This is a genomic window from Neobacillus pocheonensis (assembly GCF_050477905.1).
Classification (GTDB): domain Bacteria; phylum Bacillota; class Bacilli; order Bacillales; family Cytobacillaceae; genus Neobacillus; species Neobacillus pocheonensis_A.
The window spans coordinates 1-57671 of the sequence record NZ_JBCNAD010000045.1 but is presented as its reverse complement, the minus strand read 5'-3'; the positions used below and the strand labels follow the sequence as shown (position 1 = coordinate 57671).

The following is a 57671-nucleotide window of genomic DNA, read 5'->3' as shown; positions in this document are numbered from 1 at the left end:
AGTGTACAGAAAACGGCTATCGTGTCCTGCTTGACAGATTGGTTGAGGATGAAGAAACAGCCCTTTTTTCAAGGGATCCAGTGGATGGAGTTATTTTATTAAATCCAAAAGATGATGATCAGCGAATTGTTCAATACAAGCAATTAAATCTTCCCTATGTATTAATTGGCAGACCAGAAGAAACGGATGTTGACACAAAATTTGTTGATAACAACAATATCGAAATCGTGAAAGAGGTTGGGGAGTTCCTCATCGAAAATGGTCATCAAGATATTCTCTTTCTCAATGCTTCCTATGGCATGACGGTAGCAGAAGATCGAAAGGAAGGCTTTAAACGGGCCAGCGAAAATTTCAGTTTACCTTTTAAGGAAGAGAATGTGATTTATAACGATCAGGAAAAATATCAGAACGCTTCCGACTATGGGTATTATAGTTTACTAGAAACGATTAAAGAAAAAAAATATACAGCCATCATTGCTGATACCGACCGTGTCGCATTAGGTGTCCTCCGTGCTGCCAGGGAACTGGGGATTGATATTCCGAATGATCTTTCTTTAGTAGCCTTGAGTAATAATGAAACTCTAGCTTTAGAGACAACCCCGAAACTAACCTGTATCGAATTGTATCCTGAGAAACTGGGGGAAGAAGCTGCAGAAGTATTAATCAATGTGTTAAAGGAACAATTAGCTCCAAGACAAAAAATGATACCTGCAAAACTAGTGATTAGGGAATCTTGTAAAAATCTCTTAAAAAGAGTTAGTAGAGTATAATTCCATTACATTGAGAGGGGTGATTTTTGAGAACTAATAAAAGGGTTTTAAAAACAAGAAGATAGATGAGTTTTCTTACAAAGGGAGATGGAAAAATGAACTTTAAAAAAGGTTTTAAGCTGCTAGTGCCAATTTTAATGATTTTAAGCTTATTGTTAAGTGCTTGTAGTTCAAAGGAAACTTCAACCGATGCTAAAAACAATGGAACTAAAAAAGAAGAAAAGACACTGCGTATTCTTACCAACGTTGTTGGCGGGAAAACTCCCGAAGAAAATGAATTGTTCATAAAAGAGATTGAAAAATCAACAGGGATTAAAGTAGAGATGGTGAAACCCCCTGCTGATTATGATCAAAAATTAATGACTTCGATGTCATCTGGTGAAAAATATGACTTAATCCTTCTTACGAAGCCGTTGATGGATGTCTTGGTCAAGCAAGGCGTATTAACCGAATTAAATGACAAAATTAAAAAATCAAAGGTATTATCTGATCCATCGGTTATTTCTGAAAAAGATTGGGATTTAATTAAGTACGATGGCGGAAAAATCTACGGTGTATTTAATAAGTTTGAAGGCGGAACACTGCCGATTGTCAGAGAAGACTGGATGAAAAAGTTAAATCTGCAAGAACCAAAAACACTTGATGATTTTTACAATGTCTTCAAAGCGTTTAAAGAGCAGGATCCAGATGGAAATGGCAAGGCTGATACATATGGACTTTCCCTTGCTGGACTAAATGATATTCAAGGTTTCTTAAGTGCAGCTGGGGTTAAGAATAAGTATGTCATTGATAAAAATGGAAAGCGTACGATTCCACTTTCAACGGAAAAGGCTGTCCCAGTTCTTGAGTGGTTTGCCAAACTATATAAAGATGGGTTATTAGATCCAAACTTTGCCACAAATGATACAGGAAAAATGCGTGAGCTATTCTTAACGGACCGAGTAGGAATGGTTACCTATTGGGATGCTTGGGTTGGGTTATTTAACAATATCCGCAAAGTCGATGATCCTAATACAGCATTCGAGGCAAAAGGGATTTCAGGCGTAGCAGGGAAAGATGGAAAAATTATGCTCCACCGTGGTGACCAAAGTGTTTGGGCCATTCCTGTAAATGCTGAACATCCAAATACGGCCATTCAATTTCTTGAATTTTGGCATTCAAAAGCTGGAAATACTTTAGCCACTCTTGGAATTAAAGGCAATGACTATACTGAAACAAATGGTAAATATGAGTTAACGGATATTGGTAAGGAGCACAGTATGGATCATGGGGCGCCTTTCCCGAACAATACAAAGTGGAAAAATCCATTTGGTATGCTTCCAGGGGTAGAAGATGCTCAGAAGATTGTATTAAATAACTCTTCATTAGATGTATCAACTTCTGATTGGCCAACAGCGGAAAAAATCGTCCAGAACTATGCCTTTAAAGCCATGATGGGTCAAATGGATGCCAAAGCTGCGGTTAAACAAATGCATAAAGAATTATTGGATGCAGGCTTGATTGATAAATAAGATTTTTAAAGTGTAAAAAGAGGGTGAGCGGATGCCCTCCCTCTTTTTTTAGTAGTTTCATAGGGGCCTAGATAGATAAAGGTCTCTTTTATTAGGTCCCACAAAACCGGATTACAAGGTGATGATACGAATGAATACTTATAAACGTTACGCATGGCTTTATGTCATGATGATCCCCATCTTCCTATATTTTCTTCTTTTTGCCTATTATCCCTTACTACGGGGAGTGATTATAAGTTTCCAAGAATTTAGAATCATTGGTGATCGGCCCTTTGTTGGTTTTCAAAACTATATCACAGTGCTGCATGATCCAGTCTTTTGGCGTGTTTTAGTAAATACGGTCGTTATTGGCGGAGGTATCTTGATCATTGGGTTCGCCTTCCCGATTATCGTTGCCATTTCCCTGAATGAAGTGATACGGGTCTCCTTTAAAAAATTCACTCAAATGGTTATCTATGTTCCCCATTTGTTTTCATGGGTCGTTGTTGGTGGAATCTGGATCTACCTCCTATCACCGGATGGAGGACTTGTAAATGAAATCATCAAAGCGTTTGGCGGCAAACCGATTCACTTCTTCACACAGGATGAGTATGCAAGACCGCTAATGGTGCTTTCTGCTATCTGGAAGGATATGGGGTACACGTGTATTCTCTATTTGGCAGCGATTGTAGGCATCAGTCCATCCTTATACGAAGCAGCTAAAATTGACGGGGCTTCCCGCTGGCATGAAATTAAAAATATTATGATTCCACAATTATACTCAACAATGAAAGTAGTTTTTCTTTTAAACCTATTAGGCGCATTAAGAATTTTTGATCAAATTATTGTAATGGGCAATCCATCCATTACCCGTAAAGTAGATGTACTCATGACGTACACCTATGAAAAAGGGATCTTGGAGTTTAAGATGGGAGTCGCCACTGCAGCATCAATGATTATTATCGTAGCAACGTTAATTCTTACCTTGGTTGCAAGGAAAGTGCTTCGATATGACGAGGAGGCATAGAACATGAAGAGTTGGACCCATTGGAGTTGGAAGCGCAAATTCTTTTATGGTCTTAATACCCTATTTTTATTACTGTTGGTCCTTACCATGATTGTCCCGTTACTTAATACTCTGACCGTTTCGCTTTCTTCGAATATCGAGTCGATGAAACCGGGAATAAAAATCTGGCCGACTGAAATCAACTTTGAGGGATATGAAACCATCTGGAGAAAGCTCGAGCTTTGGAGACCATTTTATAACAACGTTATTGTTACCCTAGTTGGAACGGTACTGCATGTCTTATTGTCTGCTATGGCTGGATATGTTTTAGTGCAAAAAGACTTACCTGGTAAAAAAATAATGACGACTATCATTATGATCACAATGATGATCCCAGGTGAGGCTATTATGATTCCGCTATATGTTGTAAATAAGGAGCTTGGCCTATTAAATACCCTTACATCATTGGTCGTTAATGGCTTAGTTTCAGGTTTTAGTGTCCTGCTAATCCGAAATTACTTTTTAGGTGTTTCGTATGAATTGGCAGAATCAGCAAGGATGGATGGTGCGGGAGATTTTAGAATCTTCTCTAGAATTTATCTGCCGTTGGCTAAGCCGGGGCTTGCGACGATTACCCTATTCGAATTTGTCAGCAGATGGAACCACTTTACTTCTGCCTTGCTCTATATTAATGACGATAAAAAATATACATTGCAGCTTGCGTTGCGTTCATTAATAATCTCATCCGATTCAACATCAAGCAGTGATTTTATCACAGCCAATGTCAGGATGGCCGGGATTATCATTGCCCTTATACCATTGTTAGTCATCTATCCATTTGTGCAAAAATATTTTGTAAAAGGTTTAATGCTAGGATCAGGAAAAGAATAGCGTCTACAGGAGGTCAATCAAATGGGAGTTATCCAAGCGAGTTCAAAAGCCGTAACAATTTCAAAATTTATCTCACATGATGAAGAAAGCTCCTATATCGAAGTTCCATTCAGTGTTCCTGAAGGTACGGAGCAAATTAAGGTGAAAATGGAAGTCATTCAAACAGGAGCGGCTTCGAGCATTATCGACTTAGGTGTAAAGGATCCAAACAGAGTCCGCGGGTGGAGCGGAGGTGCCCGTACTGAATTTTTTATTCATCAGGCAAAAGCCACACCAGGCTATTTACATGGCGAAATTGAAGCAGGTGAGTGGGCTGTCATTCTCGGAGCTTACAAAGTAGCTGTAAAGGGCTGCACTGTGAACCTCGCGATTGAGTACTCGCTTGAAGAATTTCGCTGGTTAAAAGGTGACCTTCACACTCACAGTGTTCATAGTGATGGTACCTATACATTAAGGGAAAAGGCCGACATTTGTGAAAGTGCGGGTCTGGACTTCTTAGGATTGACCGACCATAACACTTCCAGTCAAAATGAAGCCTATCCACGTGATGTCAATACGCTGTTTATCCCAGGAATGGAGCTGACTACAAACTGGGGCCATCTCAATCTTTTTGGTGTCAAGGATCCGATTCGTGATTTTCGAGTCAATACAATGGAAGAATTACACGGCCGGTTAAATGAGGCCCGTGAAAATGGAGCCTATATCTCCTTAAACCATCCATATTGCCGTCATACAGGCTGGAGATGGGACTGGGATTTTGACTATGACTGTGTCGAGGTTTGGAATGGACCTTGGCGGGAAGATAACCAGGCTGCCCTTGATTGGTGGCAGGATCAGCTGGTCTCAGGCAGAAGACTTGTCGCCGTTGGCGGCAGTGATGTGCACCGTCCTGATCCGTATGTCATACACGGAATGCCGACAACTTGGGTCTTCGGCAAGTCATTAACAAGTTCTGAGATTTTAAAATCAATCGATAAAGGCCATGTGGTTCTCAGTTATTCTCCAAAAGGGCCATTTATTAGTGTAACGTGCGGAACGAGTATGACTGGAGATGTGTGTGAAGATAGGAATCAACCTATCCAGTTAAACGTGAAGGATGTTCAATATAGTGATGTTGTAAAAGTGATTTCCAATCATGGAATCGAAAAAGAAATATTGATTGAGGAAGGCCAGGACATGCTGGACCTATCATGGGCTGCAGAAGACCGCTCTTTTTACAGGGTGGAAGTATGGCGGTATTTTCCTGAAGTTAAATCACGTTTATTAGCAGCGTTGAGTAATCCTATTTATTTTTCGAATTTGATCTGTTAGTTAACTTAACAGATCTTTCAAATTAAAAGAACTCATAATGGAAAGAAGGCGGACAAGATAGCGAGTATTTTTGAAGGACATCAAGTGAGTTTTATCGGTGCACATCGTGGTGCATCCGCTTATTGTCCGGATAATACGATGTCTAGTTTCAGGAAAGCGGTGGAAATAAGGGCTGAGATGCTGGAGCTGGATGTCCAATTAACAAAAGATGGCGAGGTAATCGTCTATCATGATTTTTATTTAGATAAGAAGACGAATGGCCAGGGATTTGTCCATAAACATACGTTAGCAGAAATCCAACAATTAGATGCTGGTTCATGGTTTTCCGAGAAGTTTGCAGGTGAAAAAATCCCTTCCTTTGAAGAAGTTCTTGCATGGTCAAAAGATAAAATCTGGCTAAATATTGAATTGAAACAAATAGAACATTTACATGAACCGCTTGCGAAAAAGGTTGTTCAGTTAGTAGAAAGCTACCAAATGGAAGACCAGGTTCAAATCATGTCCTTTAATCATGCCTCATTAGTTGAAGTGAGGAATCATAGTAAAGAAATCATAACCAATGTCATTAGTGCATCGCGTCTTGTTAATCCTGTGGAGTATTTACGTTCGATTGAGGCTCAGGTACTAAATGTCCCTATTTTTCAGCTTTCTCCTAGTTTAGTAGACCAATTACATCAGCATGGTTTCTATGTGCATGGAAGTATGAGTGATGACCTCCATGTTTGGCGGACCATTCTAGAGTGGGGCATCGATGTGATGGATACCAATATTCCCGATGTGATGATTGAAGAAAGAAATAGATTCTTGAAAAGAGAGGTTCACGATGAACTATATAATGCTTAAAGGGTTGGCTGACAATAAATCAATTGAAAAAAAATGTTCACGCTTAATTATGGGAACCGCCGGCTTCTATCAATTAGCTGATAAGGAACAGGCGTTTACCATTATGGATCAGTTTGTTGCAATGGGAGGAAATATGTTTGATACAGCCCATCAATATATTAACAGTGAAGAGATTTTAGGCGAATGGGCTGAATCAAGAGGAATCCGTAAAGATATCTTCATCCTTACAAAAGGAGCGCATCCGGATGATGGCGAGCCAGGGCCTCGTGTAAACCGGGAAGCGATTAATAAGGATGTTAAGGAAAGCTTAGCTAGATTAAGAACCGATTATATCGATTTTTATGCCCTCCACCGCGACGACACTCGTGTGGAAGTGGGTCCGATTATGGAAGCATTGAACGAGCATATGGCTGCAGGCAGAATTCATGCAATTGGCGCTTCGAATTGGTCTCATACACGCATCCAGGAAGCGAATGACTATGCAGCCAAACACGGTCTTATCGGTTTTACTTTTAACAGCCCGAATCTTAGTTTGGCGCAATGCAATAAACCAAGATGGGCCGGGTGTGTTTCAGTAAATGAGGAAATTTCAAACTGGCATAAGGGAACACAGATGCCATTACTATCATGGAGTTCGCAGGCGGGTGGTTTCTTTAGCGGCCGATTCTCTCCTGAAAATCGTGAAAATGAGGAAATGGTTGAAGTCTATTATAGTGATGAAAACTGGGAGCGCTTTAATCTTGCTCAAAAACTTGCCGAAGAAAAGGGTGCCACTGCCATTGAAATTGCCCTCGCTTATGTGCTGAACCAGCCTTATCCAACGGCAGCGATTATTGGCCCCGAAAAAGTAGAGGAGTTATTGTCTTCCATCAAGGGGGCTGAAATTATTTTGACTTCTGTCGAAATGGACATGCTCAACTTACGTGATTCAAAAATAGGAGGAGCGAAATAAGATGAAACAGAAATTTGCTGCTCAATTATATACGTTACGGAATGAAATAAAGAAGGATTTTCCCGGGGTGCTGCGTGAGTTAAGGAAAATGGGTTATGCAGCTGTGCAAATCGATGGGCTTTATGGTTATTCCCCAGAAGAAATAGCTGAGGTTTTAAAAGAAACAGGATTAAAAACAGCTGGCATGCATATCAGCCTTGACCGCATGAACAACGAGTTAGAACTGGTTTTAAAGGAAGCTGACTTATTTGGGACTACCGACTTTTTCTGCCATTACCTTGAGGAAGAGATGCAAAATGTTGAAGGTTATCTGAAAGCAAAACATGACCTGCTTGAAGTCGCAAAAAAAGTAACGCCAAGAGGTTACAGGGTGGGATACCATCACCATGACTTTGAATTCCGTACAACAATAGATGGGAAATTTGCCCTTGATTATATTTTAGAAGAAGAGGATGGATTGTCTCTTTATCCAGAGGTCGATACCTATTGGGTAAAAATGGCGGGATTTGATCCTCTATCCTATATGCAGAAATTCCCTAATCGAGTTCCAATTCTCCATCTAAAAGATATGACTAATGATGAAAGAAAATATTTTGCTGAAGTAGGGACTGGGTCGATTGACTTTGAACCAATTTTATTATGGGGCGAACAAAATGGAGTTGAATTCTATGCCGTAGAACAAGACTTCTGTCCTGGTAATCCTATGGATAGCTTAGAATTGAGCTTGACAAATCTCATTAAAATGGCGGAAAAAGTAAACGTATAGAGCTATACACAAGGTGGTGAGCGGCAACATGAATGATATTGAAGTAGTGCATGTTATATTCAAAACGCATCTGGACATTGGTTTTACTGATTTAGCAGAAAATGTGACCGAACAATATATTAAGTCATACATACCAAAGGCCATTGAACTGGCAGAAAAACTGGAGAAAGAAGATACTTCAGTCGGTTTTGTTTGGACGACAGGCTCCTGGCTAATTCAGGAGTATTTAAAACAGACAAATATCGAAGAGAAGCGAAGAATGGAAACGGCGATACAAAAGGGATTTATCGCCTGGCACGGACTGCCGTTTACGACGCATACGGAATTAATGGATGCTGAGTTATTTCAATACGGGCTGTCGATTGCGAAACGATTAGATTCGAAATATGGTAAAGAAACCATTTCGGCAAAAATGACCGACGTACCGGGACATACAAAAGCGATGATTCCTTATTTAATGAGTAATAGTATCCAATATTTGCATATTGGCGTAAATCCAGCTTCAAAGGTCCCTTCTGTCCCTACAATCTTTGTGTGGAAGGGGAAAGACGGTTCGGAAATCGTCGTTAATTATGCCGACAACTATGGGGACGTCCTTAGACTGGATGGTTTAAAGGAAGTGATGGTATTCGCACACACTGGTGATAATTGCGGACCACCGTCTATTGAAGATATAAAAGCTGAATTTGCTAGTTTACAAGTGCGGTTTCCAAATGCCGTTATCAAAGCATCGAGCATGGATGCATTTGCTGCCAAGATACAGGGCATTAAACATACCCTGCCGGTTGTTTATGAAGAAATTGGAGATTCCTGGATACATGGTGTAGCTACAGATCCAAAAAAGGTCGCTCAATACCGGGAATTGCTTCGACTTAGAAATCAGTGGGTATCCGAAGGCAAGTTAGACGTAAGTAGTGAAGAGTATCAAACGTTTTCTGACTGGCTGCTGCTAATCCCTGAGCATACATGGGGATTAGATGAAAAAAAACACCTCAATGATTATAAAAATTATGCCAAGCAGGATTTTCACCAGGCAAGGCAGAGAAATACAATTGATGAGGATTCGGTTCCGGATAAATACAGCTATATTGGTTCATTTGCCATGGATGAGTATGACCGCTTATCGAATGAAGTTTTTTCAGGTGCACCGAAAAATCGCGATTATCAATTATTTGAAAATTCCTGGAAGGAACAGCGAAGATATATTGAAAAAGCAGCAGCTGCCTTATCTGCTGATCGCCAAAAGGAAGTTTTTGAAGCATTCGAATTATTAAATGCCCAAAGGCAGGAACAAGGCTGTGAGCGTTTAGAGCTGAACACGACTTATTCTCTTGGAAGCTTTTCTGTGGTGTTTGCAGATGATGGTTCTATTTCTAGTTTAGTAGAAAGCAGCGGAAAAGAGTGGACGAACAAACAAAAACGGATTGGTGTTTTTGCCTACGAGTCATTTGGTGTGGAAAATTATCATCAATGGTTTGAGGAATATGTGGAGAATATTGGTCAAACGTATCGGTGGTCGGAGGCGGACCAGGGTAAACCGGGATTTGAGCTGGTACATCCAAGGCCGAAACATGAAATCTATCAACCTAGAGTCGTTTCAATTACGAAAACAGAAACGGCAGCAAGTGATGATGTCGTTGTCCATCTAAGTTTTCCTCAGTATCCGGTAGAGTCATTGGGTGCCCCAAAAGAGGTGATCATTCACTATCATTTTTATAAGCAGGATGAACATATTGATATTGAGCTTAATTGGCTCGATAAGGATGCGAACCGCTTACCAGAGGCGATGTGGTTTTCGTTTGGGCTGGAAGTTGACAATCCAAACATTTGGAAATTAGATAAGTTGGGCGAACACATCTCTCCGCTGGAAGTGGTGAGAAATGGAAACCGCAACCTCCATTCTGTTGATAAAGGTCTTTATTATTCTGGAGCGGATGCCGAAATCATCATTGAGACGAAAGATTCGCCACTTGTCTCCCCGGGAGAAAAAAGATTGCTGCAGTTCAACAATACTTTTGCTTCCTTAGAAGGTGGATTCCACTTTAATCTCTATAACAATATTTGGGGAACGAACTTCCCGATGTGGTATGAAGAAGATGGGAAAAGCCGATTCTCACTAAAATTGAAATCAAACTTGTGAAAAGTAAATACAAACCCGAAATCATGGAGCTGATTTCGGGTTTGTGTGTTTAAAAATCTAAAGATAGGGCATTTTAATGTAGTTATGAATAGTAACGTTCCAATACAAATTTCGAACGATCGCCGCGCAGAATTGTAAAGGAATACTCAATGGGTACATGGTCCGATGAATAGGTCAAGGATTCTAATGAGAAAGCTGGAGAACCTGATGGTATATTAAGCATTTCACTTACTTCCTGATTAGAAAGAATCGGTTCGATTGTTTCTACAGACTTCCAAATATTTATTTGGTATTTGACTCGGAGCAATTCAAATAAGGAGCCCGAACAATCATCCTTTATAAGTGTTGGTGCGACATTCCAAGGGACGTAGGATGTGGAGTGCTGAAAGGGCTCCGTTCCACCGAACCTTAATCTTACTAACTTAATGACTGGATCATTATGATTAATTTCTAAAGAATCGGCAAGAGAAGGAAATGCCGGGATAATTTCCATTGCCAACACTTTTGAATAGGAACTAAGGCCTGCATCGTGCATTTGTTCTGAAAAGCTAGTAATTTTGGGGGTCAGTTTTTCCTTAATTTTAGGTTGTAAAACAAATGTCCCTTTTCCTTGAAATTTTTGAATCACCCCTTCAAATTCCAGTTGTTGTAGAGCCAGTCGTACAGTTGTTCTACTCACTTCAAACTTATTGCATAATTCTGTTTCGGTTGGAAGTTTGCTGCCGACTGGATAAATACCAGAACTAATCATATTTTTGATTTTTTCTTTTAGCTCAAAATACAAAGCAGTACCTGGCTTTCTTATCATTTTTTTCACTCCAGTCTACTAAAAAAATGAATCGTATTAAAATACCTACTATTATTATAATGTTACTACAAATTAAATTAAAGTAATTTTAAATTAATTCCAAAAAAATCCGATTTCAAGGTCCTATATTCTTAAATGCTACTAAACCACATTAAATTATTTGAAAATTTAATAAAAAATCTTGACTATCTAAAACTACTAAACTAAACTTGTTATAACAACATGATGAATTAGCTGCCAGTCAGCCATAATGTCATCAAGGGAGGCGAGAACTACATAATGGAAAAATATGAAGTATTAGTTCATGGAATCGTTTCTACAGATGTAATCTTTTCTTCCATTCCAAGAATACCAGACCCAGGTGAAGAAGTGTATTGTGGAGCTTTTGAATTTACCTGCGGTGCTGCTTACAATACGGCTGTCGCATTGTCAAGGCTGGGTATAAAAGTAGCCATGGTTTCTCCAATCGGAAATGATTTTTTGAGTAAGTTTATGAAAGAGAGTCTTGAGGCAGAGGGTGTATCAACAGAGTTAATGAAGCAGTTAGATTACCCGTTAAGGACGCTTTCTGTGGCATTAAACTATGGAGGAGATCGTTCCTTTATCTCTTATCAAGACGATTTGGGTGATTTTAATTTCGAAGAGTATGTAAGCGGTGTCATAAGGGAAACGGAAGCTAAGTTTTTACATACGGGAGCCAGTCCGGATGCAGCTCCAATAATTCAGATGGCAAAAAGGAAAGGACTCAACGTTTCATTGGATGTCGGATGGGATGACCAATGGTTGAGTGATCCAAAGTTAAAAGACATTATTCAAATGGGTGATTTATTCACACCTAACTTAAAAGAAGCGTTAAAAATTTCTGGCGAAACTTCCGCCCAAGAAGCAATGGACGTTTTAAGTAAGATAAATAATAGGACCATTATTAAACTAGGTGAAGAAGGTGCTCTTTTAAAGAAAGATGGCTCCCAACGAATCGTCTCAGGATTTAAGAGAACAGCGGTTGATACAACCGGAGCCGGCGATGTTTTTGTAGCTGGAGTTCTAACAGGGATTTTGAAAGGAATGGAGATCGAAGAGGCAGTTAGGCTCGGGAATTTCTGTGGAGGCTGCTCGGTTGAAGGTCTGGGAGGAACAAAGACAAGTCCTACCTGGGAAAGAGTAGAAAAAGAGTATTTTCAATGTATTAAATAAAAAAATTGGTGGAGGGAAAAAAGATGAAGCTTACAATTCTTGGTGGTGCCGGAATGCGGACACCTCTTCTCATTAACGGTTTGTTTAAACATAAGGATATTTCGTTTGATGAAGTTACCCTTTTTGATACCGATGCAGAACGTTTATCGATTATGGGGAACCTTTCAAAATATTTAGTTCAAAAAAATAACGCAGATATTAAACTTTCTTTTACAACTGACATCCGTGAAGCCGTTAAGGGAACAGATTTTATCTTCTCTGCTATAAGGGTCGGTCAAGAGGAAGGGCGAGTTAACGACGAGCGTATTGCCCTAAAACACGGAGTTCTTGGTCAGGAAACTACAGGGCCAGGCGGTTTTGCAATGGCACTAAGAACAATCCCTGTTATGATTGAATATACAAAAATTATCAACGAGGTAGCACCAAATGCTTGGTTGTTAAATTTCACAAATCCAGCGGGTCTTCTTGCTCAAGCACTTAATACATACGGACACCATAAAAAGGTTATCGGTATATGCGACGCACATGCTGGTATTAAAAATGCACTATGTAAATATTTAAAAGTTCCGCACACACGACTTCAAGTGGATTATTTTGGTTTAAATCATTTGGGATGGGTTCCTGCTGTTCGCCTTGATGGGGAAGACCAGCTTCCTAAAATACTAGAAAACTACGAACAACTTTCTCGTATTTCCCATGTATTTAGCTTTTTTGATCCGGAATTAATCCGAAATATGGGTATGTTACCGAATGAATATCTATATTACTTCTATTATCAAAACCAATCGGTTAAAAATATTTTGAATGTAAATGAGACCCGCGGTGAACAAATTGTAAAATTAAATCGACCGCTTCTTGGCCGATTGACTGAGCTCGTAAAAGATGGAAAAATCGAAGAAGCTTGGGCCGACTATAATGGAACACTCGAAGCAAGACACAGCACGTATATGTCCCGTGAAACGACTGGAACTGTCCATGATGTCCACGAACATGAAGAAGAAGTGGATATCACCTTTGAAGAAGAGGGATATGAGGGACTAGCTCTAAATATTATTAAGAGCATCGTCAATAATAAGCAGCAAATATTAACTCTAAATGTACCAAACAAGGGAACAATTTCCGGTCTGCATGATGACGATGTGGTAGAGGTACCGTGCCTTGTCAATCAAAATGGTTATTTCCCATTAGCGATCGGAGAAGTACCCGATATTGCGATGTCTTTCATTAAACCGGTCAAAACATATGAAAGATTAACCGTAGAGGCCGCTGTCAAAGGAGATTATGAAGCAGCAGTAAATGCCTTAACAGTGCATCCGTTAGTACCGTCCTATACTGTAGCAAAATCAATGCTAGATGAGTATTTGCAGGTTCATAAAGAGTATCTCCCGCAGTTTACTGATAAAACAATTAGCGTCTAATTTGTGAAATTCATGCTATTTATCTATTAATCTAGTATTAATAACAGATTACAATAAGAAAAGACAGATACCGAAATTGATTCGAACGAACTCAATTAAAGCGAGGGACTACCCATGAAAAAATTAAAGGTATTTTCAACTCTACTAACCGCTTCCATTCTATTTGCAGGTTGTAGTGCTGCACCGACGAATAACAGCAATAGTTCAGATAGTAAGAAAGAAGACAAACAAACAATTAGCTGGGACAACAAGCAAAATTTAAAAGGCCAGGAAATTAGTCTGTTATGGGTGGATTCAGATGGCGTTCGTGCAAAACTCCTAGAGGAATTCACGAAAGAAACCGGTATTAAGGTGAATGAAGTCGCAGTGGATTACAACTCTCTTTATAATAAAATCACAACATCTGCGTTGTCTAATTCTTCAAACATTGATTTAGCCGAAATGGACACTATTTGGGCTGGACAATTCTTAAAAGGTAATATTGCTTATGATCTAACAAAGGTTGTTCCAGAGGATGTTAAAAAGACCTTTACACAATCATCGTTAAGTTCAGTGATGTATGATAAAAAGCTTGTAGCTATGCCATTTTTTTCAAGTACAAAACACTTTTATTGGAACACAAAGCTTTTGGCCGATGCTGGTTACAGCGAGCCACCGAAAACCTGGGATGAATTTAGGGAAGTATCTAAAAAGTTAACGAAAAACGGATCATATGCTTCAGCATGGTCATGGAAACAATCTGAAGGGTTAACCTGTGATTACGTAAGTCTTGTTTATGGCTTTGGCGGAGAATTTTTTGATGCAAATGGAAAACCGGCTTTTAATAAAGGCGGAGGCTTAAAAGCACTTGAGTATATGACTGATCTCGTAAATAAAGATAAAACAGTAGATCCGGCGAGTTTGCAATGGACGGAAGATGATGTGAAAAATGCCTTTGCTGCTGGTAAAATTGCGATGATGTCCAACTGGGAAGGAATGTATCCTGACTTAAATAACTCTTCTAAATCTAAAGTGGTTAACCAAACCGATGTGGGAATTATGCCTGGAGAAGGTTCAGTTGTGTCATCCGCTGTTACAGGTTCAGAAGGAATTGCCCTTATGAATGGAAGTAAACATAAGCAAGCGGCATTAGAATTTTTAAAATGGATGAGTACGAAGGAATTCCAGCTGCCGCTTTTTAAAAATGGCGGAAATTATCCAACTGTAGAAGCGATGTATCAAGACTCGGATTTAAAAGCTGCCGACACTACTAAAACTATAGATAAAATTATGGAACAATTTAATTATGGCCATAATCGTCCAAATGCACCAGGTTATGTAGAATGGGCAGATATCCTATCTGCAGAACTTCATGAAGCATTATTAGGCAATAAGAGCCCAGAAGATGCTTTGAATTCTGCGGCTGAACAAATCGAAAAATCAATTGAGTCATCAAAATAGAATGAGAAAAGAAGCGGTTAAGAGTAACCGCTTCTTACTCCATCATAGGAGGGATATTTCATGGAAGGGCCCATGACAAAAGGAAAAAGCATGACGAGGATATTTACAGACAAGCGCTCACGGAAAGATCTTCTCTTTGCAGTTATTTTGTTATTACCGACCTTTTACATACTTGGTAAAACATTTATTTATCCAATCTATCAATCCTTGGTTTGGAGCTTCTTTAAATATAATTTAATGGATGGTTCCAGTGCTGTCTTTGTTGGTCTTGATAACTTTGTAAAATTATTTAAGGATAGGGATTTTTGGGTTTCAACCTATTTTACAGGCTATTTTACTGTCATATCGACTGCTGCAGAGTTAATCCTTGGGTTATTTAGTGCTTTGTTATTAAATCAAATGTTTAAAGGAAGAACATTTTTTCGCGCGATCATTATCATTCCATGGGCCATGTTGACCCTTGTAAATGGTTTGCTTTGGAAATGGGTTTTCCAGTCAGGGAATGGAGCAATGACGGTAATCCTCCATAAAATTCATTTGCTGAGCGAGGGAAGTGATCCATTATGGTTAGCTAGTGCTCATAACATCGTTAATGTGGCAACCCTTGCAGATATATGGAAAATGACTCCTTTTATGACCCTTCTCCTGTTAGCCGGTTTACAATCGATTTCACCCGATCTATATGAAGCTGCGATGATCGATGGAGCCGGATTTTGGAAAAAGCTAATGTATGTCACGATTCCACAACTTTGGCCGATTCTGATGATTGCAGTTGTATTAAGAACGATTGCCGCATTCCGTGTGTATGACATTCTTACCGTATTTACTGGTGATCCGACTACTTCTATCTCATATTTAACGTTTAATAAAGCATTCCGATATTTTTATCTTGGTGATGCTTCAGCAATGGCATGGGTATCAACTGGCATTATTTTGATTTTCATTGTTCTTTATATCCGGATGCTGAAGAAAAACTCACAGGAGTCCTAAAAGGGGGGATAAACATGCAAGAACAGATCATCGAGCAAAAAACTCAAACTTCGATTAGTGAGTTTTCTTCCAAACCAAGTTTAAGAACACGCTTGTTTAAACCGAAAGGGACTGACCTAATCCCGCCGTTTTATTTGTGGACTGGTTTGATTTTACTTGCTGTATTTACACTTTCACCATTTATCTATTTATTTACTTCTTCTATAAGCAGTACAAGTGAATTAATAAGTGGGCACCTTATCCCTCATTCTCCTACACTCGAAAACTATCGAAAATTGTTAACCGGCAGTGGAGCATCAGATTTTCTTGCGGCTTTAAAAAATAGTACGGTTGTTGGGATCGGCACCACTTTTTTTACCCTGTTTTTGGGTGTATTTGCAGCATACGCTTTTTCAAAGGTTCAATTTCCGTTTCGGAATTCTGCGTTATTTACTGTTTTGGCTATGCAGCTATTGCCATCGATCTCCATTATTGTACCTTTATACATTATGATGAGAGATGGTATTACCGTAAATATTCCATTTACTAATATTGTAATCTTTCATACTGTTCCATTACTTGATACTACATGGGCGCTTATTATTTCCTATACTACTTTTTCACTGCCTTTTGCCATTTGGATTCTATCCGGATATTTTGAAACGATTCCAAAAGCAATCGAAGAAGCAGCCTATATTGATGGTTGTTCTAGAATGGGCAGCTTTTTCAAAATCATTCTCCCACTGGCTATGCCTGGCATTGCGACTACCGCTATATTTACGTTATTACTTGCGTGGGATGAATTTATGTTTGCCAGTGCGTTTTCCCAAACTTTTGCGTCAAAAACATTGCCCATTGTCATTAGAGAATTTATTGGAAAGCACAGTATTGATTGGGGATTGATGACTGCAGGCGGTTTTATTGCCTCTTTTCCTCCTGTTTTAATTTCTTTATTTTTCTATCGCTACATTATCGGTGGATTATCAGGAGGAGTGAAAGAGTAACAATGAAAAAGGTTGTTTGAAGATGATTACGCTGGACTAAAGCAGTTAAAAGAAAATAAGGATTAAACAACAAAAAAGCCGGTCCTATCTATTAGGTACTGGCTTTCTATGGCGATAAGAGTGTGATTTTCGTAACGTTTCATCAATATAAATACAGCTTTCTAAATGAACGATATTTTCCGGATTCTAAGCTTTACAATGGAGGAGAAAGAATGGAAATAGTTAAAGTTCTTGATTATGATGAACTTTCACAACAATTAGCTGGTGAGATTTTATCATATATGACGACACCGGACCAAAAATTAATTTGTCTTCCATCTGGAGACACACCTCTAGGGGCATACAGAAAAATTTCAAAAAATTTACTTGAAAAAGACTTGGCCACTTTGAATTTTAAATTTATTGGACTTGATGAATGGGTTGGTATGGGGAGAGAGACCAAAGGAAGCTGTCAATATTATATGAATGAATATTTATATAAACCAATTTTCATAAAAGACCACCAAACTATCGAGTTTAACGCACGGAGTTTGGATTTAATAGAAGAGTGCCATAAAATGGATCAATATTTAAACCATCATGGACCGCTTGATTTAGTAGTATTAGGTGTCGGTATGAACGGTCATCTGGGTTTAAATGAACCTAGCAGCAGTTTTAACAGCTATTCACAAATCATAGAGTTGTCTCAAACGACCAAAATAGTAGCACAAAAATATTTTTCAGAAAAAGTTAAACTAGAGAAAGGAATTACCTTAGGATTAAAACATTTTTTAGAAGCAAAACGTTTAATTTTAATTGCCTCCGGAAAACAAAAAGCAAAAATAGTAAAAAAAATAGTTCAGGAAGAAATCTCTGAATCTTTACCTGCGACGATTGCAAAACTGCATCCCAATAGTACATTACTAATTGACGAAAATGCAGCAAATGAATTGTGAAAGTATATTGAAATTTTAATAAATTGAAAATATAATATGATTATAAGGTAAGCGCTTTCCCTAAAGTGAAGCTTTCCGAAGTTCTGCAGCATGAAAAATTTAATCAGTAAGACGATAAAATAACATTAAATGAAAAAACACTTCGCGGAAGATTGATAAACATCAAGAGGGAGTATGACATGAAACCAACGATTTATGATGTAGCCAAAGAAGCAAATGTATCAATTGCCACCGTTTCCAAAGTAATAAATAATACTGGGCGAATCAGTGAGAAAACCAAAAAAATGGTCATGGGAATCATGGAGAAGCTCGAATATCAGCCGAGCACTGTTGCCGTAGCATTAACGGGAAAAAGAACCTTCACCATTGGTGTGCTTGTGCCTGATATCGCGAACCCTTTTTTTGCTGAAGTAGCAAGGGCACTTGAAAACAATGCTAGGGAAAGCGGCTATACGATTATTTTGTGCAGCACGGATTATCAACTGGAACGGGAGCATGATTATTTGGAGCTGCTTTTAAAAAAACAAGTAGACGGCATTATCATCGCAACTGAACCAAAGGATTTGAACAAATTCAAACACCTTCAGAACCGGAATATTCCTTTTATTATGTTTTCCTTTGACCATCTGACACTCGACTCGCATGTTGTGACCACTGATGATGTAAGAGGAGGATATCTGGCTGGCCGTTATTTATTGGAAAAAGGACATCGGCATATTGCCGTGATTACCGAATCAGATCGAGCCAGCGGTAAGCTGCGTCTGGAAGGATTGAAGCAGTCACTGCTAGATGATGGAATGGACTTTAATAACGTTTTGGTGATTCATTCAAAATCTAAGATAGAAGAGGCAAAGAAAGCCGCCCAGCAAATATTGAAGTTGGAGAATAAACCAACCGCCGTGTTTGCAACGACAGATTTAATTGCCGTTTCCTTTCTTAATGAGGCACGCAAAGAGAAATTTTCGGTTCCGCATGATATTTCGATAATCGGCTTTGATAACACGGTTTATGCGGAAATTGCAGACCCTGGATTGACGACAATCGCACAGCCAATTCCTGATTTGGCTCGATATGCGATTCAACTGTTGATGGAATCGATTGAAAAGCCGGGCAGGTCTTTGCATCGGATTATGCTTGCTCCGTCACTCGTTGAAAGGGAGTCTGTAAGAAATTTAAGAAACTAGCTGTTGTTGAACAGAAAAAGCTGACCGAGGACAATCGTCAGCTTTTCATTAAAACATTTAGTTAAGCGCTTAACCTAATCATCTTATTAAGATGAGCGCTAATTTATTCACTTAAAGGGAGGAAAAACTGATGATAATTAATGTGGGGATAATCGGAGCGGGTCGTATTGGGAAAATACATGCTGATAATTTGAGAGGTATTCCGCAGCTTCGAGTTAAAAGTGTATCAGATATTGAAATCAATCATCTTGAATCATGGGCAAAAGAAAGACAGATTGAAGTCCTGACCACAAATTATTATGACATTCTAAATGATCCGGAAATTCATGCTGTCTTCATTTGTTCACCTACCAATACCCATGCGACTTTAATTAAAGAAGCAGCTGCAGCAGGTAAACATATTTTCTGTGAAAAACCAGTCAGCTTTTCTGTGGAAGAAACGAAAGAGGCACTCGAAGTTGTAGAAAAAGCGGGTGTAAAACTTCAAGTTGGTTTTAATCGCCGCTTTGACCCGAACTTCCGTAAAATTCAACAGATCGTTCAAGAAGGAAAGATTGGCAATCCACATATTTTACGCGTTACATCACGTGACCCAGAGCCACCAAATGTAGAATACATAAAATCTTCTGGCGGGCTATTCATGGACATGACGATTCACGATTTTGACATGGCTCGTTACATATTGGGCAGTGAAGTGGTTGAGGTATTTGCAAAAGGGGCTGTGCTAGTAGATCCAGCCATAGGTGAAGCTGGAGATATTGATACGGCTATCATTACCTTGAAGTTTGCAAATGGTGCTCTCGGAGTAATTGAGAACAGCCGCCGCGCAGCTTATGGATACGACCAGCGCTTGGAGATTTTTGGAGATAAAGGCGCCGCGAAAGCGGATAATAACCGTGCAAATACGGTCGAGGTATCTACTGTAGAACATGTTTCCAAAGAGAAGCCATTGTACTTTTTCCTAGAACGATACACACAGGCTTACATAGGTGAAGTAAAAGAGTTTGCCACTGCCATCCTCGAGAATCAACCAGTCGTATGCAGCGGTTTTGATGGTTTGCAAGCAGAACGGATTGCAAAAGCAGCAAGACAATCACTTGAAACTGGAGTGCCAGTTAAGCTGGATCAGGTTGGTCAATCCACGGCAATCTATTAATCTTTTATTGGGAAGGATAGAAGGAATATGAACCCGCTGAAATTTAAACAAGAGCGGCCGCTTGATCTTATTGCAGTAGGGCGGCTATGCATTGACTTGAATGCTAATGAAACGAACTGTCCGATGGAGGAGACGCGAACCTTTACGAAGTATGTTGGCGGATCTCCTGCAAATATTGCGATTGGTTCAGCTAGACTCGGTCAAAAGACAGGTTTTATCGGAAAAGTATCGGACGACCAAATGGGCCGTTTCATAACGGATTACTTGGAAAAGAATGCGATTGACACAGCTGGTGTAAAAATTGATCGTACTGGAGCAGTAACGGGGCTCGCTTTTACAGAAATTAAGAGTCCGGAAGATTGCAGTATTTTGATGTATCGCGATCATGCAGCGGATTTGAAGCTGCATCCATCTGAAGTCGATGAGGAGTATATTAAGAAATCAAAGGCTTTGTTGATTTCTGGTACGGCTCTGGCAAAGAGTCCATCACGTGAGGCTGTTTTTGTTGCGCTAGAATATGCATTGAAACACGGCGTAACGGTGTTCTTTGACCTTGACTATCGTCCATACACATGGACGGATGAAGCGGAAACAGCTGTATATTATAACCTGGCTGCTGAAAAGTGCGATTGTATTATTGGGACGCGTGAAGAATTCGACATGATGGAAAAATGGTTAAATGTGAAAGCATCAGATGACCATTACACGGCTTCCCGCTGGTTTTCCCACCGCGCCGAGCTGGTTGTGATTAAACATGGTGGTGCTGGCTCGATTGCCTATACAAAAGATGGGGCATCCCACCGAAGCGGCATTTTCCGGACCAATGTCTTGAAGACATTCGGCGCAGGTGACTCTTATGCATCGGCCTTCATTTACGGCCTTATGAATGGGAAGGACGTATCAGAGGCAATGAAGATGGGCAGTGCTTCGGCATCGATTGTCATTTCGCGCCATAGCTGCTCCGATGCGATGCCAACAATGGAAGAGCTGCAGCATCATCTGGAAACGGCTGTTTATGAATTGGCTTAATGCTATTTTTTGATATTGGTAGATTTTAAAATAGAAAGGAAGTTACTCAGATGACATTGACAACAGTACAAACCTTGAAAAATTTTATTGGCGGCGAATGGGTCGAGTCGACATCAGACAAAACAGAGGTAGTGTATAACCCGGCAACAGGAGAGGAGCTTGCCATCGTACCAATTTCTACTAAGCAAGAGGTGGACCAGGCTGTAAAAGCGGCGCATGAAGCATTTCAAACATGGTCTCAGGTTTCCGTTCCAAAACGTGCACGGATTCTTTTCAAATATCAACAACTTTTAGTGGAAAACTGGGATGAGCTTGCGAAGCTTGTTACAAAAGAAAATGGAAAAAGTTATACAGAAGCACACGGTGAAGTCCTGCGCGGCATTGAATGTGTAGAATTTGCTGCAGGTGCTCCAACTCTGATGATGGGTAAACAGCTTCCGGATATTGCAACAAATATCGAATCTGGCATGTACCGTTATCCACTTGGAGTAGTTGGCGGAATTACTCCGTTCAACTTCCCGATGATGGTCCCTTGCTGGATGTTCCCGTTAGCGATTGCCTGTGGAAATACATTTGTATTAAAACCATCTGAACGGACTCCGATTCTTGCTGCTCGTTTAGCGGAATTGTTTGAAGAAGCTGGCCTTCCAAAAGGGGTGTTGAATATCGTCAATGGTGCCCATGATGTGGTAAATGGTCTCCTTGAACATAAACTTGTTAAAGCTATCTCATTTGTTGGTTCACAACCTGTGGCAGAATATGTCTACAAGACTGGTGCTGCTAATTTAAAACGAGTTCAAGCACTTGCAGGGGCAAAAAATCACTCCATCGTCTTAAAGGATGCCAATCTGGATGTAGCTGCGAAGGAAATTACCAGTGCAGCTTTCGGTTCAGCAGGCGAGCGCTGCATGGCGGCGGCTGTTGTCACGGTGGAAGAATCCGTAGCAGATGTGCTGATTGCCAAGCTTAAAGCAGCTGCAGATGAAATGATCATCGGTAATGGACTAGAAGAAGGTGTTTTCCTAGGACCAGTTATTCGTCAATCTCATAAAGAGCGGACCCTCGGCTATATTGAATCAGGCGTTGAGCAGGGAGCAGTCCTCATCAGGGATGGCCGTAAGGACGAGGCGGTAAAAGGTGATGGTTATTTTATTGGCCCAACCATATTTGATCATGTAACACAAGAAATGAAGATTTGGCAGGATGAAATTTTTGCACCAGTGCTTTCTGTCGTCCGCGTGAAGGATTTAACAGAAGCAGTGGAATTTGCCAATGCCTCCCCATTTGCAAACGGGGCATGCCTATACACAGACAGTGCATCAGCTGTACGCCAGTTCCGTGAAACTATGGATGCAGGGATGCTTGGCGTCAATGTTGGTGTCCCAGCACCAATGGCATTCTTCCCATTCTCAGGTTATAAAGATTCCTTCTACGGCGATCTTCATGCAAATGGCCCGGATGGTGTCGAATTCTACACAAGAAAGAAAATGCTTACGGCCCGTTATTTAAAGTAAACGGTCAATAAAAGGGAAGTGGTGGGAGGGAAAAAATCCGTGCCGCTCCCTTTTTCTTTTCGGAGATTATTTAAAAGGAGGATCACCTAGTGGAAACGATTCGGTTGACAACAGCACAGGCACTTGTAAAATTTTTAAACGCGCAATATGTAGAATTTGATGGAAAGCAAGATAAGTTTGTAAAAGGGATCTTTACGATTTTTGGCCATGGTAATGTGCTTGGACTTGGTCAGGCTCTGGAAGAAAATCCAGGTGATTTAGATGTTTATCAAGGACGGAGTGAGCAGGGAATGGCAAATGCTGCTATGGCCTTTGCTAAGCAGAAACATCGCAAACAGATTATGGCCTGCACCGCATCTGTCGGGCCGGGATCTGCCAACATGATTACATCCGCTGCTACAGCAACGGCGAACAATATCCCCGTTCTATTGCTTCCTGGTGATGTGTTTGCAACTCGTCAGCCTGACCCAGTCCTGCAGCAAATTGAACAAACACATAATTTATCTATTTCCACAAATGATGCGTTCAGGGCTGTGAGTAAGTATTGGGATCGTGTAAACCGGCCAGAGCAGCTCATGTCTGCGATGATCAACGCCATGCGTGTTTTAACCAACCCTGCTGACACTGGTGCTGTAACGATTGCCCTGCCACAGGATGTACAAGGTGAGGCATGGGATTATCCAGAAAGATTTTTTGAAAAGAGGGTTCATCGAATCGAACGCCGGCAGCCATCTGTGGAAAGCGTACAGGATGCTGTCAGCCTCATTCAATCCAAAAAGAAACCATTCTTCATTTTAGGCGGCGGTGTACGCTATTCAGAAGCGGCTGATACTTTCTTGCAATTTGCTGAAAAATTTCATATTCCTTTTGGGGAAACACAGGCAGGCAAAAGTGCAGTTGAAAGTACACATCCGCTGAACCTTGGTGGACTTGGCGTAACAGGAAATTCGGCAGCTAACTCCATTGCAAAAGAAGCAGATCTAATCATTGCGGTTGGCAGTCGCTTTACTGATTTTACAACCGCTTCCAAGCAGCTGTTTAGTACGGCGGACATTCTCACTATTAATATATCAGAATTCCATGCAGCGAAATTGGATGCGGTGAAGGTAGTTGCTGATGCAAAGGCTGGTCTTGAGGCCATTTCCTCCAAGCTAGGAAATTATGTTTCCGGCTATCGATTTGAAATCGTGGAAGCGAAGCAAGAATGGGCAGAAGAATTGAATCGCCTTTATGAGGTTACATATGGAAAAAATTTCACACCGGAAATCGAAGGACATTTGGATGATAAGCTGCCTGAATATAATGAAGTTTTTCAATCTGAACTGACCCAAACTAGTGTAATTGGCAAAGTGAATCAACTGCTTGATGACGATGCTGTAATTGTTGGTGCGGCGGGAAGTTTGCCGGGCGACTTACAGCGCATGTGGGTTTCCCAAGCTCGTAACACCTATCATATGGAATACGGCTATTCCTGCATGGGGTATGAAATTGCCGGTGCATTAGGTGTGAAGTTGGCTGAGCCAAACAAGGAAGTGTACGCGATGACAGGCGATGGAAGTTACTTGATGCTCCATTCTGAACTTGTGACAAGCCTTCAAGAAGGCAAAAAGATTAATGTCATTTTGTTCGATAACTCTGGATTTGGCTGTATTAACAATTTACAGATGGAGAATGGCATGGACAGCTACGCTACCGAATTCCGCAAACGGAATCCGGAAACAGGAAAATTAGACGGTGCGATCATGAAAATTGATTTTGCAAAAGCCGCTGAAGGCTATGGGGCAAAAACTTACTCTGTTCGCACAATGGAAGAATTAGAAGAAGCGATGATGGACGCGAAAAAGCAGAAGGTCAGTACATTAATTGACATTAAAGTATTGCCTAAAACGATGACACATGGCTACGGAGCCTGGTGGAACGTTGGAGTGGCTGAAGTCTCGGAAAAAAATAGCATCAAGAAGGCGTATGAGAGTAACCAAGCGAATCTAGAAAAAGCGCGTGCGTACTAATAGGGGGAGTATGAATGTTTGAGGACAATCAAGTAAAGTTGGCGATTGCGCCAATCGGGTGGACAAATGATGATATGCCGGAGCTTGGCGGCGAAGTGACGTTCGAACAATGTATTAGTGAAATGGCACTTGCAGGTTTTTCCGGAAGTGAGGTCGGCAATAAATACCCGAGAAATCCGGAGGTGCTAAAAAAGGCCTTGTCATTGCGGGGACTGGAAATCGCAAGTGCTTGGTTTAGTGCCTTTTTAACTTCAAAACCATTTGAGGAAACTACCATGGCATTTATCGAACACCGTGACTTTTTACATGAAATGGGTGCTAAGGTCATTGTGGTATCTGAACAAGGAAATAGTATTCAAGGTCAAAACGAGACACCGCTCTTTGAGCAAAAGCCTGTTTTTACAGAAGATGAGTGGCAGCTGTTAATCGAAGGTTTGCATTTACTTGGGGATCTTGCTTCTGAAAAGGGCATGAAGATTGTATACCATCACCATATGGGTACTGGTATCCAGACGACAGAGGAAATTGACCGGCTGATGGCAGAAACGAATCCTGAAAAAGTATCGCTTCTGTACGATACGGGTCACCTTGTTTTTTCTGGTGAAGATTATTTATACGTATTAAATAAGCATATGGATCGTATTCATCATGTCCATTTAAAAGATGTACGAATTGATGTCGCCAAAAAGGTTCGTGAAGACAGATTAAGCTTCCTTCAAGCGGTTAAAGCTGGAGTTTTTACCGTTCCTGGAGATGGAGTCATTGACTTTAAGCCCGTTTTTGAGGCATTAGATGCTGCCGGATACAAAGGGTGGTTTGTGGTAGAGGCCGAACAGGATCCTTCGATTGCGAATCCTTTTGAGTATGCCTTGAAAGCCCGCCATTACATTCGTGAAGCTAGCGGACTATAAGGAGTAAGACGATGACATTAGTAAAGATGAAAGAGATTCTTAAACATGCGCAGGAACATCAATACGGTGTTGGGGCGTTTAGTGTTGCGAACATGGAAATGGTCATGGGAGCTGTCCGCGCGGCAGAGGAGCTTCGTTCACCACTTATTTTGCAAATTGCGGAAGTGCGTTTGAAGCACTCTCCCCTCCATATTATTGGTCCGGCGATGGTAGCAGCAGCTAAAGCAGCAACGGTCCCGGCAGCTGTTCATTTTGATCATGGCTTGTCAGAAGAAAGGTCAGAGAGGCACTTGAAATTGGCTTCTCTTCTATTATGTATGATGGATCCCATCATCCACTTGGAAAAAATATTGCAGAGACCCAGAAAATCGCGGCTATTGCTCGTGAATATGGGGCGACAGTTGAAGCAGAAATCGGACAGGTTGGCGGCAGTGAGGATGGTTCAGTGGATCTTGAAGTGTTAATCACTTCAACGGAAGAAGCCAAGCAATTTGCTGCAGAAACAAGGATTGATGCACTGGCGATTGCCATCGGAAATGCACACGGGATGTATAAAGGAGACCCTCATTTACGAATGGATCGATTAGAAGAAATCCATGCTGAAGTGGATATTCCGCTTGTGCTTCACGGAGGTTCGGGTATTTCCGAGAAGGATTTCCGTCAATGTATCCACCATGGCATTCGGAAAATTAATGTGGCTACTTCAACCTTTAACCAAGTTGTCAACAGGGTTAATGAAGAAGCTCCATTCCATAATTATTTTTCCTATCACGAATCTGTGATTGAAGCAGCGGCAGAAAATGTAAAACGTCATATCCGTATGTTCCAAAGTGATGGGCGTGTCGAGGAGGTAAAAGCATATGTATGAAAAGCTCGGTGAATTAAAACATGGCTATACCAAGATTACAGATATGAAAAGCAAGCATTCTGATATGCTGCAAGATATAGGTATTTACACCTTAAATGAGGGAGAAATCGAGGTGCTGTTTGACGGACAAAAAGAGACTGCCATTCTTTTGCTTGAAGGAGCGGTTCGTTTGGAATGGAACGAGAACTCACACGAAATAAAGCGCAAGAGTGTTTTTGATGAAGACCCATGGTGCCTGCATGTTCCAAAAGAGGTGGAAGTAAAGGTCACGGCAATGGGGAACAGTGAGGTTCTTGTTCAGAAAACGGATAATGAAAATATCTTTGAAGCAAAGTTATATACGCCGAAAGATTGTTCGAGTGCCGTTGCTGGTGAGGGTGTTTGGAACGGAACGGCAGAACGGGTGATCCGGACTATTTTTGACTTTAACAATGCTCCATATTCCAATCTGGTTATCGGAGAGGTTATTTCCTACCCCGGCCGCTGGTCAAGCTATCCGCCGCATCATCATGACCAGCCTGAGGTGTATTATTATCGATTTGATAAGCCACAAGGGTTTGGTTGTGCCATGGTTGGACCCGAGGCATATCGCGTTGAACATAACAGCTATATTACGATACCTGGGGACCTCGATCACCCGCAAACGACTGCACCAGGATATGCCATGTACTTTTGCTGGATGATTCGCCATCTCAAAAATAATCCTTGGACGGATCGGATTATGGAGGAAGAGCATAAATGGCTGCTAGAGCCTGATGCGAAAATCTGGCCTGAAAAGTAAAAAACAGAGCATGGGAACCGATATTGTTTCATCTTTTTCCAAAGTCCCGGATTGGGCGATCGTGCAGGAATTACTGGAGCTCTCCTGCTTGGCCATCAATCATTGAATGAGTCAAGACAAAGTTAAAATGTATGATTGAATAAAAAAAGGTGTCCGCACCACGTGGACAAACCGAAGGGTTTGTCCACGAATGGTGCCTGACACCTTTTTAATTTCTTTTATTCTATTTGCCCCAGCAATTCTAAGGCTTGTTCTTTGGTTTCAATAGCAAGCAGTTGTTCTCTGTATTCTTCGTTCATGAGTTTGCGTGAAAGCATTTGAAGAATTTTAAGATGTTCGTTGCCTGCCGCTTCTTCTGGGACGGCGATCATGAAGATTAGTTTAGCTGGTGTTCCGTCATAGGCTTGCCAATCTACGCCGCCTTTTTTGATACCAAATACAACTGATGGTTTAACAACTGCTTTTGATTTACCGTGCGGGATCGCTATATTGAAGCCAATTCCTGTCGTGCTTTCTTTCTCACGGTTGATAATGGCTTTTTTGAATTTCCGTTTAGAGTTAATGGCTCCAACTTGATCTAGTTTTTCGATCATTTCATCAATAACAGATTCTTTCGTGCTTCCTTGGATGTTTGTATCAATAAGCTCTAAACTGATTAAATCTGTTAGTTTCATTTCAATCACTCCACATTCTTTTTCAGTGCGTTTACCATAAACGCTGTTACAACTACCCCAACTATAATGGCTATTAAGAACATGACAACGTTATCGATGGCGCCTAATGCTGCCACAATGAGTCCGCCATGTGGAACATGGTCACCTACATGACTTAGCATGGCAATAACGGCACCAGCCATAGAACCTACCATAATACTAGGTATTACACGAAGCGGATCTTTTGCGGCGAATGGAATGGCCCCTTCTGTGATACCGAATAAGCCCATGAAGAAGGCTGCTTTTCCTGCTTCCTGTTCTGCATCTTCATATTTCTTTTTATTGATTAGTGTAGCTAGACCCATTCCGATAGGAGGGATACAGATAGCTGCTGCAATAGGTCCCATAATCGCATAGTTTCCTTCTGCAATCATCGCTGAACCGAATAAGAACGCAACCTTGTTCACTGGGCCCCCCATATCGAATGCAATCATCGCTCCTAAGATTAATGCTAAAACAATTGAACTTGCCCCTTGCATACCATTTAAGAAGTCGGTTAATCCGGCGAATACTGCTGCTACTGGATTTCCTAAGATAAAAATAAATACTGCGGCAACGACGGCACTTGCTAGAATCGGGATAATTAAGATTGGCATAATTGGCTGTACCATTTTTGGTACTTTCCAGCTCTTAATCCATTTTGCTACATAACCGGCGATGAAACCTGCAATAATACCGCCAAGGAATCCTGCGCCTGCCTCGCTGCTGTAGAATTCACCATGTGCGGCTATATATCCACCGACCATACCAGGTACTAATCCAGGACGGTCCGCAATACTCATGGCAATAAATCCTGCTAAAATGGGAACCATGAAACCAAACGATGCTGCACCCACATTTAAGACGGAATTCCAAATAGAGTGTGGGTCAACGACCATTCCTTTTGCGGTAGGATGACCGCCAAGACCTAGTGCTAATGCGATTAATATACCACCGACAACAACGAATGGAATCATATACGATACACCATTCATTAAGTGGCGATAAATCGGGTTTTGTTTATCTTTCATTTCTTTTTTGATTTGATCAACTGATTTTAATTCTTCTTTAAAGACAGGGAAGTCGGCAGCTAATACATTGGTAATGAGTTCGTCGGGTTTACGGATTCCGTCTTGAACACCAGTTACGAGTAATTTTTTTCCGACAAAGCGTGATTTGTCTACCGTTTTATCGGCTGCGATAATAATTGCATCTGCTTCTTGAATTTCTTGTGCGGACAATTCGTTCTCCACACCGATGGAGCCTTGTGTTTCTACCTTCATCTGATGACCAAGCTTCTCAGCAGCTTTTTGCAAGTTTTCCGCTGCCATGTAAGTATGGGCAATGCCGTTTGGGCATGATGTTATGGCTAAAAGCTTCATAGATTTTCATCTCCTACATAAGTGTTGATTCCTATGTATTATTTATACATCTGAAATCGCCTTCATTAAGGATGAATGTTTACCGCATATTGCGGAAAAAGTCGTTTTAATATGACCAATGACCAAGGGGCGGGTTCTTGTGGCACAAATTAACCTCATTTGAACCCTGAGAACCGTCCCCTTTAATTTCACAGACTTTTTATAAAGTCCATTGGAGTTTTCTGTTTGATAAGATTATTGACTAGCATAGGGTTATCACAAAGGCTGCCTATTTCGGTAAATAAGTCTTTGGTTTTTGCTTTCTCACCTGGCTTTTTGGCTAATGTCAGGACAAGGGAAACATATTCCTTTCCCCAAAGGATGGGGCACTTTAGAACCCCTACTGCAATGGCAGATTCTTTTATGTAGGATGGGTCACCATGTGGTATCGCGATTCCACCGCCAATATTGGTTGAGGAATGCTGCTCACGAATAATGGCTGATTCAATATAGTCTTCTTTGACGTAACCGTGTTCCAACAATTTTAAGGCTAGTGCTTCAATGATTTCATAGGGATGACCGAAATCTAGATTGATTAAAATGTTATGTTCATTGATGAGCCCTCGTAAATTAGGGAAGTCTCCCTCAACTTGATTAGGGCTTTCAGCTGGTATGTCGTGTAAATCGTCAATAAATGCTTGTAATTTGTTTTGATCCTCCGCTGTTAATAGTGGAGTTACCTCAAAAACCGGTAAAGTTGTATTGGGAATAGGTATGGTCGAAATGATGAAATCAATATCATCTGCTGAATAGTGATGGATATTGTAAATGGATACCGTATCAATGATGTCCAATGAGTGAAATTTCCGCTCTAGCTTTGTTCGAAGCAGCACGGATGCACCAATTCCCATGGGGCACACAATGATTGTTTTTCTGTTGCTGCCGTTTCTTTTTTGCATTCTTTCGAGTGATGCTTGAAAGTGTAGAGTAAGGTAGGCAGCCTCTTCCTCGGGTAAATGCAACTGTAATTCTTTATTTAAGTGAACCAATTCATTTACTACGGCATCAAACAAATAAGGATACATCCGCTTAATCGGATCAAGAATGGGATTCGAAACAGATAAATGATGTTTTAGACGATTCATGGTCGATTGTAAATGAACACTTAATCCTAACCGGAGATCTTCATCTTTTGAAAAATCCATATGAGTTCTGCTTGAGACACGACTTACTAGATTAGAAGTCAAGGATTGAATCTCGTTTCCAATGTGGCTTCCCCCAAACACTGCTTTTTGAACTTTTCCTCCCATAAAATGAAAAGCGATATAAGCAATTTCATTTACAGGAAAACGAACAGCAAACAGTGTCTCTACCTTTCTAAGCGTTTTCTCTGCTAATTGGAATTCATTATTCTTACGAATTTGTTGGATTTCGGATTTCATCATTGGGATGGAATTCCCTAATTTCATCCGTTTTACGGCAATAAGAATATGTTTTTGCAGGCTGTGTATGGTTTCGTCTGTATAGGGGTTAGATAGTGAATGATTAACCTCTTCTAGAGCAAGCCCAACTGCAGCTATTTCCTGCATTTCAAATAATTGTTCCCAAAAGACCATGCTGTTGGTTTCGTCTGTTTCGATGAATGATGGAATTTTCGAAATGGCCAATCGCCAATCATGCTCACTTCCCTCTACTTCTAAACCTAATTTTCGTTTCGTAGTTAGACTTAGCTGGGATTTTTTCAAAAAGGCTTCAATCTTTTCGAAATCCTTTTTAACGATGGCTTTATTGACAAAAAACAACTCTGCCACCTTCTGAATGGTAACCGTCTTTTTCTTGATGAGTAACAGTTCCAGAATGGAATATAGCCGTTCTTTTTCTTCCATTTCATCATTTACGGCATAAACATTGTAAAGCTTGTTTAAGAGAGAACTTCTTTCTGCTTCACTAATCTCTAGTCGGAAGCCGATATTTGGCTTACGGGAAAGTGCAGCAGTTGAATGATTGCTAAGCCACTGATCAAGTATCTTTGAATCATTCCGGACTGTCTTCTCTGAGCAATCCAACTCGTCAGCAATCTGATGCGAAGATAAATAATTATTGCCCGCATCAAGTAAAATTTTTAACATCGCCTTTTGGCGGTCGTTCAATGGAATCACCTCAACTAGGGGGTGGGGGGGTATTGTGAAACATGTCGAATGGTAACATATTCTTAAATGCTTGTCACCATCGAAATGGTGAAACAAATTTTTTTTGATTCTTTTCAGAAATTGGAGTATTCTTGGGAATGGAATTAATTGATAGTTTTATCCATGCACATATTTATATCTACTTTACATATTGGGGAGGTAGCATTTATGCAGCCATTATTTTTAAAGCCTGTTTTTAAAGAGAGAATTTGGGGAGGGACTGCACTAAAAAAGGAATTTGGATATGACATTCCATCAGACATCACAGGGGAATGCTGGGCTATTTCTGCTCACCCGAACGGACCATCGGTCATCGAAAACGGTCCATATGCTGGCACTACTTTGGACAATCTCTGGCGAGAGCATCCTGAACTTTTCGGGAATCCGAAGGAGGAGGTTTTTCCTTTACTTACAAAGATATTGGATGCCAATATGGATTTATCTGTCCAGGTTCATCCCGATGATGCCTATGCAAAGGTGAATGAGAACGGGGAACTGGGTAAGACGGAATGCTGGTATATTATCGACTGCAAAGAAGATGCCGATATGATCTTTGGGCATAATGCTAAAACAAAGGAAGAATTAATCGAGCAGATTCAAGAAGGAAAATGGAATGACCTGCTGCGCCGCGTCAAGATTAAGCCGGGAGACTTCTTCTATGTACCAAGTGGTACCATCCATGCCTTGTGTGAAGGAACGCTAGTGTTAGAGACACAGCAAAGCTCTGACACCACTTATCGTGTGTATGATTATGACCGCCGGGATGCAGAAGGGAATTTAAGGGAGCTTCATTTGGAAAAAGCAATTGAGGTGACGACTGTTCCTCATCAGGATGCAAAGAACTCACCGAAGGTAATGGAACACGATCATGCCACGGTTACAACGTATGTTGAATCTGAGTTCTTCTCTGTTTATAAATGGGATGTCCATGGAAAGGCTTCGTTCGCATTTGAAGAGCAATATTTACTTTTCAGTGTCATTAAGGGCCAAGGTTCACTCACTCATAATGGTGAGAAGTATGATTTAGGAAAGGGAACCCACTTTATTATTCCTGTTGGATTTGGTGAATTTGAAATAGATGGCGATTGTGAAATCATTGTTTCGCATACGTAAAAATCAAGGTCCTTGGGGACGGTTCTCCTGGCTTAAAAAGCCAGGAGAACCGTCCCCAAGGTTTTTTCGCCCCCAAAGTATTTTTCGTAAATTTTCGGATATTTTTCGAATTTTGTGGGATATGTACAAAAAATGTAAGCTGTTACAATTACCAATGTAAACGCTTTATCAAAGGGAGGACTTTTAGATGAAAAAGTTTGGAGCTATCGCTGGTAGTGTTTTGCTTACTTTAAGTTTAGCTGCTTGTGGCGGCAATGGGGAAAAGGCATCTTCCGAAAGCAAGGTGACTCAGCTGACGGTTTGGAATGACTGGACAGAGGATCGTCCAGAGAACAAAGTGTATAAAGATATGATTGCCGAGTTCAATAAGGAAAACAAGGATATTCAAGTAAAGATTGAAAGTATTCCTCACGATCAATATGAAACAAAGCTTCGCACACAAGCAGCAGGAAAACAGCTTCCTGATATGATGAGGGTTTGGCCGGGCGCACGTATTCAGCCATTAGTAGAAGGAAATGCATTATTGCCGCTTGATGAAATCACTGATACTTGGAAGGATAAAATCCCTGCAGGAATCATGAAGGACTATAAGGTAGACGGCAAGCAGTATGCGATTCCAGCGAATATCAGTGAAACAAGCTTAATCTTTTATCATAAAGATATGCTGAAGCAAGTTGGTTTCAACGAGTTCCCTAAAACATACGAAGAATTAACATCTTTAATCAAGGCTTTAGAAGCGAAGAAAATTACACCTATCGCCTTAGGTAATAAAGCGATTTGGCCATTACAATCAGTTTATATTTCAACCATTGGCGACCGTTTCACTGGAAGCGATTACTTGCCAAACACTTTGAAAGGCGATGGCTCGTTCAAAGACGAGGGATTCGTCAAAGCTTTATCTGTTATTGACGATTTAGCTAAATCAAAGGCATTTAATGAAGACTTTAATACAATCGATGAAGCTCAATCTAGAACACTGTTTAACAGCGGCGAAACGGCGATGCACTTTGCTGGATCTTGGGCAATTGGTCCAATTCTTGATAGTGTGAAAAACATTGGCGAAATCGGAGTAGCTCCATTCCCAAGCTTTGATGGCAAAGGCGATATCAAGAAAATCTCTGGTGTTGCCGGCGGAGGTATTGCCCTTAATAAAGACCTTTCTGGAAAGAAAAAAGAAGCAGCATTTAAGTTCTTGAAATTCTTCTATAGCGATGAAATGTATCAGCAATTAGCAAAGTCTAACATCGTTGTTCCTGAAAATGTTCAATTGGATGACAGCATCCCAGCCATCTACAAAGAAGCAAATAGCTTTGCACAAGGCGGTCTAGCTCCGGTTTATGACGCAACCCTAACACCGGAATTAACAGACATCATCAATAATGGTTTACAATCCATCTCAATTGGCGAAAAATCACCTAAAGATATTGCGACTGAAATGGAAAAACAATTAGAACAGCAAAAGAAATAATGGAAAAAGTACAGGTTGCCTAGCATTTAGGCAACCTGTCATCACATAGGGGAGATGACTATGCATTTAACAGGGAAAAGAAGAGCTGCGATTTTTATCGGACTCTTGCCAGCCTTGCTTATATATGTTGTTTTTGCGATTTATCCAATCCTCCAGTCGTTTTATTACTCCTTTATGGATTGGAACGGATTTAATGAAATGAAGTTTGTCGGGCTCCAAAACTTTCAGAACTTGTTCGACGATCCATTGTTTTGGAGATCAATAAAAAATAATATGTTCGTCGTGGTTGCCTCCGTTTTAGGTCAGGTACCCATCGCTTTATTTATCGCCCTTTTATTGAATCGGAAGTTGAAAGGCATCAAGATCTTCCGAACAATCGGATTCATGCCGGTTGTGTTATCAACTGTTGTAGTCTCGCTTACTTGGAACCTTATTTATAACACAAAAGATGGGTTAATCAACGAGCTTTTAAGAGCAGTCGGGTTAGACGCGCTCGCGCAAAACTGGCTTGGCGACACGAAATGGTCGATGATTTCCGTTTGTATTACGGTCATTTGGCAATTCGTGGGCCTTTACTTAATCATTTTCCTAGCCGCCCTGCAAAATGTTCCGGAAGAAGTGCTAGAAGCAGCAAGGATGGACGGGGCGTCAGAATGGACCACAACTTGGAAAATTACCGTACCGATGATTTGGGATACGATCATTGTCGCGATTATCTTATGTATATCCGGAAGCTTGCGGACATTCGACTTGATTTATGTCATGACTCATGGCGGTCCATCGCATTCCACGGAAGTAATGGCTCTTTACATGTTTAATAAAACCTTTACCAATCTGCAATATGGCTACGGAAGCGCCGTATCGGTTGTCATTTTCTTCTTTAGTCTCCTATTGATTTTTATCGTTAAAAAACTATTGGGCCAAAAAATGGTTTAATGGGGAGGTCACAGCAATGGAAACGACGATTAAACCAGCTTCGCAGCCTGCGTTAGCATTAAATGCGGCGTCGAAGCAAAGACGAATTAAAAATACGCTCATTTATGGAGTGTTGATTATTTTTTCAATCATAAATGCTTATCCGATCATTTGGATGGTCATTAACTCCTTTAAATCCGAAAAAGAATTTTCCGTGAACCAATTTGGGTTCCCCAAACAATTCGTATTGCAGAACTATGTCGATGCCTGGCATACAGCCAATTTAGGAGTTCTATTTAGAAACAGTATTTTTATCTGTTTGGTCGCTACGATTATCACGGTGTTAATCGGTGCTCTGGCTTCGTATTTCTTATCTAGGTTCAGCTTTAAAGGGGAAAAAATCGTTTATACGTTCTTTATCTTTGGAATGCTGATTCCCATTCACGCTACACTTGTTCCGATGTTTATTTTATTGAAAAATTTAGGAATGCTAAATAGCCCGATTACGCTCCTTTTTCCTTATATCGCCTTTAATTTGCCGATCAGCATTTTTATTCTGACCAGCTTTATGAAGGCTTTTCCAAAGGATATTGAAGAATCTGCTGTCATGGATGGCTGCGGGATTTTCCGGATTTTCTGGTCGATTATCCTGCCAATGTCCCGTCCGGCGATTGCGACCGTGATTATCTTGAACTTTATTCATAGCTGGAATGAATTTTCATTTGCCCTTGTGTTAATCAATGACCCAACGCTGCAAACGCTGCCTCTAGGTCTTGCCAGCTTTGCCGGCCAGTTTACGGTGAATTATGGCGCTCAAATGGCTGGATTAACGATGTCCATGCTGCCGATTCTTATTTTCTATCTATTCTTGGAGAAGGAAATTGTTAAAGGAATGACAGCTGGAGCTGTAAAAGGTTAATAATATAGGTAATACATGTTAAAGGCTGATGTCCTATGTTCCAAAACTGGGGATTAACCAAAAAGTTTGTCATCGTATTTTTAGTGTTGATCACATTGCCTACCCTGTTATTTGGCGGGTTTATTTACTATCAAACCACCAATACCTTTAAACAGCAGGCAGAGACGAATACGATTGGCAGGCTTGAAAAAAATGAAGATAACCTGAATTCGATAATTCAGTCGACACAAAATATGTCCTCTTTTATGATTTTTGATCAGAATTTCAGAGCCTTCTTTACCTCTGAAAAAAACGATACGAACCAGCCGGCTTATAAACAGGCGGTTGAAGGAATAAAGGGGTATTTAACCTTTCAATTGATGAGCAATACGTACATTGATTCGATTGTTTTAAAAGGGAAAAACGGAACCGACTTGGAGTTTGGCTTCCATCTATCCGGAAACGAAGAGGCCCTCGACCGGAAAGCAAGGGATAAAAAAGGGAAGCCTGTGTGGAGCGGCTCCTATTTTGCCAAGGGAGAAGGGAAACAGCTAAAGTCGATTATCAGCTTAACGAGAGAAATTAACGATATTAATCATATTAATCGGCCTATTGGGTTGGTACGGATTCGTCTCGATCAATCGAAGCTCTATAACACGATTGAAAAAGAATCGCTGAAACAGGAAGGCAGCTTTTTCGTAATGACCAAGGCGGGGGACGTAGTTCTTCATTCGGACTCCTCTTCTGTCGGGAAGCCCTTCCCTGAAAAAAGGGTCATCAACTGGGTGAAAACTAGCAGCAATAAAACATTGCGGTATAAATCCAACGGTATTGCTTTTCTAGCGGTGAAAAAAGCAATCCAAGGAACGGATTGGGTATCGGTTGCGATGGTGAATGAGGACGAAGTTGTTAACAACTTGGATAATGTGCGCGGATTATTTATTTTAATGATCGTTCTGTTGATTCTTCTCGGTGTGATTGCGTTCATCGGCTACTATTTTTCTTTTATCAAAAGAATCGTGGAGTTGACGCTGCAAACAAGGCAGCTGGAAAAAGGGGATTTTACCGCCAACGTCAGTGTCTCTTCTCAGGATGAAATCGGAAAATTGGGGATGCGTTTTAACAAAATGGTAGAGACAATTCAAACCTTTATTAACAGGGAGTTAAAGCTGAAGATCAAGCAAAAGGAATCAGAATTAAAAGCTCTTCAAAGTCAAATCGATCCGCATTTTTTATACAATACCCTTGATATGATTCGCTGGACTGCCAGACTCGAGAAGGCAATGGAAACAGGACAGCAGATTGAACGGCTGTCGACGATTTTCCGGATGAATTTAAACATGGGGAAAATGTGGGTACGGATTGAAGAAGAAATGCTTTATATTCAAAATTACTTGGAGCTTCAAAAGAGCCGCTTAGGCAATCGCCTGGATTACCGCCTTTATTACGATGACCTAATAAAAAATGTCAATATCATCAAGCAGGTCCTGCAGCCTTTAGTTGAAAATAGTATTCTTCACGGTTTTAAAAATCTGCCAAGACAAGGGATTATTACGATTCGCTGCTACCAACACGATGATGAAATATGGATGGATGTCATCGATAATGGATGGGGCTTTTCCAAGGAAGAACAGGACCTTGAACGACTGAATGGTGAAGCGAAAAGTGATTTGAATCATGATGATTCAGCGAGTGGAGATAAGGAAAGCACGGAAACCGGGCATGGCTATGCCCTTAAAAACTTAAAGGAGCGGCTTGAACTGGCTTTTGGAGAAGGGGCGGGAATGGAGCAGCTCGACACTGTGGAAGGGGCTTGGATCCGTCTTCGGTTTAAGCTTCAAAAGAATGGCAATATTCCAAATGAGCAAGGTGAATAGTAATGGCCTTCAAAATGTTAATTGTTGATGATGAACCGATTATCTGCCGCGGGCTCCAGCTTACGGTGCCTTGGGAAGAGGTATCCGTTGAAGTGGTCGATATTGCTCATGACGGCTTAGAGGCAATCGAGAGATTAAACGTTCATCAAGACATCGATATCGTGTTGACTGATGTTCGGATGCCGCAAAAAGATGGCCTTGAATTGGCTGCTTACTTAGCCGATCAGTATCCACAAGTCCGTACAATCATTATCAGCGGTTACGACGACTTTAAGTATGCCCAACAGGCTATCCATTTAGGTGTGAAGGATTATTTATTAAAACCTGTTAACGTCGATGAGCTTTTAGCGATTGTGAAAAAGTTGACTGGAGAAATTCAAGAGCAGCGAAACGAAGGACGGAAACGGTTCCTGGTCAATTTGAAAAATGCGATTTACGGTCAAGTGATTGACTCACCGTTAAATGGGGCCGACCACTTAGAAGAAGATATGGATGCGAGAATTTATCCTTTTATTACGATGATGAAAACAAGAAGACCGCAAGAGTTCAAAGCTAAATGGGTAGAGATGGTCGAGGATTTCTTGAATGCGAAGGGCTTGACCAGCATTTCTATGTTTACCAATAATCATACACTGTTAACCTGTGTGGTTGATGAACACGCCCCTTTGTCCATATCGGAGGAGAGTTTTGAACCGTTTTTATTGGTAAGGAATCGGACAGCAATTCCGGTCCGCGACCTCCATCAAACATACCAAACGTTAGTGGAGGATTGTAAGTATCTGCCATTTCACACGGATGGAAAGGTAATCAGTCCGGTGCTGGAACCAATCCGTGAAACGAAGCCGGAGTATTCCAGTCAAACCGAAAAAGAATTCATTCAGGCTATTTTTCAAGCCGATTGGGATAAGGTCAAAGCAAATATAGATTGGTTATTCCGTTATTTTGAAGAAATGCGTTTCTTTTTACATGAGATCATTCCGATTTGTTTCGATATTCTCCAAAAGGTCCTAAGTCATTATCAGTCGCTGTTTCGGAAGGAACTCCCAGAGGTCGCACCTTCTTTAGAAGGAGAGTTTTATTCCTTTCAGGCTTTAAAGGAATCCTTTGAACGCAATCTTGAACAGATTATCCAATCCTTCGATCTAAAAAAAGCGGAAAGCAAGGACTGGATGATGGAACGGGCGGAAAGTTATATTCATTCATACTATCAAAAGCAATTAAAGGCACATGAGGTGGCCGATTACATTAATATCTCACCGAATTATTTTAGTACGTTATTTAAACAGAAAACCGGAAAAAGTTTTAACGAATATATCAACCACCTGCGTGTGGAGGAAGCCAAGAAGCTGTTGGAGGAGACCCCTTTTAATGTGAATGAAATCGCGGAACAGGTTGGCTACCGAGAGTACAAATATTTTGTGGATGTGTTTAAAAAAATGACCGGCTATACGCCGACGAAATATCGCCAATTAATGGCGAACAATCTTTGATTTTAGGAGGAGTAGTTATGCATAAAACGGTTCATTTACCGAAGGATTTCTTTCTTGGAGCGGCTGTGTCCGCCTGGCAGACCGAAGGATGGTCCGGAAAGAAGGAAACGCAGGATTCATTTTTAGATCTTTGGTATAAAAATAATAAACATGTGTGGCATAACGGGTATGGACCGGCTGTTGCTACGGATTTTAAAAATCGTTATAACGAAGATATCAGCTGTATGAAGGAGATTGGACTGACTCACTTCAGAACGTCGATTAACTGGTCTCGTTTTTTACTAGATTACGAGAATGCGATTGTCGATGAAGAGTATGCTAGCTATATGGACGATGTGATTAATGAGCTGCTGAAGAACAATGTCGAACCAATGATTTGCTTGGAGCACTATGAGCTTCCAGGGATTTTATTTGAAAAATATGGCGGCTGGGGCTCCAAGCATGTAGTCGACTTATTTGTGAAATATGCGGAAAAAGTGTTTGAACGTTATGGGGATCGCGTGAAAAACTGGTTTACGTTTAACGAACCAATTGTCATTCAAACTCGCGTGTATTTAGACGCGGTTCGCTGGCCGTTCGAACAGAATACACAAAAGTGGATGCAGTGGAATTTCAATAAAGGCTTGGCTACCGCTAAGATTGTTCAATTGTTTAAGAAAATGGAGCTGAAGGAAAAGTATGGCGCCAAGATTGGGGTTATCCTCAATCCTGAAGTCGCTTATGCGCGATCATCAGCTGAGCATGACCAAAAAGCGGCCAGGATGTTTGATTTATTTTACAACAGGGTGTTTTTAGATCCAGCAATTAAAGGGGAGTATCCTCAGGAATTATTTGAGTTAATGGAGAAACATGGAATTATGTTTGAAGCGACGGATGAGGAGCTCGAAATCATTAAGGAAAATACGGTGGACTATGTTGGTTTGAATCTCTACTTCCCGTACCGGGTTAAAGCGCGCTCAACCGCTTGGAATGAAGAGACACCTTTCCATCCAGAGTACTATTATGAAAAATTTGACCTGCCAGGCAGAAAGATGAATCCGCATCGCGGCTGGGAAATCTACCCGGAAATCATGTATGATATGGCGATCCGCATGAAGGAAGAGTACGGAAATATTGAATGGTTTATTGCTGAAAGCGGTATGGGTGTGGAAAATGAGCACCGCTATAAAAATGAAGAAAATATTATCCAGGATGATTACCGGATTGAGTTTATCAGCGAGCATTTAAAATGGCTGCTTAAGGGAGTGGAAGCCGGTTCTAATTGTACGGGCTATATGCTGTGGGCATGGTCTGATAATGTATCGCCAATGAACGCGTTCAAAAACCGCTATGGCTTAGTAGAAATTAACCTGGAAGAAAACCGCAACCGGGCATTAAAGAAGTCTGCTTACTGGTTCAAACAAGTCAACGAAACGAAACAATTTGAAGCGTTGGAAGACGACATTTATAAATAAACTTTTTCGGGAATGTGGTGTCTGCGGTGTCAGGCACCACCTGTTTAATAGGGGGAATGACGGATGGAGCAATTTCTTTCCTTTGATATTGGCGGAACATTTGTGAAATATGGAATGGTTGGAGCTAATGCTGAGATTTATGAGAACGGCAAAGTAAAAACGCCTTCAACCCTGGACCAGCTCCTTGACATCATTAACGAAATTTCTCTTGCACATCCAGAAGCAGCTGGGATTGCGATTAGTGCTCCTGGGGCGGTTTCTGATGAGGGGATTATATATGGCTCAAGCGCGGTCCGCTATATCCATGGTCCTAATATAAAAAAGTTGGTCATGGACCGGACCTCTAAGCCTGTTTTTATGGAAAATGATGCGAATTGCGCTGGATATGCCGAGGTATGGGATGGTGCGGCGAAAGGGAAAAAGGATGCGCTTGTGATGGTCATCGGGACCGGTATTGGCGGGGCTATTTTCAAGAATGGGGAGTTGCATAAGGGTTCCCATCTTCATGGCGGCGAATTTGGTTATATGCTGTTAACCAGTGATGTTCAAAGCAGCAATGATGTTTGGAGCAGAGTGGCTTCCACTGCCGCCTTGGTCCGCAATGTTGCGAAGGCCAAGCAAGTCAGCCCGGAATCGCTTTCTGGGGAGGAAATCTTTCGGTTGGCCGAATCAGGCGACCTGGATTGTGTAGCGGCGGTTAACCAATTCTATCATTTACTGGCCGTGGGCATTTATAATCTGCAGTATATCTATGACCCAGAGTTGATTGTGATTGGCGGCGGCATCAGCGCCCGCGAGGATTTGATTGAAAAAATCAATGTGAAACTTGATGTTATCCTTGAATCCATTGACCTTGCCAAGATTAAACCGGTAATTGCAGTCTGCAAGTTTAGGCAAAATGCTAACTTGCTTGGTGCGGTTTATGGGTTTATCCGGCATATCACGAAGGAAATGGTTTGTAATAGAAATTAATAATTCAAAAGCAGCGAAAGGTCATTATTGCCGGGCCCTATCGCTGCTTTATTTATTTAATGAGAATTGTTCCATTTATCAAATAAAATGAGTAACTAATTTAATCCAACCAAATAACGCAATCCATAACGGTACACTTAGTGACGTCCCCCACAATAATCCAACTAATAGATTCCCTTGCTCGTCCATAATATCCACTCCTAAAATGAAGTTTTAGACTGACAGTTGTGTTCTTCAGTTGTGTTTTAATAACTATAATTGCAAGCGTTTTCAAGTTCAATAGTCTAAATTACCGATATTAGATTTGAAAAATATTGTTTGGTAGAAGGAGCCCTTCGAAAGTCTGAACTTTCTTAGAACGTGGGGCTAATCATGGTGAGGGTTCCGTGAAAAGTAAGAATAAAACTGCTGTGTTGTAAATATATAGGATAAGGGTACTTGTCAAAAGAGGGAGTTATTAGTCCTATTCACCCATAAAAAGGTGAATGAGGATTCAGTTAGACGAGTGCCTAAAAAAAGCAGGGAGAGGGTTCAGTGAAGAAAATTAAAAAATTATCATCCATGTTATTGGCTGTTGCTCTTGTTGCAGTGCTGCCTCTAAGTGCATCTGCCAAAGAAAATGAGAAAAAACCGTTTGATTATTTAGCGTTAGGAGATTCCTTGGCAGCAGGAATTACCCCTTTCGGACAAGATGGATTAGGATATCCTGATTATTTAAAAGCGAGGTTTGAGCAATCTCAGTATTCAGTGCATTTAACCAATCTGGGTGTATCAGGATATACGTCCACTCATTTGTTATTGGATGTTGCAAATAATCCTACCACTAAACAAGTAATCAGGAATTCTGAGTTAATCACTATCGATATTGGGGCAAATGATCTAATCGGTGCTTTATTAACAAACCCGGCACTTCTTGGAGCGGCTGTTACTAATGTGAAAAATAACCTGAATGGAACTTTACAAGCTATTAAGTTAATAAACCCAAATGCAAATGTTTATGTTATGGGTTATTATAATCCATTGCCTCATCTGCCAGAACAACAACAAGCAACGCTCTTGCCGTTTTTGAATGGATTAAACGATGCCATTAAGGCAGATGCTGCCGCAAACGGTTATACTTTTGTACCAACAGAAAAAATTATTGCAAAGAAAGCCGATCAATACTTACCCAATCCGCAAGATATACATTTAAGCGAAGAAGGTTACCAAATTGTCGCGAAGGAATTCTGGAAAGCAATTGAAGATTGATGATAAAACGTTAGTTACTAGTTAAGGAGAAAATAAAGAACATAAAAAAGGGTCCTGGATTAACAGGACTCTTATTTTTATAAAGATTTAAATTATTGATGTATATCTAGTAAATCCCCCCTTACTTCCACTAAAATTCAAATAGTCTTTCATTCTAATTTTATGTATGACAGACTGGGGCTTTAATGAAGAAGGTTGGTACGTATCAAATCTTAAGCTAAATGGCGAACTAATTGATGCTATGAAATCTCCTGCTGGTTTCATGAGTCTAGAACAAGCAACAAAGGAATATGTAGATTACCAAGTTCAGTTTATTGGATACAAGAAAGGTGTTGCAAAGGGGCAGGACAATCATGTCAAAGTTATTAAATTCCCTAACCTGTTAAATATGAGTGAAAGTGATAGGGTAGATCTTCGTGATATGGTCCGAAGCTCTGAATACTCTAAAGTTGTGATGATGGTTACTTATGCACCTGCTCCTGGTAAGGGTGGAAGTGCTGATTATGTTTATGATGTCATTATGAAGGCCAACAAAAAGAAATAAATCAATTCTACAGATAAAACTGTCAAACAAATGGCCTAAAAAAGATTGCTTCTCTAGTCTGCCCCTTTCATTAGAAAGGGGCTTCTTCGTTCTCCTCTTGCCAAAATTTTTCTTTCAACATTTCATCTTGTTCCATTATCGATTCATCTTTGTCTTTGAACGTCTCGTACAATAAGACCATTCGTTCAACGTCGTGCGGAGCATATCCTTTCGCTAGACATTGATCCATTAATGCTTGCCATTCATCATTCATCTCAATGATACCGCCCTTTTTGGGATTATTGATTAAAATGATATTTTTCCTCCTGGTCATTTTTTTATACTATAAAGCCTGTTAATTATACTTTTTATTCTCGGTGACAGAAAATATATATTTTTCTGAATATATTGATATATTTGGGGATAATTGGTATCATTTTAATAGATTTATATTTTTCGAAAATCTAAATAAATTTATTAAAAGAGAAGGTGTCTGTGTATGTGGAAAGTCCTTTCGTCAGCGGCTCTATCTTTAGCACTTCTTGGCGGAACAACGGTGGGTTATTCTTCAACAAACGTTTCCAAAACGGCGAGCGCAACTTCTAAATTTTCTTTGGTCAAACCTGAACAGGTGGCTCCGTCTCCCGAGTTTGAAGCTTTTGCTAAAGCACATGGAATCGATATGACCAAGCAGGCCAAAAAACTAGCTTCTCTTCCAAAAGGGAAAAAGTTCAACGCACCTGGTACCAATCATGTTACATACTCTCCGACAAGCGATAAGATACCAATGCTTGTTTTGTTGGTTAAGTTTGCTGGCGAGCAGCCAGTAGGGGCTCCTGCTACACAAGTTCCAGCAAAGTATTTTAATGATTTAATTTTTGGTGACACATATAATCCATATGAACTTCCACAGTTCTCAAAATTTGACGGCCCTAATGTACCAAAGAATAGGACCATGCAGAATGCCTATAAAGAGAACAGCTATGGAAAAGTAACATTAACGACGGATGATGCTCCGAAAGAGTGGGTGACTCTTCCTTATGATGCACATCATTATCTTGGCCAGGATTTAGGGGATTTGGATAACACTAATGGATATGGTCATATGGGTGACTTGGTGGCAGATGTTCTAAATGCAGCAGATGCTCAGGTTGATTTTTCTAAATATGCTGTTGACGGGGTAGTGCCAAATGTCTTTATCGTGCATGCCGGAACAGGTGCAGAGTGGAGCGGTGACCCTCAGCAGGTTTGGTCTCATAAGTGGGATATTCAAAGTGCATTGTACTATCAACCATATTATCATGATGGAACCCTTCAAGATGAAAATAAGTTCATGGAAGATAATAAAGATAAATGGACTAAAGATGGGGTGACAATTGGAACCTACACGATCGAACCAGAGATTGGCGGTAACGTTGCCGGATATAATGGCGTAAATGGCTACGATGATGCATTGAAAACAGGTCCGTATCCAACACAAGCAGGGGTATTCTCGCATGAATTTGGCCATGCTCTCGGTCTTCCTGACCTTTATGATGTAGACTACACCTCTCAAGGAGCTGGTAACTACACCATCATGGCAGGTGGATCCTGGATGAGCTATCCACGTGGAAATGCCTATTTGGGGAACTCACCGACTAACTTTGATCCGTTTAGCAAAATGTTCTTAGGCTGGGCAAATCCAATTAATGTGGCTCCTACGGATGGTGAGAAAACAATTACTCTTCCACCTGTTAATAAGGCTGGGGCAAGCAAGGGCTTTGTTAAAATGGAAGTACCAGGCTCAAACGGAACTGAGTACTATCTGTTTGAAAACGTTCAGCAAGTCGGGTTCAACCAAGGGCTGAACCGTCAAGGTGCGGATTCCCACGGTCTAGTAGCATGGCATGTGGACGAAAATACCTTGAAACATTATGAAATGGGCTTTAATGATGTAAACAGTGTGGAAAGCTACGGAAATAAAATCTATAATGTGAACGATCCTGAAAACGGCGGCGTTACTCACTATGGACTATCCGTCGTCCAGAAGGATGGGAAGTTTGATCTTGAAAAAAATGTAAATCGCGGGGATGCGGGAGATTTCTTCAAGACTGGTGATGTATTGAAATCCAATCAAGCAAACGTCTACTCCGGCTCTTTCTACTTCTTTAAAGGGTATAATGGTGTAGGTCTTTCCGGCATCAATGTGAAGAATATCAAAGAAAATGAAGATGGAAGCTTAACGGCCACGTTCTTCTATCAAAATGATAAATAATAAAAGATAATTTTTACAAACCAAGCCCCTGCTGAATATGGTTCAGCAGGGGCTTTTTGTTTCAGGCCTCTACTCTTTTTATTAAAGTTTTATTGCTTTTATATGTTGAAGAACCGTTACATATATCTTATTCGGTAGCATGTATTCATCGCCATAACATCTTTGAAGAATGTGATGCGCGTCGGCCGGTCCCTGAAAGTGAGAGTCTTCAAATGGCAAATATGTAAGGTCGTTAAAAACCTTGTCTGATTGATAATACGGTCCAGGTCTTAATAGTTTATAAAGATAACTAGGTGAATACGACATCCATTCCTTATTTTTTGGAAGTTTGCTATAAACCCATTCAAAGAAAAGATATAATTTTTTCAAATAATATAGTTTGTATTTTCCTTTTCCAAACGTATCTAAATGGGTAAGTATTTGATATATAGGAAGCATAATCAATAATCTATAGAGCTTGTCCATCCAGAACCCTTTAAGGGCAAAATCAAACGAATAAACATCAATAAAAATTCCTTTATGTTTAAAATTACTACTGGCGTTCGGTAACTTTTCGATTACTTCTGTATTATTCAATCGAATTCGAAACTTAGGAAGTACGGGTGAATAAAAAGGGTCTTCTCCAAAACATTGTATACTGTAATCACTTGATAGGTGTTTTTTAACAATTGAATAAAACTTCTCTCGATCTTCGTATTTTATCCCAATATCAATATCATCATCCCAGGGGATAAATCCCTGGTTCCTGATACTTCCTAATAAGGTTCCGCCATCGATAATATATCTTAAACCATTTTCCGAGCATATTTTGTCTAATTCTTTAAGCATTATTAATAATGGCTGATGAATTTCATCTATTGTATAAGAATCATGATAGTTTAAATCGTAAACAGGGATTTCACTAGGATATTTTATTTGTTTTACCACACCTTTATATATGTTTTCCCTAAAGCTATAAAAAAAGGTCTTATATTCATTGTTCTCACCTAACAATTTTTCTCGAATCATTTTAGGGGTTATGATGTCGTTTGATCTGGTCTGAAATATTTTATCCTGTAACATTCTAAGATTCATTAGATCAATATTCTCAGCAAACGCATCCTCTTTGATTAGATTTAATAAGTGTTGGTACTCCTTCTGTATTGTCGTAGATTTATAGGTAACCTTAAATATTATAGTGAAAATAGTAAAGGAAGGAACAAGTACATTAAAGAAAACCTTCTCAAAATTATTAAGTGTAAATACTATGACGATAAGCATCATGATTAGAATCGAGCTGAAAATAAACAATAGATTATTTAATTTTTTATATAAAAATGCTGCATAAGATATATTATCTGCCTGGCAAACGACTATATTAAGTAAATGGTTCGATGTGAATTTTTCTCCATACCATACAGAATACAGTTCCAATTCCTTTTGTTTTTCTGAATACTTATCAATTTCCTGATGGGAAGGTATTTTCATCATATATTTATTTAATGGTAGATTAAAAACGTTACAATCATATTGTTCACGCAGCCTATTAGAGAACTCTTTTAATCTTTTAATTTTTTCAGAGATTGCTAATGTCATAAGATAAACAATTATCGATAGTATTACACCTATCATTTTTTCATTAATAAATTTGTCCAGATGGGTATATTCACTCAGTTTGAAGCCAGTTAATTTAGAAATTATAGAATAGATGATTGGTATTACAGCAAGGAAAATAGTAACCCAATTTAATTTTCTTGCTTGATGATAACTGAAGTCTCTTGCCATCAACAGCTTAATGTTTTCACGATTTCTAGTTTGTCTCAGGATATCCACCCATACTTCCTCCATCCCTTTTTCTCTCTTTTAATTAAAAACCAAAATCAACCATTAATAAAGAGGAATTTCATTAAGAGGAAGGAACACCAAGTGCCAAGGGGACGGTTCTCCTGGTCTTTTTCGCTCATTTGCTGAATCAAAAAAGCCACCAGAATCGTCCCCTTGGTCATTTTCTTTTTATGATATTAAAATTATCAGCCAGCAATGACCAATTGGATGGGTAGGGATAACCTAGCACCCAGTAGCTGATTCCACGAAGATTAAATTCCTTTGCTAAATCGAATTTAGCTTGAGCACTTCGTGCATCCTCAAACCATACTTCATGGCTGCGGCCTTTTTCATCGACATAGCGGAAAAATGGAGATTGTGTGGTCTCATCATACTGAATCGTTGCTCCGTATTTTACGGCCCGGACCACGGCTTCTTGTGTACTAAACGTTTCAGCCTCTTGTCCTTGGACATGTGGCAGGAGCCAATCTCGCGCATAGATTTGAAAGCCTAAGAATATTTTTTCAGCAGGCATAACAGACCTTGCATATTCCACTACACGCCTCATTTGATTTATTGGTGAAATGGCTTGCGGCGGCCCCAACCGGTAGCCCCACTCATACGTCATCAGGACGACAAAATCAGCAATTCTTCCGTGTGCTTCATAATCATGTGCTTCATAGAGAAGACCAGCCTGGGTGGCGCTTATCTTTGGTGCTAAGGCCGTGCAAACAAAGTATCCTTTAGGATGCAGGCGGTCGACTGCGAGCTGGAGAAATTGGTTGTAGTTCTCGCGGTCTACTGGTAATACATTTTCAAAGTCGATGTTTACGCCCTTATATCCTTTTTCATCCATGATCCGAAGCATATTGGTTAGGATTGTTTCGCGTAATTCTGGACTAGAAAGAAGGGTATGGGCGACATTGGAGCCTGCTGATCCTGTTGTAAAGTTTGTAATGGACATCATCGGTACTACATTTTCAGAAACCGCTGCTTTCGTCACTAAGGTATCCTCTACCGGAGTGAGTGCTCCCTTTTCGTTAATGAGGTAGGCAAATGGACTGATATAGGTAAGGTAGGAACCAAGCTCATGGACCGTATCGGCAGCGGCCTGATCGGCTTGATAAGTATAGGCATTTACTTCGATGGCTGGTTTTTTACTCGGTATTTTTAACTGTAATCCAGGGTAAATGAGGTTTGGATTTTGAATCTTATTTTCTTTGATAATACTTTGAGCCGTAACACCGTAGCGACTCGCAATCTGCCACAGTGCTTCCCCCGATTGAACCACGTGTATCCTTGGAGGAATCATTAGTTTTGTTCCTACATATAAAATAGAGGGATTTGTTAGTTGATTTGCTTGAATAATAGAGTTAGTCGTCACTCCATTTTTTTGTGCAATCGACCATAACGTATCCCCATATTTAACGATGTAAGATGTGCCGGGAACCGGGACTACTAATGATTGGCCAACTATCAGCTGGTTTGGATTTGGAAGTCCATTTAATTGAACGATTTCTTTCATATCCACCTTATAACGATTCGCAATTTGCCAAAGTGTTTCACCCCTTTGGACAACATGTATAACCAAAAGCGGACCCTCCCCACATTATTTCAATACTGCACTATATGGAGAGAGGAGGTTCTCGTGCCTGTCACCTCTGTTTTTTTTCGCTACTAAAATTCAGTTTTAGTGTCAGAAAACAAACATATGTTCTATAATAAGAAAAGAGATATAAGATGAGGTGATATTATGGAGTTCATGCTGGATATTTATCTAAAGATCGAAGGTTCAGGTGTGTCTTCTAGTGGATATTTTTATGCGAAGAATAAAAGCGAAATTCCAAAGGTAGCCTATCAATTCATTCAAGATAAAAAATGGGAAAACGGATATCGTAAAATGGTCATTGAAAGGGTGATTGTTAACGGGTCAGAAGATATAACTAAGGTGGTAAAAGAAATAGAAAACCGGCCAATTCCCCCTATGGAGGGTATCTATTGGTAATCCATTTTCTTAAGAAAAAAAGGTGAGAAAGGCCAGGGGGACATATGGAGGAAAAATAAAAAGAAGCCTAGTATTTACTATCGGGTTTATCTTGTTAATCATCGTTAGAGCAACAGTCGTTTATTAAATAGAAGCAATATAAAAAAGCCCTTGTTAGTTAAAGGGTTCTGTTTTGAAGTACAAAACTAAAAATAATTGGGGAAATAACAAGTTAAATATCATACAAAAAAGCACCGAAATTAGCTCGGTATTTTTTGTGTATTTATTATTAATTCTTGTTTAACTAAAGCATCCATTAGTTTAATACAATGCTTCACAATCTGCTGGTTTTCCCTTACTCTTGTTTAACATTTTTTTGTATTACTGAAATGATTGGAGGTTCAGTCTATACCACATCAATAATGTGGTTTAAAGGCTCATAATGAAACATGAAAAAAGGAACTTCGGAATAATCCGGAGTTCCTTTAAATATTAATGTAACTTCTAACGCTACTGTCCTTGCGCAATCCTATTGGATGTTCCGGTTTGTTAAGAACGAAAAATGATTAAACTACACTGCAAACAATATTTTGTAGATAGATTATATTTTTATAGAAACCTGTCCATCCTAATTTTGATAGTTTAAAAAGGATGGAGGTTACTACAATGATAACAACCCGTATGAAAAACATATTGGCTGTTCTAAGTGTTTTTGTCCTATTACTCATATTTTTTATTCCCCTTCAAAGGGAGCATACGGCTTATGCAAATATGTTTTCTCCTCAAGTAAATGCAACATCCAATGAAAATATAGTAGCAACCGTAGAAGCCACTGTTTTGCGAGTTCGAGAGAATCCAAGTTTATTTAGCAAGGTTGTAGGCAGATTAAAAATGGGAGCAAAAATAACTATCCAAGAAGAGCAATCTGGATGGGCAAAAATGGTGTCTTCTTCTGGTATTCAGGGATGGGTGTATGGATATTACATCGCTAAAGACTCATCTAGCGAAGCAAAACGTGCTATTGCAAGTCCACCATCAACGAGGAAAATAGTTCCTTTCAACGAAAAGGGACAAATTCAATCGACAGAATCAATTTCAGGTATTCAGACAACCGTCCCGTTCATTGCCCAAAATAGTTTTGATCCCCTTCAAGGGAAAACAATTGTGCTTGATCCAGGTCATGGAGGAAAGGATGATGGGACAACAAGCATTGCAGGAACTCATGAAAAATCATTAACCTTATCCACGGCGGAAGCAGTTAAACAAATACTTGAAAACGAAGGTGCCAATGTCATTATGACTCGGACCGGCGATACTTATGTTCCTTTACTACAAAGGGTAGCTGTTTCATACCAAAACCATGCGGATGCTTTTATCAGTTTTCACTATAATTGGTCAAGCGATCCATCAGTAAATGGAATAACTAATTTTTACTACCAGCAGACAAGTAACCCTTTAGCTTCTGATATTATAAATGAAGTCGTCCAAGCAACCGGGTTAAATAACGATGGAACAAGATTCGATAACTTGAGTGTATTACGCAACAATTCACAACCTAGTACGCTGATCGAGCTTGGCTTCCTTTCAAATAAAAATGATGATTCGGTTGTCGAAAGTTCTGCTTACCGTGATAAAGTAGCTAAAGGCGTTTACCTAGGATTACTGGATTATTTTCAATCAAATAATAAGTAATAAGCCGGTAAAAACGCACGGCTCTTTTTTTGTTAAAATCACATTTACTGTCGGTCGTCATTTCCAAAAAATAAAAATGAACACTAAAATTGGAGCGCTTGCCCATCGTCAGGGAACCATACCAAAAAACAATTTCGCGAAGTATCGGCACCATCCCTTCCTTGGATATGGATACCTGATTTGCGCGGAGAATAAATCTTTGAGAATTCAAGGCGGCAGCGACCCGTTCGTGAAGTAAAGCACCCGTTACTTTAATAAGAAATATTACACAATAGACCCACCTAGGGAAGTAAAAACGACTTTAATAAAAATGCCCCAGCCTAAATGGCTGGGGTAAATGAAGCTAGTATCCAAATGGTCTAGGCGGGCAACAAGGGTTGAATGGGAATCCGCACATCGTATGTGTTCCACAGCATTGATTTACATATGATTCTGTGTGCGGGAAATAGTATTGATGATGAATCATATGCTTGTTAAAAGTAGTTGTATGCGAAGGGTGTACATGTGTATTATACAAATTTGTTTTTACATATTGTTGCCAAGGTGAAACTAGTGGTGGATAATATTGAGCAGGGAACGCTTGAGGCGGGCAGTATATTGGCTGACATGCTTGAAATGGAAAGTATTGGACTGGCATCTGTTTCATGTGTGGTACTACATTGGGAGTTTCTTTCATTGGATGTACTATATTTGGAACTTCTTTCATTTTCGGTACTACATTTGGAGTTTCTTTCATTTTTGGTACTGCTTTTGGAGTTTCTTTCATTTTTGGTTCTGCTTTTGGAGTTTCTTTCATTTTTGGTTCTGCTTTTGGAGTTTCTATCATTTTTGGTTCTGCTTTTGGAGTTTCTATCATTTTTGGTACTTCTTTTGGAGTTTCTTTCATTTTTGGTACTTCTTTTGGAGTTTCTTTCATTTTTGGTACTGCTTTTGGAGTTTCTTTTATTTTTGGTACTTCTTTTGGAGTTTCTTTTATTTTTGGTACTGCTTTTGGACTTTTTTTCCAAAACATCGTTAAATGACCTCCATGTGAAAATATCTTGTTATTACATTAGTCTATGTGAACTTAGATTTGTGCGGACTAGTTTATTACCTATTTTGTATGAAATGATACACACTACGATCTTATACTTCTTATTCATGTAATCTGTATCTGTTAACACAATAAGAAAACGGGATCGCCGCCGCCATCCCATCTTTAACATAAGCACCCGTTACTTTAAGTGCACTTTTTCACAATTTTTTTGTGAGATTAGAAAAAGGCAAACTACATCTTGAAGAATCACACCATTTAAGCTATAGATGTATCCGGATAATAATTGGAATTACTGAACCACCCGCATCGAACCATGTTGAAGTTTCTTTGTAAAAAACCTCCACAAATACTGTTTTTATCAAAACTACACCTTGTTTCTCATCAGTAAAATCTTTTTATTTAAGAGGTTGCTAATTTTTTACATATTATTCACCTCTGAGAGAACAATAAAAAAAATGTACAAGTTCGTTTATTGGAGGAAAAATCTTGGAGACAAATAACCCCATTCGATTAACTGCTCCAGAAATGGCAAGCCTTTGGACTCAATACATTTTTGATACCATGTCCATTTGTTTTTTTCGTTATGCACTGGAGCATATCGAAGATCCTGATGTCAAATCGATTTACCAAACATCCTTGGGAATATCCCAAAAGCATGTTCAAAAAATTACAGAATTCATGTTAAATGAAAATTATCCTATTCCACATGGGTTTACAGAAAAAGATGACGTAAACATTCAGGCACCTCGTCTTTTTCAAGACCCGTTCTACCTAAATTATATTTATATCATGACTTTGCAAGGCATGACTGGATATTCTTTGTCTGTTGGTACTTCCGTTCGTTCTGACTTACGGAAGTATTACATAACCTGTATGTCCGAAACGATGGAGCTTTTTGATCAATCCATTGATTTAATGCTTTCGAAAGGACTTTTTGTACGACCTCCTGTTATTTCACCACCCGAATCAATCGATTTTGTAAAGCACCAAAGTTTTTTAACGGGATGGTTGGGAGATCGTCGTCCTCTGAATGCTATCGAAATAGGAGATATTACTTTCAACATGCTAAAAATGCATTTACATGCTGCTTTAAAAGTAGGATTTATCCAAGTAGCCCAATCCAAAGAGATTCGTCAATATTTCATGAGGGGACTTGACATTGCCAATAAACACATAAAAATATTTGAATCGGTATTTAAGGAAGATAAATTAAATTCTCCTGTTTCTTGGCAATCGATGATCACGAGCTCTACTTCTATGACCTTTTCGGATAAATATATGATGTACCAAATTCTATTGTCTACACAATTATCCCTTTCATTTTATGGTTCTGCTTTGAGTGTCAATTCAAGAAGAGATTTAGGTGCTCATTACGTACGACTAATTTTAGAACTCTTACAATTTGCAGAAGACGGAGCAAACCTAATGATAAAAAATGGATGGTTAGAGCAGCCTCCAACAGCAAGTGACCGTGACTCGCTCGCCAACAGGAAGGAGAAATAAATAATATGTAAAAACTGGACGCTAGGAACGATTCCTAGCTTTTTCATTTGCTGCACTTCATAGGGCAAAGAAAACAAAATTCCATCTCCCTTGTTCCATTAAACTGCCCCGATAGTTTAATAACATTATTGTATCTTTTCGTAGCTTCGGCTCTTTTCTTGTTTCATCATTCCCAACTATTCGAAGCTGCTGCACCTTTATTTAAAGGGAATTAACAATATTTTGGAGAAATAGTAGTACGAAAAGGGGCGAAATCAGATGAAGCTAGATTCTAACTACGCTATAACTGTTCATTCGATTACGGGAGGACAGTATCAAGCATATTTGCATAAGAGGGCAGCGGTGGAAGGCGGAACTGCGTTAGGTGAACCGTTGTTTTCCTCGCAGAAATATCCTACGGAAGAACAAGCCTATCAAGAAGCAAAAGTCTTTTACGAAGACAACTTGCGCAATAGCTAAAATACTTAGGAAGCGTACTCTAATACAGGGTGCGCTTTTTCTTTTAGGCAGCCACCTGTTTATTCGCTGCGAAAAGAAAAAAGCGTGTAGCTAACTAACTACTACGCTTATTCAACAAAAGCACCCGTTTGTTTAAGTGTTTTTATTCACAAACTTGCCCTTTAAGACAATTATTACAGGAATACTGCTCCGATTGTGCCCTCAAAAAAGCAGCTGCCTATTGGCAACTGGGTCTATGCAAGGAGGTTTCTTTCTTCACAATGCTACTCCGTTAACAACACTAATAGCTGACAAGTTTAATTCTCAACTATTAGTAATAACTGAAATAAACAACTATTTTAAACGTGTAGACCTCATCTAAGTGGTTTAGTAGCCTTACTATTAACCAAAAAATGGGCTATTAGATATATAACGATAAAAATAGGAAATGAAAAGATTGGATTCCACCCTGGATATTTTGTATATCCTAATTTGAGAAATAAAGGTTCTCCTAAAAATGCTGTCATGCCAGCAAAAACGAAAGCTTTGATGAGTGGATTTACATTGGCTTTAATCTGTAGAAAAAACATTACTGTTACTGGCATTAATCCAAAATCCCATGGTATATAATCGGGCATTAATGGTACTAGTTTATTATAGTATCTCCATAAACCCATCGTTACCCCCACATAGTCTAACCATGTGGAAATGAACATAGCCCAAAGTCCACCTAATAATAACCTAGTGCTACTCTCCTTGTTTCTAAAGATAAACCATAATATCCACGGAATGATACTTAATAATAATGAAGTCCACCAACCAAAGGTAAACAAGACATTATCTACCCAAATTTCTTGTAGATGAGTATGGGCATTATCTAATATATTATATTGTGCATCAATTAATTTTTTTATCTTTTCAGGAGGACTAAACAACATACAGGGAACCTCCTTTCTTAATACTACTTCTTCTTATTAATCCCCCTCTAAAAATCTATTTATTCAATTTGTTATAGAGCAACACTCCCTCGATAAACAAACTCCTTTTTAAGCTAAACTGCTTCGTTAGTGCAACAAGAAAAAAGGATCGCCGCTGCAATCCTTTCTTAAACTCAAGCTACCCATTAGTTGAACAAGAAAAAATGACTGCCGATAAGACAAGTATATCTTGAACCAACATATTGAGTAAAACTACTTCAGCTGGGTAGTATATGTTTGGGGTAGTGTCCTTTCATCATCAGCATATTCCCCATTAATAAACAAGGAAGTGAATAGATGAATCAGAGTAACGAACGCAATAACTTTGGTGAAAATGTAGAAGAAAGTGGCAACAATCAAGCTGATAGTAATGCTAATCAAGATGCGAGTGACTTTGGTGAAGCAGCAGGAGCTTTTAATGGAGCCGTTGCGGGTGCTATGATAGGTGCTCCATTTGGACTAATTGGTACTGTAATAGGCGGAGTTTCAGGCGGTGCTATTGGTAACCAGATCGTTGAGGAGGCTGAAGTCGATGGCAAAACAGCTTCCACAAATCGTGATGAGAGCAATAATAACTCTATAAATAAGTAGCAGGCACTTTACAAAAATGTATTTGTGTTAACCTCACCAAAAAAGGACCGTCAAAAAGACAGTCTTTTTTCTCACTAAAGCACCCGTTAGTGTAAGTACAATATTTCACAATCTTACCTTGCCTATGTAAGTAGTTTAAGAACAATCAGCAATTAATCCTTATAATAAAATCCCCTGACATTGTCACGGGGATTTACAACTACTTTTCTCAGTATTTCATTCAAAAACGATATTATAATTCTGTCGATGGGGCTTGTGATGACTTTTCTACTTGAGTTACGGCAGTTAAAGCAGACGAAATTTCGTTCGAAGCCTGTTTAATCGCTTCCTGAGCGAGTGTAGGATCTGAATTTACCTTTTCAATTGCTTTAGTTAACAATTCCTGCGTGAGTGTTACATTTGCTTTTGCTCGATTTAGTTGATTTACATCAATTTGAGTCATGGGAATCTCTCCTTTTGTTTTAAATTACTTCTATATAATCACCCTACATTTAATTTTTATTAAAGGTAAAAACTACCTCAAAATTGAAAAGGGGGTATCGCCGCGGTAGTCCCAATCTTCAACTCTTGCACCCGTAGTTAAACAAACACCTTCACTTTTGTTGCACATTATCGTTGTTTACAATCCCGCTTGTCTGTCATATTTCAACATTTTTCTCATAATCATAGTAATCCTTCATAAACCATTCAACATGTTTTTGTTTCAAATTGATGCGTCAATATGACGCCTTTTTTTGTTGTAAAGCATCCATTAGACTTTTGTTTTCTATTCACTTACTTTTGCATTCTTCTGGCGTACAACTTCATTTTATTCCTCAGCGTAAATCGTCCTCGTTTGGGCAAAATAGGTTTTGGTACTGCGATGACAATGCATTAGCAGTTCCCTATAACAAACCAAGGAGTGAGATTGATGACTGATAACAAAGAAACTAATCGTACTGATAACAACGCTAGTAAGGCTGTAGGAACCGGAGTCGGTGCTGTTGCGGGTGCTGTCGTGGGTTCAGTTGTGGGTCCAGTTGGCACAACTGCGGGTGCAATTGCTGGAGGTGCAGTGGGCAACAATGCTGGCGAAGGTGCTAATGTTGCCAACAATAACGCCACAAACCGAGCAGAGTAGATTTTCAATAATCAAACGAAAGAAGGACTTTTAAATGACAGTTGGAACACAGGTAAAACAAGCTTTAGCAGGTTTAAAAAGTGCTCAGGTAAGCTTTGAATCTTTTGCGTTAGCTACCGATAATCAAAATGCAAAACAGCTTTATCAACAAGCCGCACAACAAACACAATCCGTGCTTGATAGCCTTGAACCTCGTCTTCAAGAAATTCTAGGTGAAGAACCTCAGTATAATCAGTAAGGAATTATTACCGTTATTCTTAAAAATGAGAAACTATCCCAGATACATTTTCTGGCGGTCGGAATATGATGTTATATAAAAAATTCTTGTCCATTTTCCAAAGCCATCCTTTCTAGGATGGTTTTGTTTTTTAAAACACCATTTATTCTATTTCATAAGTTCTTATCTAAAATACATTAGAAAAAATCAATTTTATTGCACAATATTTAGTCTTTTACGAAACATAAAATATTTTTTTAAATTCCATGTTTGTCCATCTCCATTTCGTTATTTTTCCATAATATAAAGTACTCCTTAAAATGTTAAATATTTACAACACAACACTTACTGCCCAAGAAGCGTCACTTAGAGGCTTTTTTTCTTTTTCTTTCAGAATTTGAGTCAAAGGCGACATAAAAGTGAAATTGAATTTCATCTCTTTCTTAATACAGATAGGTAAGGGTTTG

48 protein-coding genes and 2 pseudogenes (1 of these 50 running past the window's edge) are annotated in these 57671 nt (G+C 39.8%); 41 read left to right on the top strand and 9 right to left on the bottom strand.

Going from position 1 to position 57671, the window contains the following annotated elements:
* The 9 genes from ABES02_RS23360 to ABES02_RS23320 form a co-directional block, all read left to right on the top strand.
* A protein-coding gene (locus tag ABES02_RS23360; protein WP_430140120.1) for a LacI family DNA-binding transcriptional regulator crosses the window boundary here: on the top strand, window positions 1-770 show its 3' portion. The gene continues 259 nt to the left of window position 1, outside the view; only the last 770 of its 1029 coding nucleotides appear in the window; the start codon falls outside the window, past its left edge; the stop codon is at window positions 768-770.
* Window positions 771-865: 95 nt separating this feature from the next.
* Window positions 866-2281 (top strand): extracellular solute-binding protein, encoded by a 1416-nt coding sequence (locus tag ABES02_RS23355; protein WP_430140119.1) that lies wholly within the window; start codon window positions 866-868, stop codon window positions 2279-2281.
* A 130-nt stretch (window positions 2282-2411) separates the two neighbouring features.
* On the top strand, window positions 2412-3287 hold the full coding sequence (locus ABES02_RS23350) for an ABC transporter permease subunit (protein ID WP_430140118.1): 876 nt from the start codon (window positions 2412-2414) through the stop codon (window positions 3285-3287).
* Between the two features lie 3 nt (window positions 3288-3290).
* Window positions 3291-4157, top strand: coding sequence for a carbohydrate ABC transporter permease (locus ABES02_RS23345; protein ID WP_430140117.1), 867 nt, complete (start codon window positions 3291-3293; stop codon window positions 4155-4157).
* 21 nt (window positions 4158-4178) lie between these two features.
* On the top strand, window positions 4179-5468 hold the full coding sequence (locus ABES02_RS23340) for a CehA/McbA family metallohydrolase (RefSeq protein WP_430140116.1): 1290 nt from the start codon (window positions 4179-4181) through the stop codon (window positions 5466-5468).
* A gap of 84 nt (window positions 5469-5552) precedes the next feature.
* Window positions 5553-6311 (top strand): glycerophosphodiester phosphodiesterase, encoded by a 759-nt coding sequence (locus ABES02_RS23335; RefSeq protein ID WP_430140115.1) that lies wholly within the window; start codon window positions 5553-5555, stop codon window positions 6309-6311.
* Window positions 6292-7263, top strand: coding sequence for an aldo/keto reductase (locus ABES02_RS23330; protein ID WP_430140114.1), 972 nt, complete (start codon window positions 6292-6294; stop codon window positions 7261-7263). The genes ABES02_RS23335 and ABES02_RS23330 overlap by 20 nt, the downstream gene beginning before the upstream one ends.
* A gap of 1 nt (window position 7264) precedes the next feature.
* Complete coding sequence (locus ABES02_RS23325) at window positions 7265-8029, top strand: sugar phosphate isomerase/epimerase family protein (RefSeq protein WP_430140113.1); 765 nt, start codon at window positions 7265-7267, stop codon at window positions 8027-8029.
* 28 nt (window positions 8030-8057) lie between these two features.
* Window positions 8058-10169, top strand: a complete 2112-nt coding sequence (locus tag ABES02_RS23320; RefSeq protein WP_430140112.1) for a DUF5054 domain-containing protein — start codon at window positions 8058-8060, stop codon at window positions 10167-10169.
* A gap of 82 nt (window positions 10170-10251) precedes the next feature.
* Here the strand turns inward: ABES02_RS23320 and ABES02_RS23315 are convergent, their stop codons facing one another.
* Window positions 10252-10977: a GntR family transcriptional regulator gene (locus tag ABES02_RS23315; RefSeq protein ID WP_430140111.1), complete on the bottom strand. Its 726-nt coding sequence runs from the start codon at window positions 10975-10977 to the stop codon at window positions 10252-10254.
* A gap of 279 nt (window positions 10978-11256) precedes the next feature.
* Between ABES02_RS23315 and ABES02_RS23310 the strand changes: the two genes are divergently transcribed.
* The 14 genes and pseudogenes from ABES02_RS23310 to ABES02_RS23245 all read left to right on the top strand — a co-directional run bounded on the left by ABES02_RS23310 (window position 11257) and on the right by ABES02_RS23245 (window position 27389).
* Complete coding sequence (locus ABES02_RS23310; RefSeq protein ID WP_430140110.1) at window positions 11257-12171, top strand: carbohydrate kinase family protein; 915 nt, start codon at window positions 11257-11259, stop codon at window positions 12169-12171.
* A gap of 23 nt (window positions 12172-12194) precedes the next feature.
* On the top strand, window positions 12195-13589 hold the full coding sequence (locus tag ABES02_RS23305; protein WP_430140109.1) for a 6-phospho-beta-glucosidase: 1395 nt from the start codon (window positions 12195-12197) through the stop codon (window positions 13587-13589).
* 114 nt (window positions 13590-13703) lie between these two features.
* Window positions 13704-15029 (top strand): extracellular solute-binding protein, encoded by a 1326-nt coding sequence (locus tag ABES02_RS23300; RefSeq protein WP_430140108.1) that lies wholly within the window; start codon window positions 13704-13706, stop codon window positions 15027-15029.
* Between the two features lie 60 nt (window positions 15030-15089).
* On the top strand, window positions 15090-16019 hold the full coding sequence (locus tag ABES02_RS23295; RefSeq protein WP_430140106.1) for a carbohydrate ABC transporter permease: 930 nt from the start codon (window positions 15090-15092) through the stop codon (window positions 16017-16019).
* A gap of 14 nt (window positions 16020-16033) precedes the next feature.
* Window positions 16034-17002 carry a carbohydrate ABC transporter permease gene (locus ABES02_RS23290; RefSeq protein WP_430140104.1) on the top strand — a complete coding sequence of 323 codons (969 nt, stop codon included), beginning with the start codon at window positions 16034-16036 and terminating at the stop codon, window positions 17000-17002.
* Window positions 17003-17214: 212 nt separating this feature from the next.
* Entirely contained in the window at window positions 17215-17937 is a 723-nt protein-coding gene (locus ABES02_RS23285; protein ID WP_430140102.1) for a glucosamine-6-phosphate deaminase, read from the top strand.
* 179 nt (window positions 17938-18116) lie between these two features.
* Complete coding sequence (locus ABES02_RS23280; protein WP_430140100.1) at window positions 18117-19121, top strand: LacI family DNA-binding transcriptional regulator; 1005 nt, start codon at window positions 18117-18119, stop codon at window positions 19119-19121.
* Between the two features lie 130 nt (window positions 19122-19251).
* Entirely contained in the window at window positions 19252-20277 is a 1026-nt protein-coding gene (gene iolG / locus ABES02_RS23275; protein ID WP_430140099.1) for an inositol 2-dehydrogenase, read from the top strand.
* Between the two features lie 27 nt (window positions 20278-20304).
* On the top strand, window positions 20305-21306 hold the full coding sequence (gene iolC / locus ABES02_RS23270) for a 5-dehydro-2-deoxygluconokinase (RefSeq protein WP_430140097.1): 1002 nt from the start codon (window positions 20305-20307) through the stop codon (window positions 21304-21306).
* Between the two features lie 50 nt (window positions 21307-21356).
* Window positions 21357-22820, top strand: coding sequence for a CoA-acylating methylmalonate-semialdehyde dehydrogenase (locus tag ABES02_RS23265; RefSeq protein WP_430140095.1), 1464 nt, complete (start codon window positions 21357-21359; stop codon window positions 22818-22820).
* A gap of 89 nt (window positions 22821-22909) precedes the next feature.
* Window positions 22910-24829 carry a 3D-(3,5/4)-trihydroxycyclohexane-1,2-dione acylhydrolase (decyclizing) gene (gene iolD / locus ABES02_RS23260; RefSeq protein ID WP_430140094.1) on the top strand — a complete coding sequence of 640 codons (1920 nt, stop codon included), beginning with the start codon at window positions 22910-22912 and terminating at the stop codon, window positions 24827-24829.
* 14 nt (window positions 24830-24843) lie between these two features.
* Window positions 24844-25740, top strand: coding sequence for a myo-inosose-2 dehydratase (iolE, locus tag ABES02_RS23255; RefSeq protein WP_430140092.1), 897 nt, complete (start codon window positions 24844-24846; stop codon window positions 25738-25740).
* A gap of 11 nt (window positions 25741-25751) precedes the next feature.
* Window positions 25752-26608: pseudogene (locus ABES02_RS23250) on the top strand (class II fructose-bisphosphate aldolase).
* On the top strand, window positions 26601-27389 hold the full coding sequence (locus ABES02_RS23245) for a 5-deoxy-glucuronate isomerase (protein WP_430140090.1): 789 nt from the start codon (window positions 26601-26603) through the stop codon (window positions 27387-27389). The pseudogene ABES02_RS23250 and the gene ABES02_RS23245 overlap by 8 nt, the downstream one beginning before the upstream one ends.
* 218 nt (window positions 27390-27607) lie before the next feature.
* Here ABES02_RS23245 and ABES02_RS23240 read toward each other — a convergent pair.
* Together ABES02_RS23240 and ABES02_RS23235 are read right to left on the bottom strand one after the other, a co-directional pair.
* Window positions 27608-29463: pseudogene (locus ABES02_RS23240) on the bottom strand (fructose-specific PTS transporter subunit EIIC).
* A gap of 188 nt (window positions 29464-29651) precedes the next feature.
* Window positions 29652-31592 carry a BglG family transcription antiterminator gene (locus ABES02_RS23235; protein ID WP_430140088.1) on the bottom strand — a complete coding sequence of 647 codons (1941 nt, stop codon included), beginning with the start codon at window positions 31590-31592 and terminating at the stop codon, window positions 29652-29654.
* A gap of 207 nt (window positions 31593-31799) precedes the next feature.
* On the opposite strand from ABES02_RS23235, the gene manA reads away from it, so the two are divergent.
* From manA to ABES02_RS23185, 10 genes are all read left to right on the top strand, one after another.
* Window positions 31800-32744 (top strand): mannose-6-phosphate isomerase, class I, encoded by a 945-nt coding sequence (gene manA / locus ABES02_RS23230; protein WP_430140086.1) that lies wholly within the window; start codon window positions 31800-31802, stop codon window positions 32742-32744.
* Between the two features lie 187 nt (window positions 32745-32931).
* Window positions 32932-34212: an extracellular solute-binding protein gene (locus tag ABES02_RS23225; protein ID WP_430140084.1), complete on the top strand. Its 1281-nt coding sequence runs from the start codon at window positions 32932-32934 to the stop codon at window positions 34210-34212.
* Window positions 34213-34272: 60 nt separating this feature from the next.
* A complete protein-coding gene (locus tag ABES02_RS23220; RefSeq protein WP_430140082.1) occupies window positions 34273-35148 on the top strand; it encodes a carbohydrate ABC transporter permease in 876 nt (291 codons plus the stop codon).
* Window positions 35149-35164: 16 nt separating this feature from the next.
* Complete coding sequence (locus ABES02_RS23215; protein WP_430140080.1) at window positions 35165-36046, top strand: carbohydrate ABC transporter permease; 882 nt, start codon at window positions 35165-35167, stop codon at window positions 36044-36046.
* 35 nt (window positions 36047-36081) lie between these two features.
* Window positions 36082-37902, top strand: a complete 1821-nt coding sequence (locus ABES02_RS23210; RefSeq protein ID WP_430140078.1) for a sensor histidine kinase — start codon at window positions 36082-36084, stop codon at window positions 37900-37902.
* Between the two features lie 2 nt (window positions 37903-37904).
* Window positions 37905-39392: a response regulator transcription factor gene (locus tag ABES02_RS23205; protein WP_430140076.1), complete on the top strand. Its 1488-nt coding sequence runs from the start codon at window positions 37905-37907 to the stop codon at window positions 39390-39392.
* 17 nt (window positions 39393-39409) lie between these two features.
* Entirely contained in the window at window positions 39410-40846 is a 1437-nt protein-coding gene (locus ABES02_RS23200) for a glycoside hydrolase family 1 protein (protein WP_430140074.1), read from the top strand.
* A 63-nt stretch (window positions 40847-40909) separates the two neighbouring features.
* Window positions 40910-41818, top strand: coding sequence for an ROK family protein (locus tag ABES02_RS23195; RefSeq protein WP_430140072.1), 909 nt, complete (start codon window positions 40910-40912; stop codon window positions 41816-41818).
* Window positions 41819-42352: 534 nt separating this feature from the next.
* The gene (locus ABES02_RS23190) at window positions 42353-43066 is read left to right on the top strand and encodes an SGNH/GDSL hydrolase family protein (protein ID WP_430140070.1); all 714 of its coding nucleotides are present in this window, start codon (window positions 42353-42355) and stop codon (window positions 43064-43066) included.
* A gap of 262 nt (window positions 43067-43328) precedes the next feature.
* Window positions 43329-43610 (top strand): hypothetical protein, encoded by a 282-nt coding sequence (locus ABES02_RS23185; RefSeq protein WP_430140068.1) that lies wholly within the window; start codon window positions 43329-43331, stop codon window positions 43608-43610.
* Between the two features lie 70 nt (window positions 43611-43680).
* Here the strand turns inward: ABES02_RS23185 and ABES02_RS23180 are convergent, their stop codons facing one another.
* Window positions 43681-43863: a hypothetical protein gene (locus ABES02_RS23180; RefSeq protein WP_430140067.1), complete on the bottom strand. Its 183-nt coding sequence runs from the start codon at window positions 43861-43863 to the stop codon at window positions 43681-43683.
* A 225-nt stretch (window positions 43864-44088) separates the two neighbouring features.
* Between ABES02_RS23180 and ABES02_RS23175 the strand changes: the two genes are divergently transcribed.
* Window positions 44089-45843: a M6 family metalloprotease domain-containing protein gene (locus ABES02_RS23175; RefSeq protein ID WP_430140065.1), complete on the top strand. Its 1755-nt coding sequence runs from the start codon at window positions 44089-44091 to the stop codon at window positions 45841-45843.
* Between the two features lie 81 nt (window positions 45844-45924).
* Here ABES02_RS23175 and ABES02_RS23170 read toward each other — a convergent pair whose 3' ends face one another.
* Both ABES02_RS23170 and ABES02_RS23165 read right to left on the bottom strand, forming a co-directional pair.
* The gene (locus tag ABES02_RS23170) at window positions 45925-47670 is read right to left on the bottom strand and encodes an S-4TM family putative pore-forming effector (protein ID WP_430140063.1); all 1746 of its coding nucleotides are present in this window, start codon (window positions 47668-47670) and stop codon (window positions 45925-45927) included.
* A gap of 154 nt (window positions 47671-47824) precedes the next feature.
* On the bottom strand, window positions 47825-49237 hold the full coding sequence (locus tag ABES02_RS23165) for a LysM peptidoglycan-binding domain-containing protein (RefSeq protein ID WP_430140061.1): 1413 nt from the start codon (window positions 49235-49237) through the stop codon (window positions 47825-47827).
* Window positions 49238-49399: 162 nt separating this feature from the next.
* Here ABES02_RS23165 and ABES02_RS23160 point away from each other — a divergent pair, with 162 nt between their 5' ends.
* The gene (locus ABES02_RS23160) at window positions 49400-49651 is read left to right on the top strand and encodes a hypothetical protein (RefSeq protein ID WP_430140059.1); all 252 of its coding nucleotides are present in this window, start codon (window positions 49400-49402) and stop codon (window positions 49649-49651) included.
* Between the two features lie 645 nt (window positions 49652-50296).
* Window positions 50297-51322 carry an N-acetylmuramoyl-L-alanine amidase gene (locus tag ABES02_RS23155; RefSeq protein WP_430140057.1) on the top strand — a complete coding sequence of 342 codons (1026 nt, stop codon included), beginning with the start codon at window positions 50297-50299 and terminating at the stop codon, window positions 51320-51322.
* Between the two features lie 343 nt (window positions 51323-51665).
* Here the strand turns inward: ABES02_RS23155 and ABES02_RS23150 are convergent, their stop codons facing one another.
* Window positions 51666-52334: a CotD family spore coat protein gene (locus tag ABES02_RS23150; protein WP_430140055.1), complete on the bottom strand. Its 669-nt coding sequence runs from the start codon at window positions 52332-52334 to the stop codon at window positions 51666-51668.
* Between the two features lie 510 nt (window positions 52335-52844).
* On the opposite strand from ABES02_RS23150, the gene ABES02_RS23145 reads away from it, so the two are divergent.
* Together ABES02_RS23145 and ABES02_RS23140 are read left to right on the top strand one after the other, a co-directional pair.
* Entirely contained in the window at window positions 52845-53861 is a 1017-nt protein-coding gene (locus ABES02_RS23145; RefSeq protein ID WP_430140053.1) for a DUF3231 family protein, read from the top strand.
* Between the two features lie 258 nt (window positions 53862-54119).
* Window positions 54120-54320, top strand: coding sequence for a hypothetical protein (locus tag ABES02_RS23140; protein ID WP_430140051.1), 201 nt, complete (start codon window positions 54120-54122; stop codon window positions 54318-54320).
* A 353-nt stretch (window positions 54321-54673) separates the two neighbouring features.
* Here the strand turns inward: ABES02_RS23140 and ABES02_RS23135 are convergent, their stop codons facing one another.
* The gene (locus ABES02_RS23135) at window positions 54674-55237 is read right to left on the bottom strand and encodes a CBO0543 family protein (RefSeq protein WP_430140049.1); all 564 of its coding nucleotides are present in this window, start codon (window positions 55235-55237) and stop codon (window positions 54674-54676) included.
* Window positions 55238-55573: 336 nt separating this feature from the next.
* On the opposite strand from ABES02_RS23135, the gene ABES02_RS23130 reads away from it, so the two are divergent.
* Complete coding sequence (locus ABES02_RS23130) at window positions 55574-55867, top strand: hypothetical protein (protein WP_430140047.1); 294 nt, start codon at window positions 55574-55576, stop codon at window positions 55865-55867.
* Window positions 55868-56099: 232 nt separating this feature from the next.
* On the opposite strand, the gene ABES02_RS23125 is transcribed toward ABES02_RS23130, so the two are convergent.
* Window positions 56100-56309, bottom strand: coding sequence for a hypothetical protein (locus ABES02_RS23125; RefSeq protein ID WP_260871875.1), 210 nt, complete (start codon window positions 56307-56309; stop codon window positions 56100-56102).
* 468 nt (window positions 56310-56777) lie between these two features.
* Here ABES02_RS23125 and ABES02_RS23120 point away from each other — a divergent pair, with 468 nt between their 5' ends.
* On the top strand, window positions 56778-56987 hold the full coding sequence (locus ABES02_RS23120; RefSeq protein ID WP_430140045.1) for a hypothetical protein: 210 nt from the start codon (window positions 56778-56780) through the stop codon (window positions 56985-56987).
* Between the two features lie 34 nt (window positions 56988-57021).
* Window positions 57022-57225: a DUF1657 domain-containing protein gene (locus ABES02_RS23115; RefSeq protein WP_144556147.1), complete on the top strand. Its 204-nt coding sequence runs from the start codon at window positions 57022-57024 to the stop codon at window positions 57223-57225.
* Window positions 57226-57671: the final 446 nt, after the last annotated feature.

Excerpts from the sequence above, each read along its gene's own strand:
- ABES02_RS23305 (WP_430140109.1), top strand. The coding sequence starts at position 12,195 with ATGAAGCTTACAATTCTTGGTGGTGCCGGAATGCGGACACCTCTTCTC.
- ABES02_RS23300 (WP_430140108.1), top strand. The coding sequence starts at position 13,704 with ATGAAAAAATTAAAGGTATTTTCAACTCTACTAACCGCTTCCATTCTA.
- iolE (WP_430140092.1), top strand. The coding sequence starts at position 24,844 with ATGTTTGAGGACAATCAAGTAAAGTTGGCGATTGCGCCAATCGGGTGG.
- ABES02_RS23170 (WP_430140063.1), bottom strand. The coding sequence starts at position 47,670 with ATGGAGGAAGTATGGGTGGATATCCTGAGACAAACTAGAAATCGTGAA.
- ABES02_RS23345 (WP_430140117.1), top strand. The coding sequence starts at position 3,291 with ATGAAGAGTTGGACCCATTGGAGTTGGAAGCGCAAATTCTTTTATGGT.
- ABES02_RS23290 (WP_430140104.1), top strand. The coding sequence starts at position 16,034 with ATGCAAGAACAGATCATCGAGCAAAAAACTCAAACTTCGATTAGTGAG.
- ABES02_RS23120 (WP_430140045.1), top strand. The coding sequence starts at position 56,778 with ATGACTGATAACAAAGAAACTAATCGTACTGATAACAACGCTAGTAAG.
- ABES02_RS23325 (WP_430140113.1), top strand. The coding sequence starts at position 7,265 with ATGAAACAGAAATTTGCTGCTCAATTATATACGTTACGGAATGAAATA.
- ABES02_RS23340 (WP_430140116.1), top strand. The coding sequence starts at position 4,179 with ATGGGAGTTATCCAAGCGAGTTCAAAAGCCGTAACAATTTCAAAATTT.
- ABES02_RS23130 (WP_430140047.1), top strand. The coding sequence starts at position 55,574 with ATGAATCAGAGTAACGAACGCAATAACTTTGGTGAAAATGTAGAAGAA.
- ABES02_RS23125 (WP_260871875.1), bottom strand. The coding sequence starts at position 56,309 with ATGACTCAAATTGATGTAAATCAACTAAATCGAGCAAAAGCAAATGTA.
- ABES02_RS23330 (WP_430140114.1), top strand. The coding sequence starts at position 6,292 with ATGAACTATATAATGCTTAAAGGGTTGGCTGACAATAAATCAATTGAA.
- ABES02_RS23280 (WP_430140100.1), top strand. The coding sequence starts at position 18,117 with ATGAAACCAACGATTTATGATGTAGCCAAAGAAGCAAATGTATCAATT.
- ABES02_RS23195 (WP_430140072.1), top strand. The coding sequence starts at position 40,910 with ATGGAGCAATTTCTTTCCTTTGATATTGGCGGAACATTTGTGAAATAT.
- ABES02_RS23220 (WP_430140082.1), top strand. The coding sequence starts at position 34,273 with ATGCATTTAACAGGGAAAAGAAGAGCTGCGATTTTTATCGGACTCTTG.
- ABES02_RS23155 (WP_430140057.1), top strand. The coding sequence starts at position 50,297 with ATGATAACAACCCGTATGAAAAACATATTGGCTGTTCTAAGTGTTTTT.
- ABES02_RS23350 (WP_430140118.1), top strand. The coding sequence starts at position 2,412 with ATGAATACTTATAAACGTTACGCATGGCTTTATGTCATGATGATCCCC.
- ABES02_RS23135 (WP_430140049.1), bottom strand. The coding sequence starts at position 55,237 with ATGTTGTTTAGTCCTCCTGAAAAGATAAAAAAATTAATTGATGCACAA.
- ABES02_RS23200 (WP_430140074.1), top strand. The coding sequence starts at position 39,410 with ATGCATAAAACGGTTCATTTACCGAAGGATTTCTTTCTTGGAGCGGCT.
- ABES02_RS23210 (WP_430140078.1), top strand. The coding sequence starts at position 36,082 with ATGTTCCAAAACTGGGGATTAACCAAAAAGTTTGTCATCGTATTTTTA.
- ABES02_RS23315 (WP_430140111.1), bottom strand. The coding sequence starts at position 10,977 with ATGATAAGAAAGCCAGGTACTGCTTTGTATTTTGAGCTAAAAGAAAAA.
- iolC (WP_430140097.1), top strand. The coding sequence starts at position 20,305 with ATGAACCCGCTGAAATTTAAACAAGAGCGGCCGCTTGATCTTATTGCA.
- ABES02_RS23320 (WP_430140112.1), top strand. The coding sequence starts at position 8,058 with ATGAATGATATTGAAGTAGTGCATGTTATATTCAAAACGCATCTGGAC.
- ABES02_RS23175 (WP_430140065.1), top strand. The coding sequence starts at position 44,089 with ATGTGGAAAGTCCTTTCGTCAGCGGCTCTATCTTTAGCACTTCTTGGC.
- ABES02_RS23185 (WP_430140068.1), top strand. The coding sequence starts at position 43,329 with ATGAGTCTAGAACAAGCAACAAAGGAATATGTAGATTACCAAGTTCAG.
- ABES02_RS23355 (WP_430140119.1), top strand. The coding sequence starts at position 866 with ATGAACTTTAAAAAAGGTTTTAAGCTGCTAGTGCCAATTTTAATGATT.
- ABES02_RS23180 (WP_430140067.1), bottom strand. The coding sequence starts at position 43,863 with ATGAATGATGAATGGCAAGCATTAATGGATCAATGTCTAGCGAAAGGA.
- ABES02_RS23140 (WP_430140051.1), top strand. The coding sequence starts at position 54,120 with ATGAAGCTAGATTCTAACTACGCTATAACTGTTCATTCGATTACGGGA.
- ABES02_RS23285 (WP_430140102.1), top strand. The coding sequence starts at position 17,215 with ATGGAAATAGTTAAAGTTCTTGATTATGATGAACTTTCACAACAATTA.
- ABES02_RS23225 (WP_430140084.1), top strand. The coding sequence starts at position 32,932 with ATGAAAAAGTTTGGAGCTATCGCTGGTAGTGTTTTGCTTACTTTAAGT.
- ABES02_RS23160 (WP_430140059.1), top strand. The coding sequence starts at position 49,400 with ATGGAGTTCATGCTGGATATTTATCTAAAGATCGAAGGTTCAGGTGTG.
- ABES02_RS23215 (WP_430140080.1), top strand. The coding sequence starts at position 35,165 with ATGGAAACGACGATTAAACCAGCTTCGCAGCCTGCGTTAGCATTAAAT.
- manA (WP_430140086.1), top strand. The coding sequence starts at position 31,800 with ATGCAGCCATTATTTTTAAAGCCTGTTTTTAAAGAGAGAATTTGGGGA.
- ABES02_RS23115 (WP_144556147.1), top strand. The coding sequence starts at position 57,022 with ATGACAGTTGGAACACAGGTAAAACAAGCTTTAGCAGGTTTAAAAAGT.
- ABES02_RS23205 (WP_430140076.1), top strand. The coding sequence starts at position 37,905 with ATGGCCTTCAAAATGTTAATTGTTGATGATGAACCGATTATCTGCCGC.
- iolG (WP_430140099.1), top strand. The coding sequence starts at position 19,252 with ATGATAATTAATGTGGGGATAATCGGAGCGGGTCGTATTGGGAAAATA.
- ABES02_RS23265 (WP_430140095.1), top strand. The coding sequence starts at position 21,357 with ATGACATTGACAACAGTACAAACCTTGAAAAATTTTATTGGCGGCGAA.
- ABES02_RS23245 (WP_430140090.1), top strand. The coding sequence starts at position 26,601 with ATGTATGAAAAGCTCGGTGAATTAAAACATGGCTATACCAAGATTACA.
- ABES02_RS23150 (WP_430140055.1), bottom strand. The coding sequence starts at position 52,334 with ATGTTTTGGAAAAAAAGTCCAAAAGCAGTACCAAAAATAAAAGAAACT.
- ABES02_RS23295 (WP_430140106.1), top strand. The coding sequence starts at position 15,090 with ATGGAAGGGCCCATGACAAAAGGAAAAAGCATGACGAGGATATTTACA.
- ABES02_RS23310 (WP_430140110.1), top strand. The coding sequence starts at position 11,257 with ATGGAAAAATATGAAGTATTAGTTCATGGAATCGTTTCTACAGATGTA.